This is a genomic window from Nocardia sp. NPDC127579 (assembly GCF_042672005.1).
Taxonomy (GTDB): domain Bacteria; phylum Actinomycetota; class Actinomycetes; order Mycobacteriales; family Mycobacteriaceae; genus Nocardia.
This window is the reverse complement of sequence record NZ_JBHXVZ010000003.1, coordinates 113,669-169,205: the sequence shown is the minus strand read 5'-3', so window position 1 is coordinate 169,205 and position 55,537 is coordinate 113,669. Positions and strand designations below refer to the sequence as shown.

The 55,537-nt window shown below is 67.8% G+C and carries 60 protein-coding genes and 1 pseudogene (2 of these 61 cut by a window edge); 25 read left to right on the top strand and 36 right to left on the bottom strand.

Translation table 11 applies throughout. From position 1 onward, the window contains the following. The 4 genes in view from ACFVMC_RS13135 to ACFVMC_RS13120 are tightly spaced (at most 11 nt apart) and all read right to left on the bottom strand, a layout consistent with a single transcriptional unit that may run on beyond the window. A protein-coding gene (locus ACFVMC_RS13135) for a GntP family permease (protein ID WP_379209852.1) crosses the window boundary here: on the bottom strand, positions 1–1,057 show its 5' portion. 371 nt of this gene lie to the left of the window's left edge; 1,057 of the gene's 1,428 nt are visible here — the first part of the coding sequence; it begins with the start codon at positions 1,055–1,057; its stop codon lies beyond the left edge, outside the window. 11 nt (positions 1,058–1,068) lie between these two features. After that, positions 1,069–1,686: a bifunctional 4-hydroxy-2-oxoglutarate aldolase/2-dehydro-3-deoxy-phosphogluconate aldolase gene (locus ACFVMC_RS13130; RefSeq protein ID WP_379209850.1), complete on the bottom strand. Its 618-nt coding sequence runs from the start codon at positions 1,684–1,686 to the stop codon at positions 1,069–1,071. Beyond that, complete coding sequence (locus tag ACFVMC_RS13125; RefSeq protein ID WP_379209849.1) at positions 1,683–3,296, bottom strand: amidohydrolase family protein; 1,614 nt, start codon at positions 3,294–3,296, stop codon at positions 1,683–1,685. The genes ACFVMC_RS13130 and ACFVMC_RS13125 overlap by 4 nt, the downstream gene beginning before the upstream one ends. An 11-nt stretch (positions 3,297–3,307) precedes the next feature. Beyond that, positions 3,308–4,576, bottom strand: a complete 1,269-nt coding sequence (locus ACFVMC_RS13120) for an amino acid deaminase (RefSeq protein WP_379209847.1) — start codon at positions 4,574–4,576, stop codon at positions 3,308–3,310. 142 nt (positions 4,577–4,718) lie between these two features. On the opposite strand from ACFVMC_RS13120, the gene ACFVMC_RS13115 reads away from it, so the two are divergent. The 3 genes from ACFVMC_RS13115 to ACFVMC_RS13105 are packed head-to-tail and all read left to right on the top strand — an operon-like array spanning position 4,719 to position 6,905. After that, positions 4,719–5,744, top strand: coding sequence for a sugar kinase (locus ACFVMC_RS13115; RefSeq protein ID WP_379209845.1), 1,026 nt, complete (start codon positions 4,719–4,721; stop codon positions 5,742–5,744). After that, positions 5,741–6,505 carry an IclR family transcriptional regulator gene (locus tag ACFVMC_RS13110; protein WP_379209843.1) on the top strand — a complete coding sequence of 255 codons (765 nt, stop codon included), beginning with the start codon at positions 5,741–5,743 and terminating at the stop codon, positions 6,503–6,505. The genes ACFVMC_RS13115 and ACFVMC_RS13110 overlap by 4 nt, the downstream gene beginning before the upstream one ends. Then, positions 6,498–6,905 carry a RidA family protein gene (locus tag ACFVMC_RS13105; RefSeq protein ID WP_379209841.1) on the top strand — a complete coding sequence of 136 codons (408 nt, stop codon included), beginning with the start codon at positions 6,498–6,500 and terminating at the stop codon, positions 6,903–6,905. The genes ACFVMC_RS13110 and ACFVMC_RS13105 overlap by 8 nt, the downstream gene beginning before the upstream one ends. 56 nt (positions 6,906–6,961) lie before the next feature. Here the strand turns inward: ACFVMC_RS13105 and ACFVMC_RS13100 are convergent, their stop codons facing one another. The 4 genes from ACFVMC_RS13100 to ACFVMC_RS13085 all read right to left on the bottom strand — a co-directional run bounded on the left by ACFVMC_RS13100 (position 6,962) and on the right by ACFVMC_RS13085 (position 9,947). Continuing rightward, positions 6,962–7,852, bottom strand: a complete 891-nt coding sequence (locus ACFVMC_RS13100; RefSeq protein WP_379209839.1) for a hypothetical protein — start codon at positions 7,850–7,852, stop codon at positions 6,962–6,964. Continuing rightward, positions 7,849–8,763, bottom strand: coding sequence for a hypothetical protein (locus ACFVMC_RS13095; RefSeq protein WP_379209837.1), 915 nt, complete (start codon positions 8,761–8,763; stop codon positions 7,849–7,851). Before ACFVMC_RS13095 ends, ACFVMC_RS13100 begins: the two co-directional genes overlap by 4 nt. A 2-nt stretch (positions 8,764–8,765) precedes the next feature. After that, positions 8,766–9,404, bottom strand: a complete 639-nt coding sequence (locus ACFVMC_RS13090) for a sensor domain-containing protein (protein WP_379209835.1) — start codon at positions 9,402–9,404, stop codon at positions 8,766–8,768. Positions 9,405–9,533: 129 nt separating this feature from the next. Further along, positions 9,534–9,947 (bottom strand): hypothetical protein, encoded by a 414-nt coding sequence (locus ACFVMC_RS13085; protein WP_379209833.1) that lies wholly within the window; start codon positions 9,945–9,947, stop codon positions 9,534–9,536. Between the two features lie 161 nt (positions 9,948–10,108). On the opposite strand from ACFVMC_RS13085, the gene ACFVMC_RS13080 reads away from it, so the two are divergent. Continuing rightward, positions 10,109–10,357, top strand: coding sequence for an SCO4226 family nickel-binding protein (locus tag ACFVMC_RS13080; protein ID WP_379209831.1), 249 nt, complete (start codon positions 10,109–10,111; stop codon positions 10,355–10,357). Between the two features lie 75 nt (positions 10,358–10,432). On the opposite strand, the gene ACFVMC_RS13075 is transcribed toward ACFVMC_RS13080, so the two are convergent. Then, positions 10,433–11,272 carry a LysR family transcriptional regulator gene (locus ACFVMC_RS13075; RefSeq protein ID WP_379209829.1) on the bottom strand — a complete coding sequence of 280 codons (840 nt, stop codon included), beginning with the start codon at positions 11,270–11,272 and terminating at the stop codon, positions 10,433–10,435. Between the two features lie 201 nt (positions 11,273–11,473). Here ACFVMC_RS13075 and ACFVMC_RS13070 point away from each other — a divergent pair, with 201 nt between their 5' ends. Next, positions 11,474–11,974 (top strand): SDR family NAD(P)-dependent oxidoreductase, encoded by a 501-nt coding sequence (locus tag ACFVMC_RS13070; protein ID WP_379209827.1) that lies wholly within the window; start codon positions 11,474–11,476, stop codon positions 11,972–11,974. An 11-nt stretch (positions 11,975–11,985) separates the two neighbouring features. Here ACFVMC_RS13070 and ACFVMC_RS13065 read toward each other — a convergent pair whose 3' ends face one another. From ACFVMC_RS13065 to ACFVMC_RS13055, 3 genes are all read right to left on the bottom strand, one after another. Continuing rightward, positions 11,986–12,402, bottom strand: coding sequence for a hypothetical protein (locus tag ACFVMC_RS13065; protein ID WP_379209825.1), 417 nt, complete (start codon positions 12,400–12,402; stop codon positions 11,986–11,988). A 116-nt stretch (positions 12,403–12,518) separates the two neighbouring features. Next, a complete protein-coding gene (locus ACFVMC_RS13060; RefSeq protein WP_379209823.1) occupies positions 12,519–14,723 on the bottom strand; it encodes a hypothetical protein in 2,205 nt (734 codons plus the stop codon). Positions 14,724–15,052: 329 nt separating this feature from the next. After that, positions 15,053–15,436, bottom strand: coding sequence for a winged helix-turn-helix transcriptional regulator (locus ACFVMC_RS13055; protein WP_379209821.1), 384 nt, complete (start codon positions 15,434–15,436; stop codon positions 15,053–15,055). On the opposite strand from ACFVMC_RS13055, the gene ACFVMC_RS13050 reads away from it, so the two are divergent. Continuing rightward, positions 15,338–16,084: an SDR family NAD(P)-dependent oxidoreductase gene (locus ACFVMC_RS13050; protein WP_379209819.1), complete on the top strand. Its 747-nt coding sequence runs from the start codon at positions 15,338–15,340 to the stop codon at positions 16,082–16,084. The two genes, ACFVMC_RS13055 and ACFVMC_RS13050, sit on opposite strands and share 99 nt — an antisense overlap. Positions 16,085–16,212: 128 nt before the next feature. After that, positions 16,213–17,154, top strand: coding sequence for a hypothetical protein (locus tag ACFVMC_RS13045; RefSeq protein ID WP_379209818.1), 942 nt, complete (start codon positions 16,213–16,215; stop codon positions 17,152–17,154). Positions 17,155–17,275: 121 nt separating this feature from the next. On the opposite strand, the gene ACFVMC_RS13040 is transcribed toward ACFVMC_RS13045, so the two are convergent. Beyond that, positions 17,276–18,412, bottom strand: a complete 1,137-nt coding sequence (locus tag ACFVMC_RS13040) for a serine hydrolase domain-containing protein (protein WP_379209816.1) — start codon at positions 18,410–18,412, stop codon at positions 17,276–17,278. Between the two features lie 207 nt (positions 18,413–18,619). Here ACFVMC_RS13040 and ACFVMC_RS13035 point away from each other — a divergent pair, with 207 nt between their 5' ends. The 4 genes from ACFVMC_RS13035 to ACFVMC_RS13020 all read left to right on the top strand — a co-directional run bounded on the left by ACFVMC_RS13035 (position 18,620) and on the right by ACFVMC_RS13020 (position 22,151). Continuing rightward, positions 18,620–19,762, top strand: coding sequence for a hypothetical protein (locus ACFVMC_RS13035; RefSeq protein WP_379209814.1), 1,143 nt, complete (start codon positions 18,620–18,622; stop codon positions 19,760–19,762). 79 nt (positions 19,763–19,841) lie between these two features. Next, entirely contained in the window at positions 19,842–20,174 is a 333-nt protein-coding gene (locus ACFVMC_RS13030; protein ID WP_379209813.1) for a hypothetical protein, read from the top strand. Between the two features lie 195 nt (positions 20,175–20,369). Next, entirely contained in the window at positions 20,370–21,581 is a 1,212-nt protein-coding gene (locus ACFVMC_RS13025) for a lipase family protein (protein ID WP_379209811.1), read from the top strand. 135 nt (positions 21,582–21,716) lie between these two features. Beyond that, positions 21,717–22,151, top strand: a complete 435-nt coding sequence (locus ACFVMC_RS13020; RefSeq protein WP_379209809.1) for a GH-E family nuclease — start codon at positions 21,717–21,719, stop codon at positions 22,149–22,151. Between the two features lie 18 nt (positions 22,152–22,169). Here the strand turns inward: ACFVMC_RS13020 and ACFVMC_RS13015 are convergent, their stop codons facing one another. After that, positions 22,170–22,778 (bottom strand): dihydrofolate reductase family protein, encoded by a 609-nt coding sequence (locus ACFVMC_RS13015; protein WP_379209807.1) that lies wholly within the window; start codon positions 22,776–22,778, stop codon positions 22,170–22,172. 86 nt (positions 22,779–22,864) lie between these two features. On the opposite strand from ACFVMC_RS13015, the gene ACFVMC_RS13010 reads away from it, so the two are divergent. From ACFVMC_RS13010 to ACFVMC_RS12995, 4 genes are all read left to right on the top strand, one after another. Beyond that, positions 22,865–23,200 (top strand): ArsR/SmtB family transcription factor, encoded by a 336-nt coding sequence (locus tag ACFVMC_RS13010; protein WP_379209805.1) that lies wholly within the window; start codon positions 22,865–22,867, stop codon positions 23,198–23,200. After that, entirely contained in the window at positions 23,197–23,703 is a 507-nt protein-coding gene (locus ACFVMC_RS13005) for an SRPBCC domain-containing protein (protein ID WP_379209803.1), read from the top strand. Before ACFVMC_RS13010 ends, ACFVMC_RS13005 begins: the two co-directional genes overlap by 4 nt. Beyond that, complete coding sequence (locus ACFVMC_RS13000) at positions 23,700–24,137, top strand: VOC family protein (RefSeq protein WP_379209802.1); 438 nt, start codon at positions 23,700–23,702, stop codon at positions 24,135–24,137. The genes ACFVMC_RS13005 and ACFVMC_RS13000 overlap by 4 nt, the downstream gene beginning before the upstream one ends. 82 nt (positions 24,138–24,219) lie before the next feature. Then, on the top strand, positions 24,220–24,699 hold the full coding sequence (locus ACFVMC_RS12995; RefSeq protein WP_379209800.1) for a DUF4189 domain-containing protein: 480 nt from the start codon (positions 24,220–24,222) through the stop codon (positions 24,697–24,699). A 286-nt stretch (positions 24,700–24,985) separates the two neighbouring features. Here the strand turns inward: ACFVMC_RS12995 and ACFVMC_RS12990 are convergent, their stop codons facing one another. From ACFVMC_RS12990 to ACFVMC_RS12980, 3 genes are read right to left on the bottom strand one after another with little or no spacing between them, the layout of a single operon-like run. Beyond that, on the bottom strand, positions 24,986–25,798 hold the full coding sequence (locus ACFVMC_RS12990; RefSeq protein ID WP_379209798.1) for an esterase/lipase family protein: 813 nt from the start codon (positions 25,796–25,798) through the stop codon (positions 24,986–24,988). Further along, complete coding sequence (locus ACFVMC_RS12985) at positions 25,795–27,339, bottom strand: family 20 glycosylhydrolase (protein ID WP_379209796.1); 1,545 nt, start codon at positions 27,337–27,339, stop codon at positions 25,795–25,797. The genes ACFVMC_RS12990 and ACFVMC_RS12985 overlap by 4 nt, the downstream gene beginning before the upstream one ends. Further along, positions 27,336–28,931 carry a CocE/NonD family hydrolase gene (locus ACFVMC_RS12980; RefSeq protein WP_379209794.1) on the bottom strand — a complete coding sequence of 532 codons (1,596 nt, stop codon included), beginning with the start codon at positions 28,929–28,931 and terminating at the stop codon, positions 27,336–27,338. The genes ACFVMC_RS12985 and ACFVMC_RS12980 overlap by 4 nt, the downstream gene beginning before the upstream one ends. Before the next feature lie 626 nt (positions 28,932–29,557). Between ACFVMC_RS12980 and ACFVMC_RS12975 the strand changes: the two genes are divergently transcribed. Beyond that, on the top strand, positions 29,558–30,010 hold the full coding sequence (locus tag ACFVMC_RS12975) for an RICIN domain-containing protein (RefSeq protein WP_379209792.1): 453 nt from the start codon (positions 29,558–29,560) through the stop codon (positions 30,008–30,010). Positions 30,011–30,059: 49 nt separating this feature from the next. Here ACFVMC_RS12975 and ACFVMC_RS12970 read toward each other — a convergent pair whose 3' ends face one another. Continuing rightward, positions 30,060–30,926, bottom strand: a complete 867-nt coding sequence (locus tag ACFVMC_RS12970) for an alpha/beta fold hydrolase (RefSeq protein ID WP_379209790.1) — start codon at positions 30,924–30,926, stop codon at positions 30,060–30,062. A 64-nt stretch (positions 30,927–30,990) separates the two neighbouring features. Here ACFVMC_RS12970 and ACFVMC_RS12965 point away from each other — a divergent pair, with 64 nt between their 5' ends. Further along, on the top strand, positions 30,991–31,608 hold the full coding sequence (locus ACFVMC_RS12965; protein ID WP_379209788.1) for a TetR/AcrR family transcriptional regulator: 618 nt from the start codon (positions 30,991–30,993) through the stop codon (positions 31,606–31,608). 17 nt (positions 31,609–31,625) lie between these two features. On the opposite strand, the gene ACFVMC_RS12960 is transcribed toward ACFVMC_RS12965, so the two are convergent. Beyond that, the gene (locus ACFVMC_RS12960; protein WP_379209786.1) at positions 31,626–31,832 is read right to left on the bottom strand and encodes a hypothetical protein; all 207 of its coding nucleotides are present in this window, start codon (positions 31,830–31,832) and stop codon (positions 31,626–31,628) included. Between the two features lie 285 nt (positions 31,833–32,117). Here ACFVMC_RS12960 and ACFVMC_RS12955 point away from each other — a divergent pair, with 285 nt between their 5' ends. Both ACFVMC_RS12955 and ACFVMC_RS12950 read left to right on the top strand, forming a co-directional pair. Then, the gene (locus ACFVMC_RS12955; RefSeq protein WP_379209784.1) at positions 32,118–32,756 is read left to right on the top strand and encodes a TetR/AcrR family transcriptional regulator; all 639 of its coding nucleotides are present in this window, start codon (positions 32,118–32,120) and stop codon (positions 32,754–32,756) included. A 22-nt stretch (positions 32,757–32,778) separates the two neighbouring features. Further along, positions 32,779–33,909, top strand: coding sequence for a hypothetical protein (locus tag ACFVMC_RS12950; protein ID WP_379209782.1), 1,131 nt, complete (start codon positions 32,779–32,781; stop codon positions 33,907–33,909). 495 nt (positions 33,910–34,404) lie between these two features. Here the strand turns inward: ACFVMC_RS12950 and ACFVMC_RS12945 are convergent, their stop codons facing one another. Continuing rightward, on the bottom strand, positions 34,405–35,202 hold the full coding sequence (locus ACFVMC_RS12945; RefSeq protein ID WP_379209781.1) for a class I SAM-dependent methyltransferase: 798 nt from the start codon (positions 35,200–35,202) through the stop codon (positions 34,405–34,407). A gap of 299 nt (positions 35,203–35,501) precedes the next feature. Beyond that, on the bottom strand, positions 35,502–35,765 hold the full coding sequence (locus ACFVMC_RS12940) for a hypothetical protein (RefSeq protein ID WP_379209779.1): 264 nt from the start codon (positions 35,763–35,765) through the stop codon (positions 35,502–35,504). Between the two features lie 124 nt (positions 35,766–35,889). Here ACFVMC_RS12940 and ACFVMC_RS12935 point away from each other — a divergent pair, with 124 nt between their 5' ends. The 3 genes from ACFVMC_RS12935 to ACFVMC_RS12925 all read left to right on the top strand — a co-directional run bounded on the left by ACFVMC_RS12935 (position 35,890) and on the right by ACFVMC_RS12925 (position 39,048). Beyond that, positions 35,890–36,978, top strand: a complete 1,089-nt coding sequence (locus tag ACFVMC_RS12935; RefSeq protein ID WP_379209777.1) for a protein kinase family protein — start codon at positions 35,890–35,892, stop codon at positions 36,976–36,978. A gap of 168 nt (positions 36,979–37,146) precedes the next feature. Further along, positions 37,147–38,076, top strand: a complete 930-nt coding sequence (locus ACFVMC_RS12930) for an alpha/beta hydrolase (protein WP_379209775.1) — start codon at positions 37,147–37,149, stop codon at positions 38,074–38,076. A gap of 57 nt (positions 38,077–38,133) precedes the next feature. Further along, positions 38,134–39,048: a hypothetical protein gene (locus tag ACFVMC_RS12925; RefSeq protein ID WP_379209773.1), complete on the top strand. Its 915-nt coding sequence runs from the start codon at positions 38,134–38,136 to the stop codon at positions 39,046–39,048. A 3-nt stretch (positions 39,049–39,051) separates the two neighbouring features. Here ACFVMC_RS12925 and ACFVMC_RS12920 read toward each other — a convergent pair whose 3' ends face one another. Then, a complete protein-coding gene (locus ACFVMC_RS12920; RefSeq protein WP_379209771.1) occupies positions 39,052–39,771 on the bottom strand; it encodes an endonuclease/exonuclease/phosphatase family protein in 720 nt (239 codons plus the stop codon). Between the two features lie 105 nt (positions 39,772–39,876). On the opposite strand from ACFVMC_RS12920, the gene ACFVMC_RS12915 reads away from it, so the two are divergent. Further along, positions 39,877–40,488, top strand: a complete 612-nt coding sequence (locus tag ACFVMC_RS12915; protein WP_379209769.1) for a class I SAM-dependent methyltransferase — start codon at positions 39,877–39,879, stop codon at positions 40,486–40,488. Between the two features lie 120 nt (positions 40,489–40,608). Here ACFVMC_RS12915 and ACFVMC_RS12910 read toward each other — a convergent pair whose 3' ends face one another. Further along, on the bottom strand, positions 40,609–41,565 hold the full coding sequence (locus tag ACFVMC_RS12910) for an NAD(P)/FAD-dependent oxidoreductase (RefSeq protein ID WP_379209767.1): 957 nt from the start codon (positions 41,563–41,565) through the stop codon (positions 40,609–40,611). 93 nt (positions 41,566–41,658) lie between these two features. On the opposite strand from ACFVMC_RS12910, the gene ACFVMC_RS12905 reads away from it, so the two are divergent. Next, positions 41,659–42,246, top strand: a complete 588-nt coding sequence (locus ACFVMC_RS12905; protein WP_379209765.1) for a helix-turn-helix domain-containing protein — start codon at positions 41,659–41,661, stop codon at positions 42,244–42,246. A 5-nt stretch (positions 42,247–42,251) separates the two neighbouring features. Here ACFVMC_RS12905 and ACFVMC_RS12900 read toward each other — a convergent pair whose 3' ends face one another. The 11 genes and pseudogenes from ACFVMC_RS12900 to ACFVMC_RS12850 all read right to left on the bottom strand — a co-directional run bounded on the left by ACFVMC_RS12900 (position 42,252) and on the right by ACFVMC_RS12850 (position 53,176). After that, the gene (locus tag ACFVMC_RS12900) at positions 42,252–43,775 is read right to left on the bottom strand and encodes an alpha/beta hydrolase (protein ID WP_379209763.1); all 1,524 of its coding nucleotides are present in this window, start codon (positions 43,773–43,775) and stop codon (positions 42,252–42,254) included. Further along, the gene (locus ACFVMC_RS12895; RefSeq protein WP_379209761.1) at positions 43,775–44,395 is read right to left on the bottom strand and encodes a DNA-binding response regulator; all 621 of its coding nucleotides are present in this window, start codon (positions 44,393–44,395) and stop codon (positions 43,775–43,777) included. Before ACFVMC_RS12895 ends, ACFVMC_RS12900 begins: the two co-directional genes overlap by 1 nt. After that, the gene (locus ACFVMC_RS12890) at positions 44,392–45,552 is read right to left on the bottom strand and encodes a sensor histidine kinase (RefSeq protein WP_379209759.1); all 1,161 of its coding nucleotides are present in this window, start codon (positions 45,550–45,552) and stop codon (positions 44,392–44,394) included. Before ACFVMC_RS12890 ends, ACFVMC_RS12895 begins: the two co-directional genes overlap by 4 nt. Then, entirely contained in the window at positions 45,534–46,331 is a 798-nt protein-coding gene (locus ACFVMC_RS12885) for an ABC transporter permease (protein WP_379209757.1), read from the bottom strand. The genes ACFVMC_RS12890 and ACFVMC_RS12885 overlap by 19 nt, the downstream gene beginning before the upstream one ends. After that, positions 46,328–47,248, bottom strand: coding sequence for an ABC transporter ATP-binding protein (locus ACFVMC_RS12880; protein WP_379209756.1), 921 nt, complete (start codon positions 47,246–47,248; stop codon positions 46,328–46,330). The genes ACFVMC_RS12885 and ACFVMC_RS12880 overlap by 4 nt, the downstream gene beginning before the upstream one ends. A 90-nt stretch (positions 47,249–47,338) precedes the next feature. Continuing rightward, on the bottom strand, positions 47,339–48,550 hold the full coding sequence (locus ACFVMC_RS12875) for a DUF6236 family protein (protein WP_379209754.1): 1,212 nt from the start codon (positions 48,548–48,550) through the stop codon (positions 47,339–47,341). 46 nt (positions 48,551–48,596) lie between these two features. Next, positions 48,597–49,355 carry an ankyrin repeat domain-containing protein gene (locus ACFVMC_RS12870; protein ID WP_379209752.1) on the bottom strand — a complete coding sequence of 253 codons (759 nt, stop codon included), beginning with the start codon at positions 49,353–49,355 and terminating at the stop codon, positions 48,597–48,599. A gap of 222 nt (positions 49,356–49,577) precedes the next feature. After that, a pseudogene (locus ACFVMC_RS12865) lies at positions 49,578–50,118 on the bottom strand (CorA family divalent cation transporter); the annotation flags it as partial. 110 nt (positions 50,119–50,228) lie between these two features. Next, entirely contained in the window at positions 50,229–51,599 is a 1,371-nt protein-coding gene (locus tag ACFVMC_RS12860; protein ID WP_379209750.1) for an MFS transporter, read from the bottom strand. Next, positions 51,596–52,684 carry a PLP-dependent cysteine synthase family protein gene (locus ACFVMC_RS12855; RefSeq protein WP_379209748.1) on the bottom strand — a complete coding sequence of 363 codons (1,089 nt, stop codon included), beginning with the start codon at positions 52,682–52,684 and terminating at the stop codon, positions 51,596–51,598. The genes ACFVMC_RS12860 and ACFVMC_RS12855 overlap by 4 nt, the downstream gene beginning before the upstream one ends. Positions 52,685–52,786: 102 nt before the next feature. After that, on the bottom strand, positions 52,787–53,176 hold the full coding sequence (locus ACFVMC_RS12850; RefSeq protein ID WP_379209747.1) for a hypothetical protein: 390 nt from the start codon (positions 53,174–53,176) through the stop codon (positions 52,787–52,789). Positions 53,177–53,331: 155 nt separating this feature from the next. On the opposite strand from ACFVMC_RS12850, the gene ACFVMC_RS12845 reads away from it, so the two are divergent. Next, on the top strand, positions 53,332–54,153 hold the full coding sequence (locus ACFVMC_RS12845; protein WP_379209745.1) for an SDR family NAD(P)-dependent oxidoreductase: 822 nt from the start codon (positions 53,332–53,334) through the stop codon (positions 54,151–54,153). Here the strand turns inward: ACFVMC_RS12845 and ACFVMC_RS12840 are convergent. Continuing rightward, positions 54,134–55,063, bottom strand: coding sequence for a MerR family transcriptional regulator (locus ACFVMC_RS12840; RefSeq protein ID WP_379209743.1), 930 nt, complete (start codon positions 55,061–55,063; stop codon positions 54,134–54,136). The genes ACFVMC_RS12845 and ACFVMC_RS12840 overlap by 20 nt on opposite strands. Before the next feature lie 36 nt (positions 55,064–55,099). Continuing rightward, positions 55,100–55,537 carry the 3' portion of a DUF5996 family protein gene (locus ACFVMC_RS12835; RefSeq protein WP_379209741.1) on the bottom strand. 549 nt of this gene lie beyond the right edge of the window, so the window shows 438 of its 987 coding nt (coding positions 550–987); the start codon falls outside the window, past its right edge — the gene reads right to left on this strand; the stop codon is at positions 55,100–55,102.

Below are 55,537 nucleotides of genomic sequence, written 5' to 3'. Positions count from 1 at the left end.
CGGTGGCCGAGATGACCTTGCCGAAGAACGCACCCGCGCCGACCACGAGCAGCAGCATGCCGACCGGCCGCAGCGATTCCGCGGTCAAGGTGCTCAGTTCCTGCACGCTCGATCCGCGCCGTACGCCGAGCACGTAGAAGGCGATGAGCACCGCGATCAGCAGCGCGACCGCGGGCGTGCCCAAAAAGGTCAGCACCTGGAGCAGGCGCGAATCCTGTTCCAGCAGTTGGGTTCCGAAGGTGGCTCCGAGGATCAGCACCAGCGGGATCGCGATGATCGCGCCGATCAACCCGACCGAAGGCGGCGCGGCGACGCGCACCGGGGCGGTCGCGCTGCCCGGGCCTTCGACCGGCTGCTCGGCCCGCACCAGGAACTCCTCGGGTACCTCCACGTGCACCCGCTTGCCGATGTAGGTGCCCCACACCAGGCCCGCGGCGACGAATCCCGGGATACCGCAGACGAATCCGATCAGGATCAGCCAGCCCAGGCTCACTCCGAGCAGGCCGCCGAGCGCGACCGGTCCGGGATGCGGCGGCAGGAACGCGTGCGTCATGGACAGACCGGCCAGCATCGGCATCGCGTACAGCACCAGCGAACGCCCGCCGCGCTTGGCGGCCACGTAGATCAGCGGGGCCAGCACGAAGATGCCGATATCGAAGAACACGGGGATGCCGAAGATGAGCCCGAGCAGGCCCATGGCCACCGGTGCGCCCTTCTCCCCGAAGAGCTGCAGCAGCCGACCGGTGAGCACGTCCGCGCCGCCGGATCGTTCGAGGATGGCGCCGAGAACGGTGCCGAGCCCGATGATGACTGCGATATGGCCGAGGATGCCGCCGAAGCCGGTCTCCAGCAGCGAGTCTCCGGCCTTGATCGCCGTGCCGACGATCTTGGACACCGGCAGTCCGGCGGCCAGCGCCAGCCCGAGGCCGGTGAGCAGCAGCGCGATGAACGGCTCGAGTTTGACCTTGATGATGGCGAACAGCAGCAGGGCGACGGACAGCCCGCAGAGCAGCAGCAGCCCCGGGGTGGTGGTGCGAAGCCAGTCGACGGCAGACATGCCGGGGTACCTCAATTCATGGATCGAACGAAAGATGCCGCGCGCGAGGCGATATCGGACCAACGGCCTGCGGCGACATCGGCGGGGGCGAGGACATCGGTGCCCGCGGTGACCGCGACGGCTCCGGCGGCCAGGAACTCCGCGGCGTTGCCCGCGTTGACGCCCCCGGAAGGGATGAGCGTCACATCGGGGAAGGGGCCGCGCAGATCTTTCAGATACCCGGGGCCCAGGGCCCGGGCCGGGAAGATCTTCACCGCGGCGGCACCCAGATCGAGTGCGGTGAGTACTTCGGTAGGTGTGAAAGCGCCCATGACCACCGGGATGTCGCGTTCGGCCGCGACGGCGGCGACTTCGGCGCGCACGCCCGGGGTGACCAGGAACCGCGCACCGTGGTCGATGGCGGCCCGGGCCTGATCGGCGTGCAGGACGGTGCCGACGCCGAGTACCGCGTCGGCGGCCGCGCCGGCCTTCGACAGATAGCCGAGCACGCCGGGCGTGGTGAAGGTGAGTTCGAGTGTGCGAATCCCGGACTGCGCCAACGCTTCCGCGAGCGCGACCGGATCGGGGATCTCGGGTGCGCGGACCACGCTGAGCACACGGTCGGCCCGGATGACCTCCAGCGCGTTCACGCCGTCTCCTTTCGCGAGGGATCCAGGCGCAGCGCGTGCCCGGCGAGCGTGCCGGTCGGGTCGCCGTCGCGAATCACGAACTCGCCGTTGACCAGAACGTGCTGGATGCCGCGCGCCTGCTGCTTGGGCTGCTCGAAAGTGGCGGTGTCGGTGACTGTTTCGGGATCGAACACCACCAGGTCGGCGGCGTAGCCCGGAAACAGGTGTCCGCGATCGGCCAGGCGCAGCCGGGCGGCGGGCCGCCCGGTGAGATGGTGGACGCAGTCCTCGAGGCCGAGCACACCGAGTTCACGCACGTAGCGACCCAGGTAGCGGGGGAAGGTGCCCCAGGCGCGCGGGTGCGGCCGGTCGCCGACGAGCAGCGCGTCGCTGCCACCCATATGTCCCGGATGCGCCATGATCGCGCGCACGTTCTCCTCATGGCCGACGTGCTGGAGGATCGTGGTCGCGAGTTGATCCCGGGTCAGCAGATCGAAGAAGACCTCGACCGGCGCGACCGCGGCCTCGGCGGCGATCCGCGCGACGGTCTGGCCGACATAGCGGTCCAGCGCGCTGTTCGCGACGCCGCTGATCTGGATGGTCTCCCATTCCACGGTGACACCGTGGCAGCCGTCGGAGCCGTGCACGTCGACATCCAGCGCGATCCGGGCCCGCTGCGCCGGATCCTCGATCCGGGCCAGCGCCGCGTCCGGCCCGCCCGACATCGCCCAGCTCGGCAGCAGCGCCGAGAGCGTGGTCGACCCGGGCAGATACGGGTAGGTATCGAGGGTGATGTCGCAGCCTTCGGCTCGCGCCGCGTCGATGACGGCGAGGAATTCCGGTGCGCGGCCCCGGTTCACGCCGAAGTTCATGGTGGCGTGGGTCAGGTGCAGCGCGCAGCCGGTGCGCCGGGCCAGCTCGATCATCTCCGCGTACGCCGTGAGCGCGCCCTTGCCGTAGGAGCGGGTGTGCGGGGCGAAATAGCCACCGTAGTCGGCGACGACCTCGCACAGCGCGCTCAATTCCGCAGTGTCGGCATACATGCCCGGCGTGTAGGTGAGCCCGCTCGACATCCCCACCGCGCCTTCACTCAACGCCTGGGCCAGCAGTTCGCGCATGCGGGCGAGTTCGGTCCGGGTCGCCGGGCGCTGTTCGGCGCCGACCACCAGCAATCGCAGCGTGCCCTGCGGCACCAGATAGGCGGCGTTCGGGGTGATCCCCTGATCCAGCCGGTCCAGGTACTCGCCGACGCTGCGCCAGGAGAAGTCCAGCTCGGCCGGATTGCCGTTCCAGCCGGCGATCTGGCGGCGCAGTACCGCCAGCGTGGGGTCGTCGATGGGCGCGTAGGAGAGCCCGTCCTGGCCGATCACCTCGGTGGTGATGCCCTGACTCACCTTCGGGAAGTGCCCGGGGTCGGTGAGCAGGTGCAGATCGGAGTGGGCGTGCATGTCGATGAATCCCGGCGCGAGCACCGCACCGGGCGCGGTGTCGATCACGCGCGCGGTTCCGGCATAGGCGCCGGGCGCGGTGATCGCGCGGATACGCCCTCGTTCGAGCAGCACGTCACCGCGGTAGCGGGGCGCGCCGGTGCCGTCGATCAGGTCGATGTCACGGAATACCGAGTCGGTCATGTCGATGCTCGTCAGAAGAAGGTGTGCAGGAGATCGACGACGCGCGGATTCGCAGCGTCGGCGTCGTCGATGACGGGGATCAGCCGCCACTTGTCGAACGCGGTGCACGGATGCGACAGACCCAGCCGCACCACCGTGCCCACCGGCAGGTCCGCGGGCCGCGCGCCGGGCAGGCGCAGGAACGCGTGCTGGTCGTTGAGCGCCGAGACGTGCGCCGCGATGTCGAGCCGCTGCGGCACCGGCAGCCCCTCGTCGTAGGGCAGATCGCGTTTGCCCGCGTCCAGCAGGGCGAGTTCGGGTTCGGGCCGGGACACGGTGCGCGCCCAGCCGTGCATGGCCGAGCGCAGCGGCCGATCGGCGCGGGGCGCGGCCAGCGGCGAGATCCCGGCGTAGAAGCCGTCGTCGTGGATGAGGTAGGCGCCCGAGCGCAGGACCACGGTGGTCGGAACACCGTGTGCGCCTTGTTCGTCGGCCAGACCGGCGAGGTGGGCCAGGACCAGATCCGGGTAGGCGCTGCCGCCCGCGGTGACGATCGCGCCGCCCGGATAGTCGAGTTCGCGGTGCAGCTGCGACAGTTCGTCGAGATAGTGGTGCACCGCGTCCAGGCCGACGGAGGTGCGATCGTGGGCAAGCGCGCCCTCGTAGCCGCCGACGCCGGCCAGCGTGAGCCGGTCCGCGCGCTCGACGGCGGCGGCGACGGCGCGCGCCTGCTCGCGGGTGCGCGCACCGGTACGGCCATGCGGCCCACCGAGTTCCACGATCACCCGGACCCGGGTGTCCCCCGGCACCGCGCGCAGGTGCTCGTCCATCACCGCCACGGTGTCGACGCTGTCGACCCAGCAGACGAACTCGAAGCCGGGATGCCGGGCCGATTCCTCGGCGACCCAGCGCAATCCGACCGGATCGACCAGCGAATTGGCCAGCACCACCCGCTGCACGCCGAAGGACCGCGCGACCTGCACCTGCCAGATCGTGGCGAAGGTGATGCCCCAGCTGCCCGCGGCCAGCTGCCGCGCCCACAGCCGGGGCGCCATCGTGGTCTTGCCGTGCGGTGCGAGCCGCACCCCGGCCGCGGCGGCCCAGTCGGCCATGACGACGAGGTTCGCCGACAGGGCCGACTCGTCGATGCTCAGCAGCGGCGTCTCGAACTCCGCCAGTCGCGGTGCGCCGGCGAGGAACTCACGGACGGTGCGCCCCCAGGCCGCGGGCGGAAGACCTTTGTGCTCGGGACCGAGCAGTCGATCATCCAGTGCGGCAACGGCTCTCTCGTCGATCGCCATGTCGCTCCTTCCCGCGGATCCGGCTCCGCCGTCAATACGTTCTAGGCATTGCATATTTTGCAACGCTTGTTGCGTATTCTGAATTGGTGTGGTTATTCTGCACGTGATGACCGGCGACCGCAAGAGCGGAAGGGAGATCCGAGTGACGTGGCCTACATCGGCACCGCGCCCACGGGCGGTGACCGTCGGCGAAGGGCTCGCGGTACTGGTGGCGCGCCCCGGCCCGCTGGAGGACTCGGCAACTTTCGAGCGCAGCGCCGGCGGCGCCGAGGCGAACGTCGCGACCGTGCTCACCCAGCTCGAGGTCGACGCCGCCTGGGTCTCCCGCGTGGGCGACGACGGATTCGGCCGCTATCTGACCGGACACCTGGCGGCGCGCGGCGTCGACGTGTCCGCCGTGCGCACCGATCCGGCGCGGCCGACCGCCGTCTATGTCAAAGAACGCGGCAGCGAATCGGGCCGAGCCACCGACCTCGGCGCGGGCGAGAGCCGAATGCTGTACTACCGCAACGGGTCCGCGGCCAGCGCACTGTCCACGGTCGATCTCGAATCGGCCGCCGCGCTGCTGGACCGCGCGGATCTGGTGCACGTCACCGGCATCACCACCGCGCTGTCGGAATCGGCGACCGGGCTCACCGAAGCCCTGCTGACGCTCCCCCGCCGCGGTCGCCTGGTGAGCTTCGACCTCAACTACCGGCCCGCGCTCTGGGCCGGTCGCGCCGAGCAGGCGGCCGAGATCCTGGCCCGGCACGTGCGCGGCAGCGATGTGGTCTTCCTCGGCGCGGACGAGGCGGGCGCGGTGTTCGGCACCGACGACGCCGATCGGCTGCGCGCGCTGTTCCCCGAACCCGAGCATTTCGTGGTCAAGAACAACGAGCACTCGGTCACCGGTTTCTCCGGCGCCGAACGAGTCGAGGTGCCCGCGCTCGCCCTCGAGGTCACCGAGCGGATCGGCGCCGGGGACGCCTTCGCCGGCGGCTACCTGGCAGCGCTGCTGCACCGGCGGCCGCTCACCGAGCGGCTGCGGTTCGGGCACCTGTGCGCGGCCGCGGCACTCACCGGCACCGGCGACGTGGCCGAACTGCCGCGGCCACAGCGACTCTCGGCGCTGGCCGCGGGCACCGACACCGACTGGGCCGGGCACGTAGCCGAGAATGTGGCCTCATGAGCCAGAGTCTGTCGCGCGCGCTGACCATCCTGCTGTCCCTCGGCACGGACGGCCGGTCGCTGGACCAGCTGGCGGGCGAACTGGGCGTGCACAAGTCGACGGTACTGCGCCTGCTGCAGACGATGGAGGCGCAGCGCTTCGTCACCCACGACAGCGATCACCGCTACCTGCTCGGCTCCCGGCTGTTCGAATTGGCCAATCAGGCACTGGAACAGCGTGATGTGCGCACGCTGGCCCGCCCGCACCTCGCCGCGCTGAACACCGACACCGGGCAGACCATCCACCTCGCCACCTACGAGTCCGGCGAGGCGATCTACATCGACAAGTTCGACGCGATCCAGAGCGTGCGCATGTACTCCCGGATCGGGCGGCCCGCGCCCCTGCACTGCACCGCGGTCGGCAAGGTGCTGGTGAGCGCCCGGCCGCGCGCCGAATGGCGGGCCATCGCCGAACGCATCGACTATCGCGAGTTCACCGACCGCACCATTCGCGATCCCGAGCAGTACCTGGCCGAGCTGGAACTCGTCGCGGCCCAAGGCTACGCCGAGGATCACGAGGAACACGAGACCTTCGTCAACTGCATCGGCGTGCCGGTGCGCGACGGCACCGGCGCGGTCGTCGCCGCGGTGTCCATGTCGGTGCCCGACATGCTGCTCGATCACGACCAGGTCCTGGCGCGGCTACCCCGCGTACGCGCCGCGGCCGATGCCATCTCCGCCGAACTCGGCTGGAGCCCGACCCGAAAGGCCGACCATGAGTGAGAAGATCGCCGTCCGCACCACCGACGCGCCCGCGCCCGCCCACACCTTCTCGCAGGGCGTGCGCAAGGGCCCGTTCGTGCAGGTCTCCGGGCAGGGCCCGGTCGACCCGGCCACCGGCGAATACCTCTACCCCGGCGATGTCGCCGCCCAGACCACCCGCACCCTGCGCAACGTCAAGGCGATCATCGACGCCAGCGGCGCCACCTTCGACGATGTCGTCATGCTCCGGGTGTACCTGACCGAGCGCGACGACTTCGCCGCCATGAACGACGCGTACGGCGCCTTCGTCACCGAACACACCACCGGCACCGTCCTCCCCAGCCGCACAACGGTTTTCACCGGACTGCCCCGGGCGGAGATGCTGGTCGAGATCGACGCGATCGCGATCGTCACGCCCTGACGTCGGCCGCATGCTGTTCGGCGACGGTGCCGAACAGTTGGCACGCCGAGAACTGATTACAGCGTGGCGATCGGGCGCAGCGTGTACCCGGCGGCCGGTATGTCGCCGGTGCGCACATAGTGCTGGAACAGCGTGCCCACCTCGAGCGGATCGAAGACCTCCGTGTGGTAGACCTCGACCGTGTTGTCGTGGACTGCCACAGCGGTCAGCGGACTGCCCCACACCAGTTGTTCGGACTGGTGGCCGACCGTGAAAAGGGTGTTCCCGCGGCGGATCTCGACGGTATAGCGGCCTCCGGAACCCGCCGTCTGGAGGAATGCCGGGTGCTCGAGGTCGCCGAACTCGGCGACGGTACCCTCCGGCGGAAGCGGCCAGAGCACCAGCACGGTGGAATCCTCGCCCAGGAACGCGGCGAACTCCTCGGCTTCGACGGTCGCCAGGACCGCGCGCTGCTCGTCGAAGTCGACGGTGAGCCCGTGCGTCGGCGGCGCGTCCGGCGCATCGATCTCGCGCAGCGCATACCGGTCTTCGGGCAGCGCACCGGTTCGATAGAACGCAAGGAACAGCTCCGCGGCGGCCTCCGCGTCGAAAACCTCACTGTCGGAGACGGTCACACGTCGGCCCAGATCGCAGCGGACCGTCCTGGTCGCCCCGCCCTCCGCCGGGCGACCGACCTGACAGCTGGCCTTTCCGGTGTCCAGGCGCACCGTCAGTTCGGTGGCGCTACCCACGGCGAACACGCTGTGCGCGCGTGCCTCCGCGCGCGCGAACACGGACAGATCCTCCGGCGGCTCCGGCGCGCGCCACAGCCGCAGCGAGGCGCGACGCTGGCCGTCACGCGCGGACAGCGCACCCGCGAACGAACTCGTATCCACCGCGCCCGCGCCGGACAGCACCCACGCGCCGTCGTTGAATTCCAGGACGTACCACGGTGATTGCTCCGTCATCCCGGCACGATCTCCACTTCGTCGATGATGATCCGCTGTCCGTCGATCTCGGCCTCAGCGTATCCGCCCGCGCGGATCGCGTCGTCGAACGGCTGCTGTCCCTTCTGGTATTTCGCGGTGCCGCTCTTGACCTCGAGGGCCTTGTAGTGCCCGTTCGGTTTGCGGATCAGGCCGTCGTAGAAGCGGTGCGAACCGAGCTTGGCGGCGTCGCTGGGCGACAGCTTCGCCAGCGCCTCCGGGGACAGGCGCGCCGCGGTCTGCTTCTTGATCACGGTCACGTTGTTGTTGCGCGCGTACGCGTCCAGTGCCGCGTTCTCCTTCGCCCTGGACGACGCGTCACCGCCGTTGCCGCGGCTGTACTGCCCGAGTTTGTTCCGGGTGAGCGGACGGCTCGGATCACCGCCGGGCGAACTGCGGAACGGCAGCCGCGGCACGGTGTTGTAGCGGGTCTGCAACAGGTGCGCGATCAGCTGCATCAGCCGCAGCCGCTCGGCCTCCAGCGCGGTGACTTCGCCCTGCCAGGCATTGATCTCACCGATCAGCCCCGCCTTCTCGTTGTTGAGCGCGGCGGCGCGGGCGTTGATGCTGGCGGCGACAGGCCCCGGCGCGGTCCGGTTCGGATAGGAGTCGACCTGCGCGTTGTGCTGGCGGATCCGCTCCGCCAGCGAGGTGGCGCGCGCGTCGAGGTCGAGGCCCCGCTGCTGCCAGGCGGTGACGCGGGCCCGGAACGCGGCGATCTGGGTGTTCAGGTCGACCGAGTAGTCACTGCTCGGGTCGAGCGGATTGGCGCCGGAGGTGGGGTCGGGCGGGGTCAGCTCGGTGGGCTGGGCAGTCGCGACAGCGCCGGTGAGCAGAGTCAGGATCAGTGCCAGCAGCAGCGTGACGAGTCGGGTTCCGAGCGATCCGGACATGCTCACCCCGTCACCCGGGCGGCGAACGCGTCGACGATCTTCGTCGCCGCCGGTTTGCCGTCACCGGCCTGGCAGACCGCCACCTGGAGGACGGCCTTGCCCTTCAGCCGCGCCTGCCGGTGGCAGACCCAGCCGTCGCCGGTGTCCTGGGTCGCGGTCCAGCCCAGGGCATTCGGCTCGGCGCGATCGAGGATGTAGGCCCACCCGGTGGTGTACTCGTCGGTGTCGGTGCGCACCGCCGACGCGCAGCCTTTCAATCCTTCGGTCAGCGTCGTGAACGCCTTGCCGGACTGGTCGGCATCGGTGAACATGCCGACCACCTGGGTGATCACATGGTCGCCGTTGGCGTCCTGCGCGGTCTTCGACCAGAACGCATTCCACCCCGTCGCATACACCGACCGGGTGCCGGGACCGACGGCTACAGCACAATGGGCCGGATCCGTCGTGAACGCGGGCGGCGGTTCACCACTGCTGACACTGTCGGTCAACACCGAGCCCACCATGGGCCCGAGCTCGTCGATGGTGAGCACGCTGGCCTGCACGGTACCCGGAATCACCTGCGCCACCGGCTTTCCCGTGTTCGGCGTACCACACGCGGCCACCGACACCAGAATCGCGAGCAACCACCAGATCGTTTTCATCGCGCCGACCTCCCCCGAGGCTCGAGTGCGGGCATCGCGCAGACACGATGCCCCGAAACCAGTCTGGCACAAGCGAGTCGAGGACAACCAACGAATTTCGACCGGCAGCCTCAGGCCGGGCAGTTCGTGTTATCGGTAGAAATAGACGATCATCAAGACGGCGATCACCGAAAAGCACACGTACCAGGCGAGCTTGCTCGCCACCGCGCTGACCGACCCCAGCGGGCCACGTCCCGGCCTCCAGCCCGCCCGGGCCAGCTCGGCCGCGATCAGATCCCGGACCGGCTGTTCCCGATCACGATCCCGACGCAGTGGCAGGTCGCCGTCCACGGACCAATGCTCGACGGTCTCGACCCGGCGGCCGCTCACGTCGAGGAACAGGGAGAACCGATAGGGGGTGCTTTCCAGCCGGTAGTCGTGCGGCCGGGCCACACGCACCTCCCGGCGGCCGACCTGACGGACCACAAAGCTCGGGTGACCGGTGAGCGCGCGACGCAGCCGATGCTCCAAATCGTCTCGCGCAGGGGCCATTCGATCGTTCACCCGCAGATCCTATCGCCGATTCGCCCGCGGGACAGCTCCACGTGCCCGCTCGCCGGCCGAGCAAAAGGGCAAGAATTCGCATTCGAAATTCATCGAAAAGAGCGATAGCGGTATATCGAAGAAAAGAGCATTATGGAAAGTCTCAGAGAAAGGGAAATGCCATGCCCGAATTCATGGATGTGCACACGACGATGAAGGGAGTCACTCCCGAAGCCCTCGCCGCAGCCCACAACGCCGATCTCGCGATCCAGGACGACGAGCACGTCAATTTCAAGCACGCCTGGGCCGACCCCGAGTCCGGGATGGTCTTCTGCCTGTCCGAGGCCCCCGATGCCGAGTCCGTACAGCGGATCCACCAGCGCGCCGGACACCCCGCCGACAACATCTACCAGGTACCGATCCAGGCCTGACCGCATTACCCGCAGGACCGAAAACTCACCACCGCCGACGCGGCCAGCAGCTCGGTTCGATGTGACGAGCGCCCGTCAGAGGCGGGTCGCGGTGTGCACGAGATCGGCCACCGCCTTGGATCTGCTGTGGGGCGGCCAGGCAATGACGGTCGTGACAGCCGGTGCGTCCGGCACGGGCACCACAGCGTGGTCGTCACGGAGCTGGGTTCGTAGCGATTCGGGCACGATCGCGCAGGTCAGTCCGAGCGCGATCAGCTGGAACAGTTGCGTGTGGTCACGCACCTGCGGGCCGGGGCCGTCCGAATAGCTGCCGTCGGATCCGGGCCAGCGCGGCAGGGGCAGGTTCGCCAGAGTTTCCACCTCGGCCAGCAGCACATGCGCCCGATCGGCGAGGTGATGCCCCGCGGGCAGGACCACGACCTGCTGTTCGGTGTGCAGTTCCTCGGTGTCGAATCCGGCGGTCGTGTCGTAGGGCCGGTGCAGCAGCGCGACGTCGGCACGCCCGGTGCGCAGTAGGTTTTCCGGCTGGCCGGGCCCGCACAGCAGCACCTCGACCGCCACGGCGCCCGGCTCGGCGGCGTAGGCGTGCAACAGTTTCGACAACAGTTCGCTCGATGCTCCGGCTTTCGTGGCCAGCACCACGCCGGGTTGCTCGGCCGCGGCACGGCGGGTTCGCCGTTCGGCGGCTTCGACCGCGTCGAGCGCGGCCCGGGCTTCGCGCAGCAGCACCGCTCCGGCCTCGGTCAAAGCGATAGCGCGAGAAGTGCGGTGCAGCAGAACAACTCCGAGCCGCCGTTCCAGCTGCTGGATGGCTCGCGACAGCGGCGGTTGCGCGATCGCGAGCCGCCGCGCCGCCCGCCCGAAGTGCAACTCCTCGGCGACCGCGACGAAATATCGCATCTCCCGCGTCTCCACCGGGTAATCGTATCCGCCGATGACCACGATCGATACCCGTGCGGTATCGCCGCCCACTCGACCGGTCTTGGACGCCGCACCCGTGACCGCAGCAGGATCGGCCGGGTGAGCGAACAGACGATCGCGCTGGTGACCGGCGCGAACAAGGGAATCGGATACGAGATCGCCGCCGGCCTGGGCGTACTCGGCTGGTGAATCGGCGTGGGCGCACGAGATGCGCAACGCCGCGACACCGCGGTGCAACGGCTGCGCGCGACCGGAGCCGACGCGTTCGGCGTACCACTCGATGTGACCGACGACGCCAGCGCCGCCGCCGCAGCCGACCTGATCGCGGACCAGGCCGGCGGGCTCGATGCCCTGATCAACAACGCCGCGATCACCGGCACCATGCCGCAGACACCGGCGACGGTCGATCCAGCGAACGTGCGAATCCCCGGCATCGACATGGGCCCGGTCCCCGCCGCCTACGCGACCTCGAAAACCCTCCTCAACGCCCTCACCGTCCACTACGCCAAGGAACTGGCCGACACCGACATCCTGATCAACGCCGTCTGCCCCGGCTACACCGCCACCGACCTCAACGCCTTCCGCGGCACCCGCACCCCCCACCAGGGTGCGGCCATCGCGATCCACCTCGCCACCCTGCCCGACACCGGCCCCACCGGCGGCTTCTTCGACGACGCCGGACCCGTGCCGTGGTAAACGCAGCAGGTCTACTCGCCGGCCGCCCGCTCGGCCAGGAACTTGTCGAGCAGTTCGAACAGAACCTCGAGCACACGCGCTTCCTGCTCAGGCGTGCGAGGGTCCGAGCGGTCGTGCTCCGGCAGCGCGATCTCCTCGATCAGCCACGGCCATCCGAGGCTGTTCGGCCGGCCGACGCAATTGGCGATGAGCCACTCGTGGAAACCGTCCAACAGCGGTCTGCCGCCGCGCCTGGCGGCTGTGTCGTAGCCGGTAAGGAAACTCGTGACGCCGCGCACGTCAGGCCTGCCGAGGTACAGTCCGCTGCGTTTGGCAAACCACGCGATGAACTCGCGCTCGGTGAGTTCGTTCGGATCAATCGCCGTCGGCGCGTCGACCGCCTGTTGCCCTGCACCATCGATGTGCTGAGTGGAGTGCTCGCGTATCACGGTCTACCTCACCACGCTGTCGGTTGCTGCGCTACGGGACCGACAAACAGCGTCGCTCTCGCGAAACTCGGACATCATATTTCCGCTGGTGGCACGAGCCGACGGCCGGCAACTGATCACCGTCCCCTTCGGTCCAGCCATTGCAGTAGCCATTTCAACTCCTGAATCGCGGGATCGCTGAACCGCCTGCGCAGCTCACCGCTGTCGAACGGGTGCGGGTCGAGGCGGGCGATCCGGATCACCCGCGGTGTCACGTCCTCGAGCAGGTATGCCGCGAGCTTGTGGTGACCGTCGAGGATGAAGCCGCTGTAGATGTTGTCGCCGCCGGCGCGGAGGGTGATGAGGGCGGGGCGGCCGCCTTCCCGGATGAGCCGGCGGTATCGGTCGATGGTCGTCGAGTCGGTCGGCGGCCATGGCTCGGTCGGGGTGATCAGGTCCTCGTTGACGGGATAGAACGGTTTCGGGTCATCGGGAGCGGGATCGATGACGTACCAGGCGAATTTCGGTGGCCACCAGGAGTCGGCGGGCTGGTCGTCGTATCGAACTCGGAGGGGATCCGAGATCGGTTCGGGTCCACGCAGCTCGTAGGTGCCGTTGCTCAGGAGATTCAACAGCGGTTCCAGGGTGTCGGCGAGGTCGGCGGCTATGCGACCTGTCGTGGTGAGTTCCCGGAGGTTGTCGAGTCCGTCCGGACGTACCGGGCGATCCGGTGCCCGCGCAACCAGGCGACCAACCGAGCCCGCGTAATCGGCGGTATCCAATGCGGCAGCACAGCCTCCGAGGTAGAGCAGGCTTTGGGAATACCAACCACTCTTGTCGCTCTCGCCGCGGACGTCGATGACCCCGGCGCCGTCGGTGATCGACACGACCTCCGTCGGGATACCGCCTGTGAAGGTGAGCATTTCGGCCCGCAGTTTCTCCTCGGGCTCGACCCGCGCCGCCGCGACAACCGCCGCGCGCGCCGCGACGGGCACGTGCTGTGCCGGCCACCTGCTCAATACCCGCAGCGCGGTTCGACGAGACCTGGGACTAGATGAGAAGAGCCCTGTTTCGATGAGCCGCAACCCGCTTCCGACTGTGCCGCACCGCAGCATCAGGAGCAGCCGCTGCAGGATGGACTCGTCGATACGACCCGAGCCCGCCAGCGACCCGGTCGAACCTGGACCACAGGCCATCTCGTCCAGCGGCAGTACGCGTTCGGCCAATTCGATGAGGGCATCGACGCCGTCCAGCGGGGTATTCCGGATGGCCCAGTTCCAGGCATACCTGTTGCGGGGCTCGCGTTCGAGATGCGTGAGCACGACAGGATAGGCTTCGACGCCGATCACCTGCGCGCAATCGAGCGCCTGATTGAACGCGCATTGCCCTTCGCCAGACTGTAATTCAGTACGGACCAGTTCGGACCACGCCGGCCTGGTCAGTAGTTCCGCATAGCGTTCGGCAAGTCGGCGCACCTCCTCGGCGGGCCAATCCAGCTGAACCTGCTGCTGATTCAGCATTCGGTCGACGGCGTAGAGGCAGCGCAAACGGGGAATGGTCGACCGGCCGGAAACCTCGAGCCTCCGATCCACCAGGTCGGCGTACCGATCGAGAACTGAACGAGCATCGGGGTAGCTCCGGATGTCCGGCGCCGAGACATCGTGTGAAGTCAGTGCTTCCAGAATGCCGCCGGCCGCGTCGAGCAGTGCGTCATCGACATCCGGGTCGAGCAGCGCTGCGCCGAGCTCCCCTGTCTCCGCGGCAATATGAGCCAAGAGTCCGTCGGAGATCGAATTGCGGAAGCCCTCTCGCAACAACCACGCCTTGATCTCGGAATCCGCGCAGCCCCGCAACCGTTGAACCGTTTGAATCCGCCCCCGTCCGTCCACCCGCCTGGCCAGCTCGAAGATCGCGCGGTCCGGGTCGGGTTGGGTGCGCGCGAGGGCGTCACAGGCGTATCGCGCGAGATCATCCAGTGCGCCGAGCAGCAGCAACAACTCGCGGTCACGATGGTCACCGACGGCACCGAGCATCGCCATTCCCAGAGCGACCACATTACGGTGGCAACCGCGAATCACGAGGTCACGGGCCACCCACCGCGCCCGCTCCGGGGGCATCGCACGGGCACGCAACTCGTGCGGCAGGTCATCGGCGATCTTCAGCGGATCCTGGTGCGCGAGTGTCCGATGCAGCGAGTCCAGCGCGGCCGCAAAGGAATCCGTCGGCGGCGTGGTCGGCGGATCAAGTTCCGGTGTCGGCGCATCGGAGACGAGCACGGCGACCCATTCGGACAGTTCGACAGCCGACAGCTCGGGGTAGACGACGCCACAACTGACAGTCACGGCGCGCCGGGCCCGGAGATTCTCGAGGTCGTGAGTATGTGTAACAAGCTCGGGCACAGATTCGTCGGGAAGCGGCCGACCCTCGTCGGGCCAGGGCCCCGGGCCGTGAATCGCAGCGAGATCCAGTGCGTGAGTGTACAAAGTGGCCTGGTCATCGGTGATCCCGGAGTCCAAGTGCCACTGACCGGCATTCACCGGCTGGGGCGTACGGCGCCCTTTCCGTCAAAGGTGATCATGGACCAAGCATGACATATGACCTCGGCGCTTCACCACGCCGCGGCGAAGCATTCCTCGACGAGGTATCTCAAATCCTGTGGGCCGGTGCCGGTTCAGGCCTGCGTTCTAGGCGGATGGGTCGCGTCGTAGCGGCATCGGTTGTCGATGATCGTTGGTCGATGGATGTTGGCCCACTCAGCTAGGGCCACAACGGAATCCAGCAGCGTCGTGCCGAGTGGCGTGAGGGCGTAGTCCACGCGTGGCGGGACGGTCGGGTGAGCGGTGCGGGTCAGCAGCCCATCGCGTTCGAGTTGCCGCAGAGTCAGGGTGAGCATGCGCTGCGAGATGCCAGTGACCGCGCGGTGCAGCTCGCCGAAGCGCAAGGTCCGATCACGCAGGTGTCCGACCACCAGAATGCTCCACTTGTCGCCGATCAGAGCGAGGATCTGCAGAACCTGCCGACATGCCTGCTCGTCCGATTCGGGCTCGGCCGTCACGGATTCCGAGTTGCGTTGATCGCCCGAAACCAGAACAGGCTGGAGAACCTGGTGGACGAGTTGGCCGAGTGCGGCGTCACCGCCGCTGCGTTCCCGGCCGACATCCGCGAGCGAGACACGTTGGCTGCCGCCCTCACCTCGGCCGCTGAGGAGTTGGGGCCGGTCGATGTGCTGGAATACAGCCCCAGCCCGACCGGGCCGATCACTCACGCCGCCGAGACGACAGTCGCGTCCGCTACCGCACAGTTCGAGCTGCACGTGCTCGGCGCGTTGACTGCTGTGCAGACGGTACTACCGGGCATGCTGGCCCGCGGCGCGGGGACCGTGCTGCTTACCACCGGCGTGTCCTCCACTGTCCCCGCACCGTTTTTGGCCAATGTGGGCCTGGCCATGGCCGGTCTGCGCAACTGGGCCCACACCCTGCACGCTGAACTCCACCCCCGCGGGATCCACGTGGCAACAGTGACCATCGCATCCGGCGTCATCCCCGGCGACGCCTTGGCCGACCCCGATGTCATCGGTTCGCGCTACTACAGGTTGCACCAGCAGCGCGATCGCTCCGAGGAGGTCATCGGCGACCTCGCCGCGTTCCGCGCCCTCGTCGCCGACCGCAACGACCGATCCGTTCTCTCGACGACCGCAGACTAGGCGGCTTGCTCGCCCGGTCGTACTTCCCTGCTCGGGTCTGCGAGTTCTCCGCTTGTTGCGGCATGTGCCGAGTAGAGACCCCTGGCCATCTCGTGCCATGATCAACGTCATGACAACCGGAAAGGCCGATGGCCGATAAGCACCGCCTCGCGCTGCACGCAACTCTGCCGCCACGCTACGCGCGATTCGAGGTTCTCGCCGCCACGATCGATTACCGAGGCCGACTGCTAGCGCTGCTCGTAGATCCCGCCCACGTTCCCGTCGGCGCTGGTCCGATTCCTCCTTATGATGCGATCCTAGTGATCTGCGACGGCGACGATTCTGCACAGATACAGCTGAACGACCTCGATCAAAGGTTCAGCGAGATAGACGCTTTCGGCGACGGAGTAGTTCTGGCCGCGGCGCGTATCGACACGGTGACATCTACTTCTTCGGAATTGCCGCGCAACGTCGTCGCCTTCGACAGCACAGGCCACCGGGTGGGCGGCTTCTATGCCGGCGACGCCATCGCACAATTGCTGACCGACCCCGCTGGACGTATCTGGATCAGTTATTTCGACGAAGCCACCTTCGCCTTCCCGCAATCGAACGGGACCTGGGAAATCGGTTTCCTGATCGGTGCGGCACGCTGGGACAGCCTGGACAGTCCCGCCTGGTTCGCTTTCGATGACACCGGCAGCCAGGTCAGCTGGTGCGACTGCTATGCGATCAACGTCGGCCGAAACCGCACCTACGCCTGCCCTTACCCGGAATTCGCTGTGGTGGAAATGGACTCGGATGGCGTGCTGTCGATCAACCAGAACCTGATCACCCGTTGTACCGGACTGGTCGTGTCGGGCTCATCCTTCGGTTTCTTCGAACAACATGACGAACCTGAGTCGAGATGGGTGATCCGGAGGGGCCGGCTACAGGACGGAGTAATCACGGAAACGACTCAGGCGGAACTTCTTCTACCGGACGGGCACCAACCCAGGCAGTGGGCGCGCGGACGGATCGGGCGCGACGCGACATTATGGCTCCACGAAGCCGACAACCCGCGCCAGTGGTACCGATACGATCTCGAGGGTTGACCGAACGACAGCCTCCGAAGGCATAGCGCGCGACTATCACGCTGTCCTGGAATCGATTCCGTAACACAACGCACGTCCGGATGCGGCAGCACAGCCGCCACATCCGGACGATACCCGCGCACTACCGAGGCATCTGGAAGGGCGAACCGAACACCGCTTCGGCAACCTGGCTGAAGACCGGATACCAGTTCCAGTCGCAGTTGATGTTGACCGAGACCACGTGTCGCCCGTCCGGGGTGCCCATGGTGAAGGAGGCGGCACCCAGTTCGACTCCGGCGACGATGTGGATCGTGCGGCCGTCCGCCAGCGCCCATTGGCTCACGCCGGTGCCGTAGCGGGTGTTGGGCATCCAGTCCCTGGTGGGCACCGTGGTCCACATCGCGCGATGCTGCGCCGGTGGCAGTAGCGATCCGGTGATCACCGCGTCGGTGAACCGGAGCATGTCGCGAGTGCTCGATACGATGCCGCCGGCCGCCCATCCCCAGATCGCGCGGTCGGTGACGTCGACCGGGTCGGAGTCGGCGCTCTCGAGCAGTGACTCGTAGTTGTCGGGTGTGAGGATTTCGGGGTCGACGCCGTCCTGGAGGAACTGTCTGGTGTAGATCCTGGCGTGCGATCCGCGGAATCGCCGCTCCGCGAAGGGACGCGCGTAGGTGTCGGTCAGTCCGAGCGGCTGGATGACCATCCGCTCGATCTCGTCCTCGTAGCTTCGCCCGGTGACCTTTTCGATGATCGCCCCGGCGAGATGGTAGCCGCCGTTGCAGTAGGCGAAATCGGTACCCGGCGCGTACAAGGGGGGAATGGCCATCTGGAGGTTCAGCAGTTCCTCGACAGTCCAGACGTCGTAGCGGTGCGCGGCGAACCCGGGCCGGGTGTGGTACTTGCGCGCGATGTCGACGTTCAGGCCGGTAATACCCAGGCCGCTCGTGTGGGTGAGCAGCTGCCCGATGGTGATCCGGCGGCCGTCGTTGCCGTTGCCCCGCACCACACCGGGCAGCCACTGCTCCACGGTGTCGGTCAGGCTCAGCCTGCCCTCCGCCTCCAACGTCAGCACCGCGGCGGCAGTGAACGCCTTGGCGCCGCTGCCGATGGTGAACCGCTCTCCGGGTTCGCGGCGGCGGCCGGTCCCCAGGTCCGACACCCCGGCCGCCCTGATCCGGACACCGTTCTCGTCCTGTAGTGCGGCGATCACGCCCGGCACGCCGTACTCGGCCACGGCGCTGTCGAGCGCCTGCTGCACATCCTTCGTCGTTTCCATTTCCACTGCCTTCCAAAGGTTTTCTGTCGGTCTCCACGATGTCGGGCTGCTCTGACGGGCCTCTGACACCGCTCTTTCATCCAGCAGCGGCTGCTTGTAGGCACTCGCAGCGCACTGGATGGCAACCGGATCGAGGTATGGGCGAACGGCCGCCGCGACATTCGAGCCCTGGTCGCGGATCCCGCGCCGATGCGCTTCGATGGGATCGTGGATACTGCGGATTTCGCTCGGGTCGTCGCCGAATTCGGTTCCGGTAAAGCCTTGCTCGTAGAACCGGGTTCCGCTGCGGCGGTGCATGTTCCGGCGGGGTGGTCCCGGATCGCCGCGGGTTCGCAGGCATCCGAGCGGTGTGCCGCTACGCGGGCTCTGTGGCAGATCGACGGGCTCGCCGAACTACTCCCGCGGTTCGACCTCGTGTTGGCGGAATGTCTCGACGATGTGCGGATCTGCCTGCTGCGGGGCGATTGGGTGCTGCTGTACGCGCTGCGGAAACCGTTCGAGCCGTACGAATTCCGCATCGGCTGGGATCCGCAGACCTTCGGCCGCGACCAGCCGCCGCACTGGGACGCGTTGCCCGATCCGCTGCGCGGGTTCCTCGCCCGGGTGCACGCCGGGTTCACCGATCTGGACGGCCTCTCCTACGGACCCACCAGGCCCCGGGACATGCTCACCTATTCCGATCTCGGCCTGCCCGCAACGATCCGCAATTGGCAAGCGGCCGAGGATATTCCGGGCGACCGCGCGATGCTGCTCGCTCAGGGCCTGGGCGGCACCCGATATTTCGTCTCCCCCGAATTGCCGGCCGGGACCATCGGCTGGGAAGCCGAGGGCCAGCTGGATCAGCCACTGGACTTCGCCGAAACTCTCGACGGCCTGATGAGCTACGGCTTCCAACTCCGCGCCGACCCGTCACCACAGCCTGTCACCGCGCCGCTCGAATCGCTCGAGGTCGCGCGAGCCCAGGCATGGAACCCCGAACTCACCGAGTATGCCGCGCGTGACCGTATTCGCGCCCTCATCGCCGATCTCCTGCAAGCACTCGGCGGCCAATTGCGCCTGTGCACACGGGGAGACCACGACGGCGAGAAGGTCGCGCCCTGCGACGCCCCCGAGCTGGACCGACTCGAAGCCGACTACCTCCTCGAACCTCCCGCCCCGGACCGTCCGGAACTCTGGGCGCCGGCGATCGTCAAGATCTGGGAACAGCACGATTGGCCGATCACGATCTCCGGCGACACCCGCGGCGTCTTCGTCACCACCCGCACCCCGGACTGGTTCGAACTTACCCTGGCCTACCACACCCAAAGCCTGCACCTCAGCCTCACGTCCCCAAGCTTCCCCCGGACCTAGGACGAATATGCGCTGCCGTCGGACGATTCGACTGCTCGAGCGCGTTGGACATCCGGGCTCCATCCATCAGACTCGAAGCGTGGAACGAGATTTGACCGTCGACGAGCAGGGCGCGCTGCTCGCCATGCTGCGGCGAGATTTCCCGGGTGCCGCCGAATTGCGTGCACAGGCGCTCACGGCCAAGGTCGTCGGGAAGTGCCGTTGCGGCTGCCCCACCATCGATCTCGAGGTCGACCCGAGCGCACCCACCGCCGTGGACATACCCAACCCGGTTTCCGAAGCCTCGACCGACGACGGCGGACTGCTGCTGTTCGCCCGGGACGGGAAACTCACCGGTCTCGAGTACTACCCACTGACCGATGTCACTCCGGATCGCTTCCCACCACCGGATCGAATCCATCTCACCCGGTAACGGATTTCGTATCCGATTTCCGGTGTCGATACCAATCACGCGGTGTAGTCTCGCTGCCTGCAAGGGGATTCGCGGGAGTTGTCCCCTACCAGGGAGGAAATCGCACGCGTGCGCAGTGCCGTATCAATTTGTACCGCACCATATTCGGCGGTCGAGCGCGGTAGATTTCGTTCGGCTCTGATCGCGGTTTCGGTCGTGCTGTGCATTACCGGCACCCCCGTGGCGGTCGGCAACGCGGATCCGCGGCCGACTCCGCAGAACGACCCGTTCTACACCCCATCAGAGGGCTGGAGTTCGAAAGCGCCGGGCACCATCCTGAATTCGCGCCCCGTCGAGGTGGCCTCACTGGAGCCGTCGGCGCAGGACGCGGAGGCATGGCAGTTGCTGTATCGATCGACCGATACCGACGGCCGCCCCATGGCGACCGTGACGACGGTGCTGCGCCCGCGAACCGGGCAGGTCAAAGGATTGATCAGCTACCAGGTCGCCGAAGATGCCTCGGCCCCCCAGTGCGCTCCCTCGTTCGCGCTCCGGCAAGGAGCACCCGACAAGTACGATTCCTCACTGGACCTCATCCAGATCGACCAGATGCTGGCGTCCGGTCATGCGATCTCGGTACCCGACTGGGAGGGGCCGCTGGGAGCGGTATTCCCCGCGAACCAGCCCGGTTACGCCGTACTCGACGGAGTGCGCGCCGCCGAGAGCTTCGCACCGCTCGGCCTGTCCGGCATCGAAACCCCGGTTGCGGTGGCGGGCTATTCCGGCGGGTCGATCGGTACCGGCTGGGCAGCGGTGGTCCAACCGGGCTACGCGCCCGAAATACGGCTGGTCGGTGTTGCCATGGGCGGCTGGACCGTACCCATCGCCCCCTACCTGGAGTCGCTCGACTCCGGTCCGTTCGCCGGATTCCTGCCGTCGCTCCTGCCGGGCATGATGCGCGCCGATCCACAACTGGCGGCGACCTTCGACAAATACCTCACCCCGGCCGGACAAGCTCTGATGGCCGCCGGGGACAGCAAATGCATGACGCCGAACGTGGCCCAGCACGCATTCCTGCGCATGGACGACTACCTGACGATCCCTTTCTCCCAGCTGTTCCAGCAGGTACAGGCATCCTTCCCCGATGTGGACTTCGGCCCCGTGGCACCGACCACGCCGCTGTTCCTCTACAACGCCGTGCACGACGAGATCCTCGATATCGCTCTGGCCGACCAGGCGGTGACCCGGTGGTGCGCAGCGGGAGCCCGGATCACCTATACGCGAGACCAGATGAGCGAGCATGTCAGTCTGGCAGTCACCGCGACATCCGCGGTTCTGCGCTGGATCGACGATCGTCTCGCGGGTCAGGCCGCACCGAACGGTTGCTCGACACAGACGGTTCCGTCCATGTCGCTCGGTGGCGCTTAGCGCACCATCGGTTCGCACACCCGCACCCGATCCGGCCGAAAGCGCGCCGAATGATGTTGCGGCGCAAGTATCATCAGCAATCGACGGGATTGCGCGCACCCCTCCATCTCCATCCTCTCCAGAAGGGGCGGGCCGATGAAGGCTAGCTACCAAACCAAGATCGCGCTGCCCGTGGGCATCTCGTTCGCTGTCACCTGGGTGCCGGACGCCACAATCGTGCAGGCCACCGTGGACGCCTATGTCAACGGCCTGGCGAAGCCGACCTGGTACACCGATCCCCATCAACTGCGTGCCACGCACGACACCCGAATCTTCATGCTCACCGACCGCCAATTCCAGACGGTGACCGACCCATGGAACAGCCCCCAGCTGTTGCGGATCTTCCGGTGCGAGACCTGCGGCCATGGGTGCAGCGAGAGCGGTATCGAACTCGGCCACGTCCAGAAATGGCGGGATCACCTCAAGGCCGCGGCCGTGAGCACCCCCGCCGAAGCCAAGGCGGCGTACAACAATCTCGTCAACCTGCGGCTGGAATGCCGATCGTGCAATGCGAGCCACGATTGGGAGTAGCTCGAATCATGGCCGGAGTCAGGCATTCCGCGTCGCACGGCGATAGATCAGGTGAGTCACCCCGATCCCCTCGATGATCTCCGCCTGTTCGAAGCCGATCGGCGCGGCGTCGCCGAGCCCGGTCAGCATCGGTGTACCGCCACCGAGAACTATCGGCACGACGTCCATGCGCAACTCGTCGAGCAGGCCGGCACGGAGCGCGTCGGCCACGGTGCCGCCGGGGCCGACACCGACGTCGCGATGCCCTGCCACCTCACGGGCTCGCGCGATCGCGTGCTCCACGCCGTCCTCGACGAACGTGAACGGCGTCGTGGCCGTCCAGCCGGTCGGCGGCGGACGGTGCGTGACGACGAATACCGGTACGCCGCTCGGGTGCCGCCCGTTCCACCCTGCGGTGAGGTCGAACTGTTTGCGGCCGACGACACAGGCCCCGACCTGCTCTTGGAGTTCCCGCAGGTACCGGGCGGTCGCCTCGGAAGTGCGGTAGGTCAGCCGGTCCGGATCGGCCGACGGGGTCGCGACGGTGCCCGCCGTGCACCACGCGAACAGCCGGTCGAACCCGGTCTGGCCAGGCCCGGCGATGTAACCGTCCAGCGAGACGGACGCCTGCGTGAAGACTTTTCCCATGATGCCCCCAGAGCATTCGCGATCTTGACAGCCTGAACGCTACCACGTATAAAACCAATAGGTTATTGAACCGAAAGGTTATCAACATGGTGGCAAGCGAAACGCTCGACGCGACGTTCGCGGCACTGGCCGACCCCACCCGCCGGGCCATCCTGGCCCGGCTCGCGACCGGTGAGGCCACGGTCACCGAACTGGCCGAGCCGTTCGCGATGAGCCAGCCGGCCGTCTCCAAACACCTACGGGTGCTCGAACGAGCCGGCCTGGTCAGCCGCGGCCGCGACGCGCAACGGCGGCCGTGCCGGCTGGAAGCCGAACCGCTCCGGACGGCCACCGACTGGCTGGCCGACTACCGCGACTACTGGGAAGCCAGCTACCAGCAACTCGACGCCCTGCTGGGCGAGATGCAGGACGGCCGACCGTGACAGCGCCACACCCCGGCCTCGGGCTGCGGGTCGTCGCATCCGGGTCGACCGACCTCATCCTCACCCGCACATTCGCCGCTCCCGCGGCACTGGTCTTCGCCGCGCTCACCCAACCGGACCTGCTCCGCCGCTGGCACGGCGCCCGCGGCTGGACGCTCACCACGTGCGAGGTCGACCTGCGCCCCGGCGGCGCCTGGCGGTTCGTCTCCACCGGCCCGGCCGGCACCGAGATGGAACAGCATGGGCTGTTCCGCGAGGTCGTGTCGCCGGTTCGCCTGGTACAGACCGAGATCCACCGGGATTGGGCCGACGGAGCGGCACTGGTCATCACCGCCCTGAACGAGACGGACGCACGCACCACCATGACCGTCACCGCGCGATATTCCTCCTCCGAGATCCGCGACGCCGTCCTGCGCAGCCCGATGCAACGCGGCGCAGGCGAAGGATTCGACCGTCTCGCCGCACTACTCACCACCCTCATCCATGAAAGGCGCCACCCATGAACGACACCAGCTCCGCCACCGAGGCCCCGCAGAATTCCGCCAACCCACCCGTGCCGCCCGGCACACTCCTGCTCGAGCTGGTGCCGGTGCCGGTCACCGATATCGAACGGGCCAAATCCTTCTACCAGGACCAGCTCGGGTTCCACCTCGACGTCGACGTCAACCCGAAGCCCGGTATCCGCATCGTCCAACTCACCCCACCCGGCTCGGCCTGCTCGATCACCCTCGCGGAAGGTCTGCCCACCCTCGACATGCCGCCGGGAACACTGCGCGGTCTGCACCTGGTGGTCGCCGACATCGAAGCGTCCCGCGCCGAACTCGTCGAACGCGGCGTCGAGATCACCGAGGTCGAGGACCTCGGCGGCGTGTTCTACGCGTACTTCGCCGACCCCGACGGCAACACCTGGTGCCTTCAGCACATGCCGTGGCGTTGACGATCGTGTGAAACCTTGACAGTCAGTGGTGTTTTCGCCATGATCAGCCGGCTGTTGATATTCCACTCCGGGGGTTGATCGCGTGTCGCTGTTGCAGAAGTCCGCCTTGGCCATCGCCGTCCCGCTCGCGGGGACGTTCATGATGGCCGGGCCCGCACACGCCGACACCGATCTGTACGGCGCGGTCGCGGTCGGCGTCATGCCGTCCCGGCTCGGCGTGGCGGTCGACTATCCGACCCAGGAAGCCGCGGACCAAGCCGCCAAGGACGTATGCGGCAGCAAGATCATCAACGGCACGACCCTCGACTGCAACGTCTTCGGGCAGGTGCACAATGAGTGCGGCGTACTGATCCAACGCAATATCGACGGCGCTGTGCTGCCCGGATACAACGAACCCATGTTCCGCTTCGGCAAGGGCCCCACCGCCGAAGCCGCCCAGAAGAACGCGGGATACACCCCCGGCGTCAGCCTCAGCAAGGGTTTTCCGATCCTGTTGGGCCTCGGCGGCTACTTCGGTGACGAGTTCGTCCTGGATACCCTGTGCACCGCGAACGCCGGGTGAGCCACACGCAATGCTCCTGACGGATCAGGGGCGCATCGGCCGACTCCGAACCGTTCCTGAAGAACGCCTGCGGGTTTCGCTCGACTACGCCCGCATCAGCCCGGTCATCGGAGGCGCGCGACGCACACGCGGTGTGCGCCTGCGGGCTACCGACATGGACTGGTCGGCCGGAGGTGCGCGGATCAGGTGAAGCGTTGCTGCTGACGATGACAGGTAGAGCCGCAGCGGTAATCGGCGAACTCGACGGTGCGGGCATGGTGCGTCTGGTCGAACAAGACACCCGGCCTCAGGACGACAACTGAGCAGCGACCCACTTCATCACCACAGGATTGCTCGGCATTTCTCGATGAGTGACCCGCACCGGGCTCAGGTCCTGCACGAACTGGTTACTCACCCCCGGCTCGTCGATGAATGAGGCCGTGCCCGCAGGCGTCACGACGACGTCGTCTCGGGTCGCCAGAATCGCGTATCGCACTCCTGGCTGCGCGATCCGCCCGTCGCTCAGCGCCCGGATGAAGCCTGATCCTCTCTGCAGATCGAGGCATGCCGGGCAGAACAACGGCAGCACTTGCTGATTCACGATCCCGTGTAGCGCCGGAACCTGGTTCGCGACCTCGACCGCTCCCACGAGGTCGGTGCCGTGCGAGGCCACGGCGAGCAGGATCTGCAAGCGCACCTTTCCCGCCTGCCCCAGGTTCTTGGCGTAGTACTCGGCGATGGTGCCGCCTTGGGAATGGCCGACGATATCGACCCTGGCCGCGCCTGTCACGGCAAGGACGCGAGCGATGTAGGCGGCGACATCGACGGCCGACTCTGCGATCGGGGCCACTCCAGCACCCACCGGGATCGGAGTCGGGTACTGACCGTAGGTCGGGGTATACACGCAGTAGCCGTCCGCAATCAGCTTGGAGGACAGGATGTTCCACGCCGAGGAGTCGTCCATGGTCCCGTGCAGCAGGACCACCGGATACGGATGGTGCGGTGGTGGAGTGCACGCGACGGGTTCGTTCGAGGAGGCGGCGGCGACCGGGGCACTGCCCAGCCTGGACAGCAGCGCTGCCAGCAGCAGCAGCCGCAGACCACCGGTGATCAGGCTCATCCCGCAGGAACCCCCACCACGCGAACATGATCGGCGAACCCGGAGTAGGTGAGCCCAGCCGGCGGGCGTGCCCATAGCTGCTGAGCCATGATCGGCAGCCGCGCCCGAATCGAGGGAACCATCTGTTCCTCGGTCATTGCCGTCGGATCGTCACACCAGATGTGCAGTTTCGACCCGGTGAGGCGGGAGCGCTGTTCGGGACGCAGGCGGGTGCCGTTGACGAAAAGCCCCGGATCCCAGGCGTAGAGCACCTCCGGCGGGGTGTTCATCGGTGCCGCGTAGCCGCCGCTGGCCCAATAGGTGGGTGTGAAGGCGGAATTCATGATGCGGTGGCCGTCGTCGACGACTTCGGCGGGTCCGTGCTGGTTGCCCACCCAGGGCAGCAGGCCGTCACCGGAGCTCCAGTATTCGACCAGCACCGAGGGATCGACTCGAATCCGGGCCCTGTGCGGTATTCCGTCGTTCCACATACGCGAGGTCTTGCCGTAGGAACGCACGATGCCGTCGGCCCAGTTGAAGAACGCCGCCACCGCGTCCGCGCCCGTGGCCTCCGGACCGAGGGTTTCGCGGGCGTACGCATCGAGCTGGGGGTAGCGCGAGAAGTCCCCGACGTATTCGTCCCCGCCGATATGGAACTGGTCGCTCGGGAACAGCGGTACGAACTCGTGCAGCAGGTCTTCGACGAGCCGACGGGATTCCGGCATCGAGATGTCGATCTTGCCGGTGGCGCTACCGGCGAGCAGAGCGTCGGTCACCGCGTCGGCCGGGGTGCTGGATTGCGGGCGCAGGGTGAGGTTCTCGTGGGCACGCAGTATGCCGTTCATGTGTGCCGGGAATCCGATCTCCGGTACCACCTGGATGCCGTATTCGCTTGCGTAGGAGACGATCTCGGCGATCTGAGCCTTGGTGTAGTGCTGCTCGGCGGTGATTTCGGGATGCGAGGCGCTCTGGAGCCGGAAGCCGCCGGTATCGGACAGGTGCAGATGCAGCAGGTTCATCCGGTAGTACGCCATCTCTCGGATGCGCTGCTTGATGAACCCGACGCTCATGTACTCGCGACCGACATCGAGCATGAGCCCACGTTCGGCGTAGTCCGGCCAGTCGGTCACCCGTCCCGCGGGCAGGACGGCATCCTGCGTGAACCATTGCAGCAGAGTCCGACTCGCATGTGCCGCCCCCGCAGGGGTGCGCGCCGTGACCGCCAGGGTGTCGGCGATGTCGATACGGTAGGACTCTGCCTCGGCCGGACCGGAAGCATCGACGCGGATCACCACGTCTCCCGCTCGTGCGGGGGCCGAGGCCACGCGGGCCGCCCGCCCGCTTCGGGTGAGGTCGGCGGCCAGGCGCTCGGCGATCGGTGACGCCGCACCGTCGGCCACGATGCGGACCGTGCCGCTCGGCGCGAAGTGGCCGCTGCCGGGTTCCCACCGCTGCACGCTGGGCACCGAGATCGGCAGGGTGGCAGTCGGTTCCGCCCCTGCCGTGGGCATGGTGTGAACCGGCCACGCCAGCACCGCGATCGCGAGCAGGAGCGCCCTCACCCCGCATGCACCGGGATGAGAACGGTCGACGGCGAACAGAACGTGATCACACTTCCCATCGGCGTCGCGCTGGTGAACGGAACCGGGTCCTGGGAGGTCACGGTCAGTGTGAGCCGGTGTCCCGGAGCCAGATTCCAATACGTCGGCGCGAGATCCCACGCGATGTCGTTCGGTTCGTTCGGGGTCAGGCCGCGGCGAGTGAGGGGTGCGTAGGTGATCTCCTTGCCGGTCCCGTCGGGAGCCTCGTCGTAGAGGATGCCGATCAGCGTCAGATCGGGGCTCGACGGCTCGACGGTCAGAGCGATGCGTGTGGTGCCTGCGACGCGACCACCCTCGGGGAACGGCGTGGTCTGCCAGACCGCGGCCAGGTTGCGGTCCACTCCCGCGAGCGGAATGGCCGGTGGAATCCCCAGCTGGGCCACGACGCCGCTGACATAGGGCACCGCGGCCACGGCGATGGTCGGACCGGAGTTCAGCGATTGGCTCCAGGCCTGCGTGCCGTCGGCTCCCATCGTCGCGGTCGCGGGGGCGGACAGGGGGAACTCGCGGACAGCGGCGAGGGCCGCCGAGACCGAGGGAAACCCGGTGTAGGGGGCGCCGAGTCCGCCGTTGGCGGGCGAGAGCTGGACCGGCGCTTGCTGATCGATACCGTTGTCGGCTCCGTTGACATGGTGGTCCAGCCATCGGATTCCGGCGTCCCACACCGGATTCGGCCAGCCCATGATCTGACCGGTGCCGCCTCCGGTCGAGTGATCACCGGCCTGCATGTACAGCATCTTCGGGCCGGTCAGCTGATCGAAGAGGGAGAACGCCAGCCCCGACGGCAACAGCGAGTCCTGCCAGTCGTGGGCGAGGAAGACGGCGGTGCCGTTGGCGTTGAGCTTCGGGATCGCTTCGGCGAGTAGGTGCTCGTTGGGCAGCCCTTCGAGGGCGGCGGCGTTGTTGTTCAGGATCATCTGCAGGCCACGATCGACCAGATCAGGGCTGAAACGATTGGTTGCCGCACCGGCCAAGGCGAGTGCGATCGGCCCGCCGGTCTTCGGGGTGCCGTTGGGCGCGAGCGCATCTCCGAGATCCGTGGGCGGGGAATCGGCGACGATGGCTTTGATCCGCGGGTCGTGCGCTGCGGCGATCAGCGACATGCCCGCGCCGTAGGAGCCGCCCGCGATCGCGATGCGGTCCGGATCGGCGTTCAGATTCGCGATGGCCCAGTCGATCACGGCTGAGGCGTCCTCGGCGTCCTTCGGTCCGAGCATGGCGACCTCTCCTTCGGAGAGGTACATGCCTCTGGCGGTGTACTCGACCGAGATGAAGCTCTCGCCGGTGGACAGGCGGTAGGCCGATCCGAGGCTGCCCATGGCCGGCATTCCCCACCCTGAGGGCTGCAGGACCAGCGGACTCTTGTGGGTGGCGATGTCGGGTGGCGCGGTGATGACCGCGTTGAGCCGGACACCGTCCGCCCCGGGAATGAACAGGGTGGTGGCCTGCCCGCCGGGGATCGGGACCGCGTGGCCGGACGGACCGGCCAAGGTGAGGTACGAGGCGAGGAGAACGGCCGCCACCGCGGTGCCGAGCAGGGATTTCGTCCTCACAGCAGGGCCTCGATGAGTTGACCGAGGTTGTGCAACAACGAGACCGGCGACATCAGCAGATAGCCGAGCAGCGTGCCCACGAGGTCGGGTGCTGGGAGTTGGTTCATTGGCGTTTCCTGCCATTCCGGACGAAATCGCGCGTCAGCGAGCCCACCTTCGAAACGTAGCGGTGATCGTTTCTGCGCTCACTGACCGCAAATCAGTCAATAACAATCAACTTACTTACAGGTAAGGAAGGACGATAACAGTGCTACCCATGCTGCGCAATGGGTGACTACATGCGATCTCGCAACGCCTCGATCCCGTTGTGCGACATAGCCGCCGGTCATTCGGCGCGGTGTTGGACGTTGATTCGGCGGCCGAGACCTGGCTCCGCGCGACCAGGCGGATCGACCATGATCGCGGCAAAGGTACGGCGGAGCATGCGCCGGCAGCCGGTCCAGACACTTCGAAGCGGGTGGAACACGCACTGTCCGGGGTAGCTGCCGGAGGAGCGTGTCGCCATCCGATCGAGGGCACGGCTCTGAAGACTGATCCGGACCGATGAGTCTCGGGCCTGAGTAGTGAGGTGTCATATGCGAATCCCGTCGACACGAACAGTGGCGATCGCTGGTGCTGTCGCTGTGGTGACCGTGGTGGTTTCCCCCGGCAGCGCCGAGGCGGAGCCCGCACCCGCCAATTACCAGCTCGCCAATCTCTTCGTCGGGGAATCGGCGCGTATGACCAGCGGCGACGCAGTTGTGAAAATGAGGGCCGGGACCGGCGAAACCAACCAGGTGTGGACCTTGACGAGCTGGCCCACTCCCTTCATCAAAATATCCGGCACCGATCTCTGCATCACCGCAATTCAGTCGGGCCCGATCTCGGCGGCGCAGTGCGAGACCAAGGGCGGGCAGATCTGGGAGTTCCGCGACGGCGACGGCTCGTACACGATCCGCAACACGCTCAACATAAAGAACTGCCTGACAGCCGAAGGAGTGGGCGCGCCTGTCTATTCCGCGCCCTGCACGAACCCCGGCACGAACCCCGGGAAGAAGAAGAGGTTCCAGCAGCAGAGGTGGATCCTGATACCGCAATGAATCCGGGCGAGACCGAGTCAGGAATTCACGGTCGACTATGTCCGGGAGATCAGGTCGGCGAGTCCTTTCGCCGGAGGTGGTCGAGGACAAGGCCGCGGACCGGTTCGACGTCGGCCAGCAGACCGTGCCCCGCACCGGGGAGGACCACCGTGTGCGCCCCGGCACGCCGCGCGACTTCCGCGGCCGCCTCCGAATCGTGCACCTGACTCGCTCCCGCCAGGGCGACCAGGGTCGGGACCGGCAGGTGCGTCGGCTCGTCCGGCAGGTGCGGATGAACGATCGGTGAGGCCGGGAAGTGCGCCGCTCCGTGCGCGAGCAGGTCGAGGTAGGTCTCCACGTGCGCCGGCGCGCTGCCGGGTGCGCCCGATGTCAGCATCGCGCGGGCATCGTCGAAAGTCGGGTGTGGGTCGCGGTTTCGGCCCAGCTCCTCGAACTCGGGGCTCAGTCCGGCGAAGACCAGGGGCGGATCGAGCAGGACGAGCCGCCGCACCCGTTCGGGATGGGCCAGCGCGAACCGGAACGCGAGGTGCCCGCCCAGGGACTGGCCGCACAGGTCGGCGGCGGGCAACTCGAGCAGATCGAACGTTTCCGCCAGCCAGTCCACGAGATCGTCCATGCTGGTCACAGCAGCGCCGGTGTGCCGACTGCGGCCCGGTTCGCCGATGGTATCCACGGCCAGCACGTGATGCTCCTCGGCCAGCGATCCGACTACCGGATACCACATTCCGGCCGTGCCGCTGTATCCGTGGAGCAGGACCAGCGGCGACGCTGCGGTCGGGCCCGCGGACGTGACCCGTGTCGTCCCATACCGTCCCGGAAGATCCACCGTCTCGACCGGCACCGGCCAATTGGCCATCACCGCGTCGTAGGCCGCGAAATACGCTGTCTCCAGCTCGGGGTCGGTGAATGCTGTCATCGCGCACCCTTTCCAAGTCAACTGTATTATGTCAACTGTATGGCAATAACGGAAGGGGCGCGCGTTGCCGAAACAGGTCGACCACCGAGAACGCCGCGAAACCATCGCACGCGCGCTATGGCGGGTAGTGGAACAGCAAGGCTGGTCCCGGGCAACGATGCGCGAGGTCGCCGCCGCGGCGGGCGTCTCCCTGGGACAGGTCCAGCACTACTTCGCCTCCCGCACAGCGATGCTCGAATTCGCGATGGAGTTCGCTTCCGAACAGACCGCCCAGCGCGTCACCCGAAGCCTCGAGCGTCTCGGGTCCCCCGCACACCCCCGAGACGCACTGCGCGTCATCCTCATGGAAATGCTTCCCCTGCACGCGGACGCCCGCGCCACCAGCCGCATGAGTGCCGCCTACACTCTCGAGGCCCTACACGACCCGGAGCTGCACGAACGCGCCCGCCTCGGACTCCGCAACGGCAGAGCGCAGACCGAACGCCTGATCGGACAAGCGATCACCGAAGGTCATATCCCGCCGGATCGCGATCCGGTCATCGAGACGAACCTGCTCCTCGCACTGACCGGCTTCACCCCACTGCTCGACCTCGGCGTCATCGATCCCGAGGCAGCGTCGGCCGCTATCGATTACCACCTCGACAGACTCTTCGACGGCACATCGCACAATCCCGGCCGGTGAGCCGGCGCGGCCTTGGATCAGCCGGCGACTGCTTGGGCGAGGCGGGGCAGCTGACGGAGTGGGTTGTGGCGCTCCACCTCCATGCGCTGGGCGCTGTCGAAGAACTCACCTAGACCGGGTGCGGGATCGCGATCACCGGTTTGCGGAAGGGTGGCAGCGCTGAAGGGCCAGTCGGAGCCGAAGACGACGTGGTCGCGGCTGGTGACGGCCAGCACGCTGGCCATGGCGGCGGGTGAGCCGCTGAGGGCGGTGTCGTAGTAGAAGCGCGATATCTGGTTCTTCGGTGAAGAAGATGTCTCGGTCGCCGACCCGGACCGTCCGCCCGGCTTCGACTCCGCTGTCAGTGCTTGTCACAGCCAACCTCCACACGTTGTTGATGAAATCATCAGTGAAGATGAAGTTCGCTGTCAAGCAGAATTTGATGATTTGATCAGAATGAGGCGGCGCTCACGGTCGCAACTGACCGTTTCCTCAGATATGATTTCTCCGGACAATGAGGGGAAGGCCCGATGACAGCTGAACCAGTGGCGCCCACTCGCACCGATCGCCGGCGTGAGCGCACCCGCAACGCCCTGCTCGGCGCAGCGCGCAAGTTCCTGTCCGAGGGCAGGTCGGCGGTCAGCATCCAGGACATCACCGACGCCGCCGATGTCGGATTCGGGTCCTTCTACAACCACTTCGATTCCAAAGAGCAGCTTTTCGACGAAGCGGTGCGCTCGGCACTGCAGGTCTACAGCGAGCTACGCGACGGCATCGTGGCCCTCTACGACGATCCGGCCGAGGTCTTCGCGGTCAGTTTCCGAATGACCGGTCGGCTCCAGCGCCGCCTGCCGGAAATGGTCAAGGTGGTGCTGAATTCCGGGATGTCGGTGATGCTGCGCGACGAAGGGCTGGCCCCCCGCGCGCGCCGTGACATCCGCGCCGCCCAGAGCGCAGGCCGGTTCGAGCCGATGGATCTCGACCTGGCGGTCGTGGCCGCCGGCGGCGCGCTACTCGGGTTGCTCCAATTACTCGATGCCGACCCCGACGCCGACGCCGACGCTCTCTCCGATGAGATGACCTATCGCGTGCTGCGGATGTTCGGAATGAACACCCGGACTGCCCGGCGGCTGAGCTCCGGACATCTGCCAGACGTCCCGGAACTCTGAGCGCGCCCCGGGAGCGGAGGAAATGGTCGGTCGGGAATCACTTGTCGTCGCAGTCGCACTCACTGCCGGTGCGGTCGCGAAAGGCCGCGGGGTCGCACCGCAGGCGCTCGTCGAGGAGTACGAGGCGTTGCAGGCTTCGATCATCGCCCGCGAACCTCATGTCACGCTGTCGGAGCTGCATCGGCGGGAAGAGTCCGCGCACGGGGCGCGCGACAGCGGGACCCTGGCCGACATGTTCGAGGACCTGGCGAGCTTGGACTGTCACCCGGATCTCGTCACCCGTGCCGAGAACCTGTTCACGACAACACAGCGAATACTTGCCCGACGTGCCGAGGCCGACGCGGATGCCGACCTCATGTGCCTGCTCGGCGGACTCTTCGACGATGTACGCGCACTCGATCGTGCCGAGGACTGGTACATCAAGGCCGCCGAACTCGGCAGCACATCAGCGATGGTCGCGCTCACCGGATTACTCGGAGCCTGGGGCCGGACCGATGAGGCGGAGGAATGGCAGCAGAAAGCCGCTGCCCTCGGCGATCGCAGTGCGCTGATCACCTTGTCGCGACAGCTACAGGACGACGATCGGTGGGCCGAAATCGTGGAGCCCACCCGCCGGGCCGCCGCGGCGGGCAGCTCCTCGGCGATGCTCACGCTCGCCGCCGTGGCCCAGGATCGCGGCGCGCTCGACGAGGCCGAGATGTGGCACCACAATGCGCTCTACGTCGATCCGGACTGGCCATATTTCCTCGACCAGTTCTATTTCGGCGACACCATGTTCCTGACGGACCGATACCGGGACGCGGCCGAAGCGGGCAATCCGCGGGCGATGACCTACCACGCTTCTCGACTCGGCGCCGAGGGCGAGGCCGGCGCGGCCGAACAGTGGTACCAGCGTGCCATCCACGCCGGAGACCAGCTGGCAGCAGTCGGTTTGGCCGGCCTGTTGGTCGACACGGACAGGGTGGCCGATGCCGAGGATTGGTGTCGCCGGGCGGCCGGTACCGGGTATACACTCGCCGCGCTCCGCATGGGAGAACTACTACGCAACCGCGGCGCGGAGTCCGAAGCCGAGCATTGGTACCGGATCGCCGCAGAAGCGGGATACCTCGCAGCGGCGGATGCCCTCGAGGAGCTCGAGTCCCCCCGACCGTGAAGACGATGCCGAGAGACGGTCCGCATGGCGCGGGTCGCGCGATGAGCAGACATTCTGCGGCGCAGACGATCTCGCGACACAACAGACACCGATCGCCAGGAAAATCGACGACGCTCGCGGCTAGACTGACCGCATGGGCACCGAAGATATGCGCTACGGCCGTTGTAGCGCATGCGGCGCCGACGAGGTATACAAGGGCGAGTACGTTGCACAGGGCGGTTTACGTTCGGCGGACGCCCTCTTGGTCAGGCACGTCGGGTTCGACGCCTACGTCTGTGCAGACTGTGGGTGTATCCAGTTGCACGCGCAGCTGAACCGGAAGTTGTCGTCGCGCATTCGGGACAAGTTTCAGTGGATACCACCGCATCGGGCCGTCGACGACTAGCGTCGGGATACGGCGCCACAGGCACGGCCGGCAGGTCTTCACGCCGAACCGCGCTGCCCACGATCTGCCGACGGCCGCGGGCGATGGGTGTCGAACTAGCCCGTGATGCGTCACAACAGGTCGATTCGGCGGGCCCATGCGCGGACCGTGGGTGGGGCGTAGTGCCACCGATGTTCGTCTGCCAGTTCGGCTTGCGCAGCGGTGATCACCTCGGGGCGCACGCCTAGAGCGGCCAGGGTGTCGTGGGCCTGCACCCAGGTCAGATTCCACATGCGTGCCATCGGTGAGCCTCCCCGAAACATCGGAATGTCCGCTTCGGCGTGAACATCGCCGAGCCCGAGCGTCTTCAACTGAGCAGGCAGGTTCCTGGCCCAGGACTGACTCGCCCCCGCGAACTCGGTCGAGCGCGCGAAGGCCCGCCAGACTTCACCGAACGGGCCCGGCATTACATCGAGTACGCCGAGCCCATCGCCTTCTTCGAGCATGAGCACGCCGCCGGGTGCCAGCGCTCGGGTCAACCGCCGCAAAACGGCGTCCCGATCGGCGATGTGCAGCAGGACGAATCGTGTGTGGACGAAATCGAATTCGCCTTCGGGGAGGTCGTCGGCGACGAGATCGATTCGGGCGATTTCGCCCCCGCGGCCGGGTATGTCGGCGAGGTGGCGCGGGTCGGCGTCGACCGCGAGTACTCTGCCGTCCGGCAGTACCGCCTCACACAGCCAGCGCGCGAAGGAACCGCCGCCTGCTCCAGCTTCCAGACACCGCCATTTCGCCTGTACGCCAAGTCGTTTCGCCAGCGCGATACTTGCCGGGTCGTAGGCCGCGCCGAGTAGAGCAAGGCGTTCGTCGGCAAAATCCCATTCGTTGGGCAGCGTGTAGTACGGGTCGTTCGGCGCGGACCAGGTCATGCCCAGACGCTAGGCCCGGTACCGTCAACCAAGAGCCGGTTCACCGCACATTCCTGTGCCGAGTGATCGAATCCACACCGCCGGAACAGCTTCGGACGCGCCAACTCCTTGCCCGGCAGAACTCCGCCTCACCAGTGTTCTCCGCCTGTGGCCGCGGCGAAGTCGCGGTCGATGATCTCGACAAGAGCGGTTCAGGGCTAGGCAGAACCAACGGCTCGAGGGGCCCGCATGATCGCGGACCCCTCCGGACCTCGGCCCGACTCGAACGGGCAACTCCCCTCTCCGAACTGCGGGCGCGCTCATCCGGTGGCCAACGCGCCTGAGGCGAGGTCGGTGCGGATGTTAGCGTCCGACCCAATCGGCGAGCAACGGTTATTCGGCGCGACCAGGACGTGCCCGAGCAATGTCGGATACTTACGCAAGAAGGCGATGTTGTCCGCGGTTTCGGCGACCACCTCGTGCCATCCGTCCCCGCCGATACCGGCGACGACTTCGCATATGAAACATGCGCTGTCCTGAACTCGCTGGATATAGGCTTGCACGTCGAACGGAACACGTTGCATACCAAACGATTCTGCCCGGTCCACGTGAAGGACGCTCCGGCGGCGCGGCGTCGGCCGAGCATCGCGATAGGCTGGCTCTTCGATTGCGCCGGAATCGCTTGTGCCGCTCGGAGGGTCGATCAGGGTGACATCGCACAACGTGGCGCCACCGCGTGACATGTCGCGCTCGGCGCGCCTGCGCGCGCACAGCGCCGTCTCCACAGCCCTCGCCCGTTACAGCGATGACGCACTGCGTGACATGGTGAATGCGGCTGCGCCTCTGGGCGTCGGTATCGGCGGGAAGTCGGCGCTGCTGGCGATCGCCGGTGTTCCGGTATTCGTGAAGCGCGTGCCACTCACCGACCTGGAACGGCAGCCGGGGAATGTCCGGTCCACGGCGAATCTCTACGGCCTGCCGCAGTTCTACCACTACGGCGTCGGCCTCATCGGCGGGGCGGGGTTCGGGGCCTGGCGTGAACTGGCCGTGCACATGATGACGACCGACTGGGTGCTCGCCGACGAATTCGCGGGCTTCCCGCTCATGCATCACTGGCGGGTGCTGCCGGATACGGCGCCGCTGCCCGACGAACTCGCCGACATCGATCGCGTCGTCGCCTACTGGGACGACCGGCCACAGATTCGTCACCGGATCGAGGCCGTACGGGACGCTTCGGCGAGCATCGCGCTGTTCCTGGAATACATTCCGCAGACCCTGCACGACTGGTTCGGCGCGCAGATCGAGACCGGCGGCGCGACCGCCGACCGGGCCTGCGCCATGGTCGAGCGAGAACTGGCCGCCGCCACGGCGTTCATGAACAACCGTGGGCTCCTGCACCTCGACGCGCATTTCTGGAACGTCCTGACCGACGGTCGGCGCCTCTATATCGGTGACTACGGCCTCGCGCTCTCGCGCGAGTTCGATCTCGCGCCGGAGGAGGCCGCGTTCTTCGACCGGAACCGGAGCTACGACCTCGGCCTCACAGCCACCTATCTGGTGAACTGGCTGCTCACCGCGCAGTACGGGGTACAGGGCCGAGACAACCGCGCCGAGAGGGCGCGTGCGATCGCCGACGGTGCGCCGCTCGCGGACACGTCCGAGGCCGGCGCGGTCCTGACCCGGCATGCGCCGGTCGCCGTGGCGATGTCGGAGTTCATGCGGGCGTTCCAGCAGACGAGCCGAAACGCTCGGTATCCGGACGAGGAGATCCGACGCCTACTGGGCGCTCGCGCATAGCCTCGCGATCGCCATTGCGCCGCAACGTATTTCGTGTCGCCAATCATGGAGGTATCGAGTTCCGGCGGCGCAACAGTTTCCCTACTCGCGCGGATCTCGGGAAACCGTTCCGGATCACGTTTCAACCCAAGCGGTTTCATCACGATCACCGTGCGGTATGAGTGAACTATGCCATTTTCGAAGTCTTCGGCCGCGTTCGCGGTAGTGCTGGTGGCCGCTTTCCTGTTGTCGCTGTTGACGGTTCGCCCGGCCGCCGCGCAGGCGGGGCTGGTGGACGAGGTGCCGCTGGCCGACAACATCTCCCGGATCGACGTCTACTCCCCCGCCATGAATCGAGTCATCAGCAATCGGGTGATCCGCGCGGCCGACGGGCCCGCGCCCACGCTGTACCTGCTCACCGGTATCGGCGGCGGCGAGGACGGCATCTCCTGGTGGGACGACACCGATGTGCGAGAGTTCTTCGCGGACAAGCACGTCAACGTGGTGATGCCGGTCGGCGGCAAGTTCAGCCTGTACACCGACTGGATCGCCGACGATCCGGTGATCGGGCGCAATCGCTGGCAGACCTATCTCACCCAGGAGCTACCGGGGGTGCTCGACACACGCCTGGGCAGCACCGGACGCAACGCGATCGCCGGGGTGTCGATGAGCGCGGGTTCGGCGGTGGATCTGGCGATCCAGTCCGGCGCGCTCTACAGCGCGGTCGCCGCCTACAGCGGCTGCCCGTGGACCGCGGATCCGCTCGGCATCGCGATGATCAACGCGCAGGTCGGGCGCGGCGGCGCCAATACCGCGAACATGTGGGGCCGGAATTGGCAGGCGCACGACGCGTTCGCCAACGCGTCGGCGCTGACCGGCAAGACCATCTACCTGTCCGCCGCCTCCGGCACACCGGGCGCCATCGACGAGGGCGGGTTGCCGTTCCCACCGGTCGAGGCGATCGCGAGTTCGTGCACCGCGGCATTCGCGGCGAGGTTGACCGAGCTGGGGCTGCCGGTCATCCATGTCAACCGGCCGGAGGGTTCGCACACCTGGGGACAGTTCGAGACGGACCTGCACGACTCGTGGCCGCACCTGGCCCGCGCCATCGGCGCCTGAACGCGCCACCGAATCTGCGGTCTTGTGCCCAATTCCGTTGCCGCACAGACTCATCACATGGCAGTCACCTATGTCCAAGATCTCGACGCCGACCTCACCAAGCTCGGCTCCTACGAATCGGCCTGGAAAGCCCAGCAGGAGAAACTGAGCTGGGCGGCGGACACCATCAATGCCGCGGCGGCCACCGTGGTCGGGCGAGGCTGGGCCGGCCCCGCCTCGGAGCGGTACGACACGCACCGGCGCAATCTCGTCGCCGACCTCGACGACTGCGCCGATCTGGCCGGGAAAGCGGCCCGCGCGGTCGGCGCCTGTATCCACACGCTGCGGTTCAACCAGGGGCAGCTGGACGGCGAGAAGGCGAAGGTGCGAGGCAAGGTCCAGGTGACCGAGCATTCGCCCGGCGGCCTGGTGGAGCTCAGCGCGAGCGACGAGGACGCCGAGGAACTCGTCGGCGAACTGGTCAAGGCGTACAACGAGATTCGCGACCGGGTCGACAAGCAGCTGACCGGGCAGACCGAAGCCTTCCAGGCGGCTACCGCCCGCTTCCGAGCCTTCGAAAGCCGTTGGACGCGCCGCACATTGCGCACGCTGAACTGGAATGTCCAGCAGGGCGGTGACGGCAATGCCTTCGGCGGCCAGGGCCACCAGGATCACGACATGGACGAACTGGCGCAGCGCCTGATCGACGGCAAGGTGGACGTGGCGACGCTGCAAGAACTCTTCGGCACCGGCGCGCGAGCGTTGCAGGCCGAGTTGAACCTGCGCGATCCCGACGGCAAGTGGGAGGTGCACTTCGGCGAAGCCTCGGGTAAGCGGCAGACCGAAAATCTGTGGCAGAAGGGTCAATTCGGAAACGCGGTGGTGGTGCGCACCGGCAGCGGACTCGACACCGGCAGCCCCACGGTCACCGATCTCGGCCCGGGCGACGAGGGCCGTTCGGCGACGCGGGTGCGCGTCACCGTCCAGCGCTGAGCGCTACCAATTGGGCATCGTCACGTCCACCCGCTGCCCGTCGTGGTCGGATTGGCCGCGGTCCCAGCGGGTGGCCGGGGCGGTGCCGACGCCGCGGGGCAGGACGTGGTCGATGGGGTGGTAGCTCTGCGAGGTGCCCTTCGGAGCACCGTTCGGGCCGTCGTTGATCGTCCCGGCATGCGTGTCGTAACCATCCCAGCCGAAACGCTGGATCGCTCGCGCCGAGGGATCGTTGCCATTCATCGCTGCGTTCAGGTCACCGCCGACGAGTACGTTGCCGTCCCGGATATCGGCCACCAGCCCGCGCAGCTTCTCGATCTGCGCGGCCTGTTCTGTAGCATTATCGCCGGCCAGACTCATATGGGCGCTGAGGAAGTCGAGGGTCTTGCCCTTGAGCAGCAACATGGACTCCGCGTTCGCATCCTCCATGATCAGATACAGCGCGATCGCCATCTTCATTCGCTCGGCGTCGGCGTCGACGGTGCCGGCGAACGCCGACATACTCGCCGTTCCCTGCGTATATGTGGCGGAATGTGCTGCATGGCAGGCCTTTCCGCCGCCGGTGTTGCCGAACGGTGTTTCACTGGACCCGAGCAGGAGCCGTTCCACGCCAGAGGGCGCCGTGGTGGTCGCGTTCAATATGCTCACGCCGTGCACGAGCGCACCGTGCGCCCGTACGACCTCGGTCTGAAGTTTCCGCAATTCCGCCTCGTCGACCTTCATGACTCGAGTCTGTGCTACAGCATAATTCGGGACAAGCCCCTCATCATCGGGGCTTCGAGTGCGATGGCACAGTGAACCCGACGCCCCGAGCGAGGAGGATCGAGAATGAGCGGACGTGTACCCAGCCGGTGGGAGGAGCTCACCGCCGCCGATCCGGCGCATTCCACCTGGTTCGTACAGCGTTTCCGGACCCTGGCCGCGGAGGGGCAGGACATCTACGGCGAGGCCCGCCTCGTCGACGCCATGCTCGAGCGCGGCAGCCGGGTGCTGGACGCGGGCTGCGGCGCCGGACGCCTCGGCGGCTATCTGCACCGCGCCGGGCACGAAGTGGTCGGCGTCGACGTCGACCCCGTCCTGATCGATGCCGCCGGACACGACTACCCCGGCCCGACCTGGCTCGTCGGCGACCTCGCCGAACTCGACCTACCCGACCGCGAATTCGACGCCATCGCCTGCGCGGGCAACGTCATGACCTTCCTCGCCCCGGCCACCCGCGAATCCGTCCTCACCGCCTTCGCCCGCCACCTGTCCCCCACCGGCCGCGCCGTCATCGGCTTCGGCGCCGACCGCGGCTACCCCTTCGACCGATTCCTCACCGACGCCCGCTCCGCCCACCTCACCCCGACCCTCCTGCTCTCCAGCTGGGACCTGCACCCGTTCACCCCCGACTCCGACTTCCTCGTCGCAGTCCTTACGCACACCCCTCGATCGGACTAACCGGGTCGCCGCTGCTCGGCCGAGACCCAGCAACGCGGTCGTGACCGTCGCGACCATTCTCTGACTGCTCGTGGCCACCGAGCTCGCAGGCCGGCGCGAGAGAAGAATGAAAGCGCCGGATCAGGCCGCGTCGGTGTCGGCGGTGACCAGGGCGGCGTTGAGATGAGCACCGGCGAGCGCGCCCGCGGCGGCCGACGCACCGACCTGCGCGGTGAGGTCGGTGGCGTTACCGGCGATCCAGACGCCGGGGACCTCGGTGGTGCCGGCCATGCCGGAGACGAAACGGCGGCCGAAACCGGGCAGGTCCTCCATCGGAAGTTCGAGACCTTCGAGACCGTCGGTGCGGGCCAGCATCCGCGTGGCGACGGCGAGAACACGGCGCTCGACGACCGTGCCGTCGGCCAGCAGGACACCGGTGATGCCGTCCGTGTCGCCGATGACCTGCTCGACCGGCTGCTCGACGACGCGAATCCCGCGCGCCGCGAAGCGTTCACGCGCGTCGGCGTCGAGGTCGGTGTCTCCGGCGAAGTAGATCAGGTCGGCGCTGAGCTGACGGAACAGCAGCGCCTGATGCACCGAATTGGGCCCGGTGGCCAGGATGCCGATCGGTTCGTCGCGCACCTCCCAGCCGTGGCAGTACGGACAGTGCACCACCGAGCGTCCCCAGTGTTCGACCAGGCCGGGCACCTCCGGTAGCACGTCACGCAGGCCGGTCGCGACCAGCACCCGCCGGGCGGTCACCGCGCGGCCGTCGGTCAGCGTGATGCTGAAACGCAGGTCGCCGGTCGCGGTGGGTGCGGCGGGCCGCGCCGACGCGACCGCGCCGGACACGACGCGTCCGCCGTAACCGCGTACCTGCTCGCGCCCCCGTTGGAGGAGTGCTTCGGGGCTCATCCCGTCGAGCACCAGGAATCCGTGCATGGCCGCGGCGGGCGCGTTGCGCGGCGCACCGCCGTCGATCACGACCACCGAACGGCGGGAGCGGGCGAGCATGAGCGCGCCGTTCAACCCGGCCGCTCCGCCGCCGATCACGACGGCATCGACGGTTTCACCAGGGAGTTCATCGGTCGTGAACACAGGCGGGCCTTTCGTCGCTGTGGTGCCGGCCGTTCCGGTGCACCTGTCCCCGACAGTAACCATCGATTGCACGTGAGGCATATGCTCTTGCCTATGACGCAAGAAGATGACGAGCTGGACAGCCTCGTGCGCAAACGCCTCCGCGCGTTGCGGGTGGCCCAGGGCTGGTCACTGGAGGAACTGGCCGGGCGGGCCCACCTGAGCCAGTCCACGCTCTCCCGCATCGAGAACGGTCGCCGCCGCCTGGCTCTGGATCAGCTCGTCGCCCTCTCCCGCGCCCTGGACACCTCGCTGGATCAACTGGTCGAGACCGCCTCCGACGATGTGATCACCAACCCGGTCGTCGACGCCGCCCACGGCTGGCTGCGCTGGCCGATCAAAGCCGAACCCGGCCTGACCGTCCTGCGTCAGCGCCTCACCGGCCCACCGCCGGACAACCCGGCCCGCCTGCGCGCCCATCCCGGCCGCGAATGGCTGGTCGTACTGTCCGGCACCGCCGTTCTCCTGCTCGGCCACCGCCGCTTCCGCATCGAAACCAATCAGGCCGCCGAATTCCCCACCATGCTCCCGCACGCCCTGGGCGCGGAATCCGGCCCGTGTGAGGTCCTCGGCATTTTCGATCGCGACGCCCGACGCGGCCACCAACGCGACAGCGCCACAGCGGAATCCGCGACGCACTGAAACGCTCAGAGCGTGCAGCGAGCCGTGGCGGGCGGCGGTTTCAACTCGACCAGGTAGTCGGCGACGATGCCGTCGACGCAGTCGTTGCCGGCCAAGGCCGCGGTGTGCTGGTTGCCTTCCACGGTCAGCAGCACACCGCCCAGCGACCGGGCGAGCACGATGCCGCCGTCGTAGGGGGTGGCGGGGTCGCCGGTGGTGGAGATGGTCAGCGTGGTCGGCAGTCCCTGAACGTCGGCGGCATACGGATAGCCGAGAGTCGGTGCCACCGGCCAGAATTCGCATCCGTCGCGGGCGCCCTCGACGCCGATGCCCGGATCCATGAACGGTGCGACCGCATAGATCCGGCGCCGCAACTCCGTCTCCTGCTCGGGCGTGCGACGCTGCTCGTCCAGGCAGTTGATCGCGTAGTTGGCGTCGAGGAAGTTCGACCAGCGGCCGTCGGCGCCGCGCCCGCTCAACGCGTCGCCCAGCGCGAGCAGAGTGTCGCCGCGGCCGGTGCGGATCTCGGCGATCCCCTTGCGGATCACCGGCCACGCCGCCGAGTCGTACAGGCCGGAGCCGACACCGCCGAACGCGGCCGCGAAATCCAGTCGCCTGCCGTTTCCCGCCGGAACGGGGTTCTCGTGCAGCGGACGGACGATGCTCAGGTAGACCGCGGTGGCCTGCGCCGGGTCGGTGCCAAGCGGACAGTCGGGACGGGTGGCGCAGTCGGCGGCCATCCGATCGAATGCCTGCTGAAAGCCGCTGAATTGGGACAGGCGACGTTCGATGGTGCCGGCCGACGGGTCGACCGCGCCGTCGAGCAGCAGCGCCCGTACGTTGCGCGGGAACATCTCCGCGTAGACCGCGCCGAGGCGGGTGCCGTAACTGAGCCCGGCGAAGCTGAGCGCCGAGTCGCCGAGGGCGGCGCGCAGCACGTCCATATCGCGGACGGCATCGCGGGTCCCGAGATGCTCGAACGCCTCGAGTCCGCCCGAGCGCGCCGCACATCGATCCATCAGCCCGCGGGTGTCGTCGGCGGTCCAGCGCCCCACCGCGGCGGCGAGCGGGACAACCGCCTGTCCCGCATCGAATTCCGCGTCGGTGAAGCAGTCGACGGCGGGGCTGGAGGCGCCTACGCCGCGCGGATCGAATCCGATCAGATCGAACCGTTCGGTAATCGGATTGTCCTTCCACGCGGCCGCCGCCGCGACCGCCAGGCTCAATCCCGAACCGCCCGGGCCGCCCGGATTGAGCAGCAGCGATCCGATCTTCTCGCCGCGGGCAGGCACTTTCAGCACCGCGATCTGCGCGGTCCGCCGCTGCGGGTCCTGATAGTCCAGCGGTACATCCAGGTGCGCACAGGTCAGATCGGCGCGACTGGCGAAGGTCTTGTCGTCGAGTTCGGTTCGGGCGTAACCAGCACAGCTTCCGAAGGCCAAGTGCTGATCGTAGAAGCGTTGCAGCGGTTGCGAATCCACCGCCGAACACGCCGTCAGCGTCAGCGACAACGTCGCGAACGCGATACCGGCTCTTTTACGAAACTTCATCAGATCCACCCTTTTTCGCGAGCTTTGAGCGCGGCCTCGTATCGATTGGCGACCCCGAGTTTGGCCATCGCGGCGGAGAGATAGTTGCGTGTGGTGCCGGGCGAGAGGTGCGCACGCCGGGCGATCTCGTCGACGGACGCGCCGTCGAGCGCGTACTCCAGTACATCGGCTTCGCGTCCGGTGAGCACGGTGTCGCCGGCGCTGATCGCCTCTGCGGCCAGTTCCGGATCCACATAGCGGCCGCCGCCGTGCACCGTGCGGATCACCTCCGCCAGGGTGCCGGCCGCGGTCGTCTTCGGCAGAAAGCCACGCACACCCGCGGCGAGCGCGCGCTTGAGGTAGCCCGGACGACCGTGACTGGTGACGATCAGCGTCCCCGCCCCCGGGGTGAGACGCTGGAGTTCGACCGCGGTTTCGATGCCGTCCATGCCGGGCATCTGCAGGTCGATCACCGCGACCGCCGGCGCCGCGTGCTCGGTCATCCGCCGCCGCCACATCGCGACCAGTTCCTCCCCGGATCCCACGTGGCCGACCACCTCCAGATCGGCTTCCAACCCGAGCAGGGTCGCCAGCGCGGCCCGGATCAGGGTTTCGTCGTCGGCCAGCACTACCGGAATCATGATTTCTCCCAATGGATTTCGAGGACGAACGCCGCGCTCGAGGATTCGGTGCCGAGCGTCGCGCCCGCGGCCGCCAGTCGTTCGGCGAGCCCACGCAGCCCGGAATGCTCCCCCGCCGTCCCGTTCGGGCGATCGTTGCGCAGCGACATCCCCGCGGCGCCCAGGGTGAGCACCGCCGCGGTAGCGGACGAATGCTCGACGATATTGGTGGTCCCCTCACGCACCACCCAGGCCGCGACCTCGTGGAACCGGGTCGGTACGCGCGCCGGATCGCCCTCGACGACCAGCTCGCAGCCGAGCGCCGACAGCAGCGAACGCGCCCCGGCCACCTCGGCCCGCAGATCGATACCGCGGTAGCCGCGCACCAGCTGACGCATCTGGCCCATGGATTCGACCGCGAGCGTCTTGACCTCGTCCATCTCCGCCGCCGCGCGACCGGAGTCACCGGAACGCGAAAGTGCGGCGGCGAGTTCACTTTTCACCGCGATCGCGGAGAACCCGCGCCCGACGATGTCGTGCAGGTCCCGTGCGAAACGCAAGCGCTCCTCGGCCACCTGCAACTCGGCCTCCACCACCCGCGCCCGCTCCAGTTCATCGACCACCCGCAGCCCCCACAGCGTGAGCAGGGTGGTGCCGACCACGAAGGCGCCGCCGAGACCGGTCAGCAGCGCCGTGACCAGCGCGGCCAGCGGTGTCGTCGCGAAGGCCACGCCGGTGGCGACGCCGACCGCCGCCACCGCCCACCAGCGGTAGCGCAGGAACGAGACGATCGCGAACACGGCGATCATGGCCGTGTACACACCGCTCGCGCACGCCTCGCGATAGACCGGTCCGTCACCGGCCGCCCGGGCCACCACGGCGTAGGCCACCCAGACCGCGAACAGCGCACCGCCTGCCATCGGAATCGCCCAGCGCCGCAACGCCTGCGCGGACGGCCGGGCGAATTCGGGTTGCGCCTCCAGGGCGAGCAGCGCCGCGAGGCCCGCAACCGCGAGGCCCGCCGACGCCCACAGTGGACGCGAGGTCGTCGTCACCGCCACGACGATCAGCACCAGCACCGCGAATTGCAAGGTCACCCGCGTGTAGAACCGGAATTTCGCCGCACCCGACATCGCCTGCCACCAGGCGGGCAGGCGGGTCATCCGCGATCGTCCCACCGGAAGCTCCTGCGGGTCACCATCAGTGCCACGACCGTCCATGCCGCCAGTGTGGCAAACGGGCGGCCGAGCTCGGCGCAGGTGCCCGCGAAGTCCAGTGCCGGGTCCGAGGCGCCCGCGGTGGCGATCCGTCCGGACGTGCCGAGCGCGACGAGGTCGGAGACCGCGGCGAACGGCGTCCACTGGGCGAGTTCGGCCAGCCGATCCGGCAGCACGCCGCGGATCGAACCCATGCCGATCATGGCCAGCACCATCACCGGCAGCGACGTGACCTGCGCGGCCTCGGCGTTCTTGGTGACCGCGCTGGTAGCCAGCGCGAGCACCGAGAACAGCACGATCCCGCCGAACAGGCCGAGCGCGATCGCGATCGGATTGACCGGCGCCGGCGTGCCCGCGCCGTACACGACCGCGGCGACCACGAGAGTGCAAGCCAGGGTGAGCGGCACACCCGGCACCGCGGGGGCGGTCAGGATCTGCCAGTCCTCGGCCGCACCGGTGCGCAGCCGCTTCAGCACACCCTCACCGCGCCGGGTGGTGACCAGCGACAGCACCGAGTAGTACTGCACGAACAGCAGCGCGAGCAGGGCCAGCATCTCGAAAGTCGTTGCCGCCGTGGCGGTTGTCGGCGCACTGTCGCGGGTGGCGAGGAAGTAGGTGACCAGCGGCAAGCCGATCGGGAAGACGGTGGCCAGGAATACCAGCGTCTTGTTACGGCTGAACTGAAGGAATTCCGCCGTCGCGAGCGCGGTCAGCGCGCTGCTGGTCCGGGAGTGGGTCATCGTGCGGCTCCGATCGATTCGGGTGCGTCGGCGATATCGAGGAAGACCGCTTCCAGCGACGCGGCCCGGGCATCGAGCCCGGCCAGCCGCACGCCGTGCCGATCCGCCCAGCCGAGCAGCTCGGACAGGTGGGTTTGCAGGTCGAAGGTGCTGATCGTGACGCGCGCCTGCGCATCGATCCGCGCGTCGGACAGTGACGGCAGCGGCAGACCCGGATGGTCGAACGTGATCCGAGCGGGATGCTCGTCGACGATCTCGCGCAGTGTGCCGGTACGCGAGATCTGCCCGCGATGCATGATCGCGATCCGATCGGCCAGGGCCTCGGCCTCGTCCAGGTAGTGCGTGGTGAGCACCATCGTCACACCGGCCGCCTTCAGATCGGCCAGCAGCCGCCAGGTCGCCCGGCGGCTCTCCGGGTCCAGGCCGGTGGTCGGTTCGTCGAGGAACAGCAGCCGCGGCCGCCCGAGCAGCGCGCAGGCCAGATCGACCCGGCGCTGCTCACCACCCGAAAGCGCCCCGACCCGCACCGCGGCCCGGTCGGTCAGGTCGACCTGCGCCAGCACGGCGTCCACGGTGGTCGGTTCGGCGCAGGTCCCCCGCCACATCGCCAGCGCCTCCCGCACCGTCAGTTCCGCGGGCAGCCCACCCGACTGCAACATGATCCCGACCTGCGACCGGACCTGCTTGCGGTCCCGGCGCGGGTCCAGCCCGAACACTTCGACCGTGCCGTCGCTGGGCTCCGCCAGTCCTTCCAGCACCTCGAGCGTGGAGGTCTTCCCGGCGCCGTTGGTGCCCAGCAGCGCGAAGACCTCCCCCGCGTCGACACGAAGATCTACCCCTTCGACCGCGTCGAAGGCGGCTTTGCCGTGCCCGTAGGTCCGGCGCAACCCCCGCGCGGTGATGACGTTCGTCTGCATACGTCAACGATCACGCACCTGCCCCCGGTGCTGTAGTCCGCGCAGTCACCGAATCCCTATGACTCCCACATGGATTCGCCATGACAAATGTCACGGGCGGTCAGAGCTCACCCGCCGCATCCCCGAACGGACCTTGGCGACGAGATCGGTGGGGCCCAGCTCCTGCTTCAGGCCGAGCAGATAGCCGAGCGGATGTTCGGCGCGTACCTCCTGGCGACGGCGCAGGGTCGCGGCCGATGCGCCGACGACGCACCCCGCCGCCACGCCGATACTCGTCATGCCCGGCGACAATCCCGCCGCGGCGGACACGGTCCCCAGGACGGCCGGCGGCGCGAGCGATTGCAGGCTCAGTACCGCTTTCGCCGGTTGTAGATCGAGTCGCCTGATCTCGCGCTCCATGGTCTGCATCGAGCGCACCACCTCGGATTCGACCTTGAGTCTCAGGCGCGCGCTGCGGATCTCGGGATCCGGGCACTCGGCGAGCTCGGCGAAGAAGTCGGTCAGCGAATCGAGGAATTCTCGATACGCCAGCATTTCGGGCAGCAATCGCTTGCGCGCCTCGATGATTCGGCTCACCGGCACGCGGTCGAGATCACGTGGCACCACCGCCTGTAGCGCCATGATCGCGAACGCCTGTGTCGGGTCGGCCTGCACCGGCCGAATCTCGTTCTCGTGCAGCAGGATCTGCGCTATCGCCGCAACGTTCCAACCGGATGCGGCGGCGTGCAGGCGCGGCTGGTCGGTGATCGGCGTCATCCCGTTGCGCGCCGCGAGCACATCCGCGAGGACCGTGAGATACACCCCGGCCAGCTCACGGTGCATCGTCAGCCGGTCGATATTCAGGATCCGGCCGTCGGCCGGGCGGCGCCATCGGAAGCTTTGGCGCACCAGCAATCCGGCACCCGCCAGCTCCCGGGCCAGCCGATAGGACATCTTCGTCGGATGCAGCACCTCGAGCCGAGGATCGGGCGGCAACAACTCGTCGTACACGGCGTCCTCGAGTGGTGGGACGGCCAGCGCATCGATGCCGAACCCAGGGATCAGCTGGTCCCGGTGCTGATCCAGGAATTCCAGAAACAGCAGCTGCGCCGAGCCTTCCGCACCGCCGCTCGATGCCGACCCGGGATCGACATCGAGGATCAGTCCCGCATCCCGGAGCCGCTCGACGTCCATCGAATCGTGCAGTACGGGGTAATCGACGGGCCGGATTCGAGCGAGCAACGGCCACAACAACACTGCCGTCTTCACCCACCCGTCGCCGGGCAGGTTGACGTACGGATAGTAGAGCCCGGTGTCGTTCACGGCACCAGTGTGCGGGTCGAACAGCGAGCTGTACAACGTCCCAGCGTCAGCGCGGTTTCACCAGCTCGGCGATATCGTCGAAGCCGCGGCGGACGGCGTGGTCGTAGGCGGTGCTGCCGTCGGAGTCGCGGATGCCGACGTCGGCGCCGTTGTCGACCAGCACGCGCACGATATCGCGGTACACGGCACTGCCGTCGCCGTAGTAGACCGCCTCCAGCAGTGCGGTCCAGCCGAGATCGTTGATGTGATCGATATCGATATCGGTCTGGCGCAACACTTCTCGCACGTAGTCCAGGTGCCCCTTCTCCGCGGCCGGGATCAGGGCGTTGCCGCCGAAACGATTGCGCAGGCTCAGATCCGGTTGCGCGGGCAGCAGCAGCTCCATCATCGAGACGCTGCCCGTGACACCGGTGTTCACCCAGGGACTCTCGCCGCGATCGTCCTTCGCGTCGGGATCGGCCCGGAACTCGAGCAGCACCCGAGCGACGTCGAGATCGTCGTCGAGCACCGCCAGGAACAGCGGCGTGCGACCGGCGTCGTCGCGGGTGTCGACCTGCGCTCCCTGGGTCAGGGCGGCGCGCACGGCGGCGGCGTCACCGTCCTCGGTCGCGGCCAGCAATGCCTCGTTCGCTTCCGCGACGGGTACGCCGGCCGGTGTGTTCTCCGCAGCAGTCATGGAAGCTCCGCTCTCGGTGGGATTCGGGGTTGCCGCCGGCTCCGTCCCGCAGGCGGTGATCAGCAGTGCGCCGGTCAGCAGCGCGATGCCGTAGTAGGTCGCGCGTCGTCCGCGCCGCGTGGTGTTCATGCCGCCGCTCCGTTCGTCGGGAAGGTCTTACCCTTCCCATGCTGCGGATATCCGGCCACGCCCGAATCGGCGCATCGGCCGGTTCGCCGATCCGTCCGGCCGATACCGGGGTCGTCCGATCGGACGATACGGCTACAGCCAGCGATTGCGGCGGAACATCACGAACAGCCCGGTGCACGCCAGCACCATCAGCGACAGCACCGCCGGATATCCCCATACCTGCTCCACCGACCGCGCCACCTCGAGATAGGAGTCGACCACGAAATCGGCGATCCCGTGCAGCACCGTCCCCGGGCCCAGGCGCAGCCGCGCCGGCTCGGCCTAGAGTTCCTGCCGCAGCCCGCGCAGACCCGCGTGCTCGCCGTGCCGCACGGCCACCACGAAATCCGGCCCGGCGAACACCAGCAGTTCCCCCGTCACCACGATCTCGCTGACGGTGTCCAGATCGTGCTCGACTTAACCCACGGTCCGCATCACCAGTACCACGGTGTCGTCGTAGCGTTCCAGCTTCGGCCGCTGTCTACCTTTCACCGCGTCCTTCCACCGCCAGCGAATGCAGCCGGAAGGTCTCGGCGATATCGGCCATCTGTGCCCGGTCCGGATCGTGCAATCCGATCCACACGAAACCCGTTCCCCGCGTACGCACTTCGGCCAGCGCCGCCGCATGGGCGAAACGCCCCGGCAGCCGCTGCCCGTCGACATAGACCGCGCAGTCCACCACCGCCCGCGCGATGGGAATCGGAGAATGCGGAATCACGGCCACGGAGCGGCGAAGACGGGACGGGCGCGGCGAGAACGAGGACACCGCACGATATTACGGATCACTCGACCCTACGGTCCGACGGAAGTCAGCGCGAACCCGCACCGGCATGATCAAGGACCCGATATGCCCTCCGTGATCCGCGGGATCGGTATCGTCTGCTCCCGCGGGTCACCGACCGCGACGCGGAACCGGTCGGTGATTTCCGAGGCCGGGACCGGGGCCTCCGAACCCGCGACACGTCTTCCGCCCGAGGGCAATCGATGCCGCCCGGCGGAGGCCGAACGATCCAGCAGGTGCAGCGCGAACGCGGCGCCGATGCCGATGCTCGTCAACCCGGCCCACACCATCCAGCCGAGACCCACGGCCCGCGCCGCGCCGACCACGGCGCCGGTGGCCAGATTGCCGATCAGGATGCCGACACCGACCACGGTGTTGTAGAAGCCGTAATAGGTTGCCACCAACCGGTTCTCCGACAGCGACACGACCGTGTCCATCTCGAACGGAAAGACCGCCGCGGTGCCGACGGCGAGCAGCGCCGCCGCCAGCAGCAGCGCGGCGACCGCGACGATCGATCCCGGCCCCGGCGATACGGCCAGAGGCAGAAACGCAGCCGCCAGCACGACCATGCCGACCACCAGCCCCCGCCCGGTACCCCACCTGGCCCGGAACCAGGCGGTGATCCGCAGTTGCCCGGCCACCGCGACAACACCGGAGACGACGAACACCGCCGAGGTCAGCGTCTGCGCGCGATCCCCCGCGAGATATTCGGCGTGCAGCGGCAAGGCCAGATACACCTGGAACGACAGCACATACGAGCCGATCATGGCCGCGGCGAACGCCAGGAACCGCCGGTTGGCGGCGATCTCGCGCCAATCGTCGAGCACCGAACCCGAGTCCCCCCGGCCGGACGCGCGCCGCGCGGGCAGGGCCAGTACCTGGGCCACGGTCAGCACCGCGAAGACCACTGCCGCCGTCGCGGCGGTCACCCGGAAATCCACCGCCATCAGGGCCAGTCCGACCAGCGGTCCCGCGAGAATGCCTGCCTGATAGAAGACGTTGAAGACGGCGAACGCCTCCACGCGCCGCTCCCCGGCCTCGGCCGCCAGGTAGGCCCGGACCGCCGGATTGAACAGCGCACCCGCGAAACCTGTTGCTGCCGAAGCGATCAGTAGTCCCGGCAGCGAGGTCGCGAACATCAGCAGGCCGAAACCCGCGGTGCGGAGCAGACATCCGGCCACGATCAAGGGCTTGTAGCCCAGCCGGTCGGCCAGGGTCCCGCCGAGCAGGAACATGCCCTGCTGGGAGAAGTTACGCACGCCGAGCACCAAGCCGATCGCCCACGGCGCCAACCCGAGCGGACTCGACAGGTAGCCCGCCAGAAACGGCATGAGCATGTAGAACCCGAGATTGATGCCGAACTGATTGACCATCAGCAGCCGGGCGGCCAGATCGAATCCCCGGAACTGCCGGTACACCATCATGATTCGAACCCGGGGTCGAGGACCGTCGTGCAGCGGGTCCAGCACGACACCACCCGCTCGGTGGGGTACGCGATCTCCTCCGGCGCACACGGCGGATCACCGTCGAGCAGACCGTGTTCCGCGCAGAAGGCATCGTTGTAGACGGTGTCGAAGTACCGCTGCGGTCCATCCGGGAAGACGGCCGCGATCTGGACCTCCGCGCCGCGGGTGCGCGCCGCCCACCCCGCGACCAGCGCGACCGCGCCGACGCTCCAGCCGCCGCTGGCGTGATGGGTGGCGGCCAGCGTGCGGCAGGCCCACACCGCCTCCGCCGGTGCGACCCAGTGGATTTCGTCGAACGCCGCGTAGTCCACATTGCGCGGATGGATGCTGGAGCCGAGTCCGCGCATGAGCCGGCGCCCGGCGGGCTGGCCGAAGATGGTGGAGGCGATCGTGTCGACCCCGATCAGCGTCAGCTCCGGATTGAAGCGGCGCAGCACCCGGGCCACGCCGGCCGAATGGCCACCGGTGCCCACCGCGCAGACCAGCACGTCGACACTGCCGAGCTGCTCGATCAGCTCCAGCGCCAGTGATTCATAGCCTTCGACATTGTCGGGATTGCCGTACTGGTCCGGGCACCAGGCACCCGGTTCGGCCGCGAGCAATTCGGCCACGCGCTCGCGCCGCGCCTGCTGCCAGCCGCCCACCTCGTGTGGTTCGGCGACCAGGTCCACCTCGGCGCCGTAGGCCGCGAGCATGCGGGCGACGATCGGCTCCAGCCCCGGGTCGGTGACCACGGTGACCGGGTGCCGGTAGACGAGCCCGGCCAGCGCCAGACCCAAACCCAAGGTGCCGCTGGTCGATTCGACGATCCGGGCACCGGGCGCCAGCTCGCCGCGGGCGGCGGCCCGGCGCACCATGTGCAGGGCCGGTCGATCCTTCATACCGCCCGGGTTGAACCCTTCGAGCTTGGCCCAGAACCCCTTCCCGGCCGCAGCCAGCGGGGCGCCGACCCACAGCACCGGTGTGCCGCCGACCAATCCGTGCAGGTGCCGGGCCGATTCCGGCGTGGCCGCCGTGAGCTGTCGGGCCACAACGTTGTCCATGACTGTCGCTTTCTGTATCGAACCCGCCGCGGGGCGGGCGTGACGTATGCGGGCAGCGGACACCGGCCGACGGGGACATCACGTCGGCCTGGCGCTGACCGATCAGCGTCGGGCGATACAGAAGCGCGTCAACAGCATTCGTCCGCTGACGACGGGAAGTGCGGCGACGGGCGGGCCGCGGATACCACCCGCCGATACGACGGCGGCAAGCGTGAGCGCGACCACGGCCATCAGGGCCAAGAGCAGATTCGTCGGTGCTATCACCAGTGGGGCGACCGGGATCGTGGATTCGAACATGCAGTGCACGACATGGGGCGCGCAGTGCGCGCCGTCGTGCGGGTCGGCGGCCGGCTCGGTCTGGGCAGCGGCGTGGGGGTGTGCGTGCGTCTCGGCGTCGGCCAGTGTGCAGTCCGCCGACAGCACCAGCAGCAACATCGTGGCCAGCAGCGCAAGCAGGGGCGCGAACGAGGACCGGCGCGACGCCTGCTGCACGCTCGACACCCTTCCCTCGATGATTCCGGCTGACGTTCTCCAGGCTTGCACACACCCGCAGCCGATACCCTACCCGGGTTCAGTCGTGTGCCGGTCGAGCACACACGCGCGTACTGTCGACTGCGTTCCGCTCGACCACGAAAGGCACCCACCCGATGAGCGATATGACCGATCGCACCGTCCTGATCACCGGTGCGACCGATGGCCTGGGCCGGGAGCTCGCCACCCGGCTCGCCGCCGCGGGCGCACGGCTGATCCTGCACGGCCGCGACGCCGAGCGGGCCGCGTCGCTCACCGCCGAGATCACGGCCGCGGGCGGTCACAAGCCGACCACGGTCCTGGCCGAGGTGTCCCGGCTCGCCGAGGTCGACCGGCTGGCCGACGACATCCTCGCCCACACCGGCCGATTGGACGTCCTGGTCAACAATGCCGGGACCGGTGGCCTGTCGGACCGCGTCCTCACCACCGACGGCAACGAATTCATCTGGGCCGTCAATCATCTGGCGCCGTACCGGCTGACGCGGCGGCTGCTGCCACTGCTACGCGCATCGGCTCCGGCGCGCGTGGTGAATGTGGCCTCGGCGGGCCAGGAGGCGATCGACTTCGACGATCTCACCTTCGAGCACGGCTACGCGGGCTTCGCCGCCTACTGCCGCGCCAAGCTGGCGATGGTCATGTCGACCATCGAGTTCGCCGCCGAACTGGCTGGTTCCGGCGTCACGGTCAATGCTCTGCACCCTGCCACCCTGATGCCGACCACCATGGTGCTGGGCGCGGGCATCGCACCGGTCAGCACTCTCGACGAGGGCGCCGTGGCGACCCTGCGCCTGATCTGCGACCCCGCCCTGGCCCGGACCAGCGGCCGGTACTTCGACGGTCTGATCGAGAGTGACCCGCATCCGCAAGCCGCCGATCCCGCGGCCCGGCGTCGCCTGACCGAAATCAGCGACGCCGCGATCAGTTCGGCGCTGGGCTGAGCCGCAACGACCGGTACAACCAGTCGTGCGCCCGCCCCACCGTGACCGGCGTCCGGGATACGACGCCGGTCAGCGTCCAGTAGCGGTGGATCCGGGGATCCTCGTCGGTCGCGTCGGCGAGCAGCAGGCGGCGGAAGGTGGCGCAATCCTGTTCGCCGCGCGCCCCGGCGTGCACATCGACGAACCGGTCGAGTTCGGTTCCCGCACGCGGTCGCTCCCGCGCCGATACCAACGGCATCACCTCGATCAGCACCTCGCCGACGCTCGTGAACAGTGCGCGCCGATCCCGGATCGTCTCCGGCCGCCAGCGCCACATCTGCTGGCCCATCACCCCGAGCAGGTCGGGATCATCGACGAGATCGGCGAGTTCGGCAAAGGCGACCACCTCCTCGACCGACGGATCGACCGACGGCCTCGGGATATTGGCGCAGACGAAGCTGTCGAAATCCGCGCGCGTACAGGTCGGGAAGAAGCGCCGCCAGAACCGCACCACGCGGTCGTGCGCGGTGTGCCCGTCCTGCGCCGCGGCCAGCAGCGCGAGCCGGCGAGCGCGTTCGGCGTGCGGCGCGTCCGCCACTGCCCGCAGCGAGGCTCGCCGCCACGCCAGTTCGCGGAATTCGTCCTCGACCAGGGCACTTTCGGCGGCGATCACCTCACCGATGGACCGTTCGCCGAGCAACACCTCGGCAATCGAACTCAGTCCGAGTCCGAGCGCCCGTAGCTGCCGTACCAACAGCAACCGTTCGACCGCGCCGTCGGCCTCGAACATGCGATGCCCGCCCGCGCTGCGCCGCGCCTCCAACAGCCCCTCGTCGCAGTAGAAACGGATCGTGCGCACCGAAAGCCCGGCCCGGCTTGCCAATTCCCCGATACCGATCAGCTCGCCCCGCTGCCGTTCAGCCATCACCATCTGTCGTACCTCCACCCACCGGAGGATCCAGCCTACTCAGTGGCCTTCCGGCCACTGAGGCCAGCGGGGATCGTGCCGGCGGCGCACCGGGTCGGTGATGCCGCCCCAGCAGGTGAGTTCGCGGGCGGGCCACCCGGCCAGGTCCGCCCCGGCGATGTAGGCCGACTGGAAGAACTCGAGCGCGGAGCCGACCGGGTCGGCGCTGGCGCGAGCCGCGTCGTAGGCGTAGTAGGCGCTGTGACTGCTCCCGGCGGAAACCCAGTGCGCCCCATCCGGACTCAAGCGGCGCTCGGTGATCCCCGGCGGTTCGGGGGCGGTATAGGAGTAGAAGGTGGGTTCGGTGACGGTGTCGTCGCCGAACCAGAAGCCCGCGGAGATGTCCTCCCGCGAATAGGCTTCGCGGGTCACCGGATCGACGCTGTCGGGCATGTCGATGTGCCGCAGCGAGAACCGCTGCACCGCGAGATCGAAGGT

Coding starts and splice junctions, on each gene's coding strand:
- ACFVMC_RS13125 (WP_379209849.1), bottom strand. CDS start 3,296: ATGACCGACTCGGTATTCCGTGACATCGACCTGATCGACGGCACCGGC.
- ACFVMC_RS13120 (WP_379209847.1), bottom strand. CDS start 4,576: ATGGCGATCGACGAGAGAGCCGTTGCCGCACTGGATGATCGACTGCTC.
- ACFVMC_RS13110 (WP_379209843.1), top strand. CDS start 5,741: ATGAGCCAGAGTCTGTCGCGCGCGCTGACCATCCTGCTGTCCCTCGGC.
- ACFVMC_RS13105 (WP_379209841.1), top strand. CDS start 6,498: ATGAGTGAGAAGATCGCCGTCCGCACCACCGACGCGCCCGCGCCCGCC.
- ACFVMC_RS13100 (WP_379209839.1), bottom strand. CDS start 7,852: ATGACGGAGCAATCACCGTGGTACGTCCTGGAATTCAACGACGGCGCG.
- ACFVMC_RS13095 (WP_379209837.1), bottom strand. CDS start 8,763: ATGTCCGGATCGCTCGGAACCCGACTCGTCACGCTGCTGCTGGCACTG.
- ACFVMC_RS13090 (WP_379209835.1), bottom strand. CDS start 9,404: ATGAAAACGATCTGGTGGTTGCTCGCGATTCTGGTGTCGGTGGCCGCG.
- ACFVMC_RS13080 (WP_379209831.1), top strand. CDS start 10,109: ATGCCCGAATTCATGGATGTGCACACGACGATGAAGGGAGTCACTCCC.
- ACFVMC_RS13045 (WP_379209818.1), top strand. CDS start 16,213: ATGGCCGATAAGCACCGCCTCGCGCTGCACGCAACTCTGCCGCCACGC.
- ACFVMC_RS13040 (WP_379209816.1), bottom strand. CDS start 18,412: ATGGAAACGACGAAGGATGTGCAGCAGGCGCTCGACAGCGCCGTGGCC.
- ACFVMC_RS13020 (WP_379209809.1), top strand. CDS start 21,717: ATGAAGGCTAGCTACCAAACCAAGATCGCGCTGCCCGTGGGCATCTCG.
- ACFVMC_RS13015 (WP_379209807.1), bottom strand. CDS start 22,778: ATGGGAAAAGTCTTCACGCAGGCGTCCGTCTCGCTGGACGGTTACATC.
- ACFVMC_RS13010 (WP_379209805.1), top strand. CDS start 22,865: ATGGTGGCAAGCGAAACGCTCGACGCGACGTTCGCGGCACTGGCCGAC.
- ACFVMC_RS13000 (WP_379209802.1), top strand. CDS start 23,700: ATGAACGACACCAGCTCCGCCACCGAGGCCCCGCAGAATTCCGCCAAC.
- ACFVMC_RS12990 (WP_379209798.1), bottom strand. CDS start 25,798: ATGAGCCTGATCACCGGTGGTCTGCGGCTGCTGCTGCTGGCAGCGCTG.
- ACFVMC_RS12970 (WP_379209790.1), bottom strand. CDS start 30,926: ATGACAGCATTCACCGACCCCGAGCTGGAGACAGCGTATTTCGCGGCC.
- ACFVMC_RS12960 (WP_379209786.1), bottom strand. CDS start 31,832: ATGGCCAGCGTGCTGGCCGTCACCAGCCGCGACCACGTCGTCTTCGGC.
- ACFVMC_RS12955 (WP_379209784.1), top strand. CDS start 32,118: ATGACAGCTGAACCAGTGGCGCCCACTCGCACCGATCGCCGGCGTGAG.
- ACFVMC_RS12950 (WP_379209782.1), top strand. CDS start 32,779: ATGGTCGGTCGGGAATCACTTGTCGTCGCAGTCGCACTCACTGCCGGT.
- ACFVMC_RS12945 (WP_379209781.1), bottom strand. CDS start 35,202: ATGACCTGGTCCGCGCCGAACGACCCGTACTACACGCTGCCCAACGAA.
- ACFVMC_RS12940 (WP_379209779.1), bottom strand. CDS start 35,765: ATGCAACGTGTTCCGTTCGACGTGCAAGCCTATATCCAGCGAGTTCAG.
- ACFVMC_RS12930 (WP_379209775.1), top strand. CDS start 37,147: ATGCCATTTTCGAAGTCTTCGGCCGCGTTCGCGGTAGTGCTGGTGGCC.
- ACFVMC_RS12925 (WP_379209773.1), top strand. CDS start 38,134: ATGGCAGTCACCTATGTCCAAGATCTCGACGCCGACCTCACCAAGCTC.
- ACFVMC_RS12920 (WP_379209771.1), bottom strand. CDS start 39,771: ATGAAGGTCGACGAGGCGGAATTGCGGAAACTTCAGACCGAGGTCGTA.
- ACFVMC_RS12915 (WP_379209769.1), top strand. CDS start 39,877: ATGAGCGGACGTGTACCCAGCCGGTGGGAGGAGCTCACCGCCGCCGAT.
- ACFVMC_RS12905 (WP_379209765.1), top strand. CDS start 41,659: ATGACGCAAGAAGATGACGAGCTGGACAGCCTCGTGCGCAAACGCCTC.
- ACFVMC_RS12900 (WP_379209763.1), bottom strand. CDS start 43,775: ATGAAGTTTCGTAAAAGAGCCGGTATCGCGTTCGCGACGTTGTCGCTG.
- ACFVMC_RS12895 (WP_379209761.1), bottom strand. CDS start 44,395: ATGATTCCGGTAGTGCTGGCCGACGACGAAACCCTGATCCGGGCCGCG.
- ACFVMC_RS12885 (WP_379209757.1), bottom strand. CDS start 46,331: ATGACCCACTCCCGGACCAGCAGCGCGCTGACCGCGCTCGCGACGGCG.
- ACFVMC_RS12880 (WP_379209756.1), bottom strand. CDS start 47,248: ATGCAGACGAACGTCATCACCGCGCGGGGGTTGCGCCGGACCTACGGG.
- ACFVMC_RS12870 (WP_379209752.1), bottom strand. CDS start 49,355: ATGAACACCACGCGGCGCGGACGACGCGCGACCTACTACGGCATCGCG.
- ACFVMC_RS12860 (WP_379209750.1), bottom strand. CDS start 51,599: ATGATGGTGTACCGGCAGTTCCGGGGATTCGATCTGGCCGCCCGGCTG.
- ACFVMC_RS12855 (WP_379209748.1), bottom strand. CDS start 52,684: ATGGACAACGTTGTGGCCCGACAGCTCACGGCGGCCACGCCGGAATCG.
- ACFVMC_RS12845 (WP_379209745.1), top strand. CDS start 53,332: ATGAGCGATATGACCGATCGCACCGTCCTGATCACCGGTGCGACCGAT.
- ACFVMC_RS12840 (WP_379209743.1), bottom strand. CDS start 55,063: ATGGTGATGGCTGAACGGCAGCGGGGCGAGCTGATCGGTATCGGGGAA.